Genomic DNA, 57,671 nt, shown 5'->3' on the forward strand with positions numbered 1-57,671 from the left:
GGGGGTAGGTGCCTCCTTTCAATTTCTAATCAATTTGTTAGCTAGAACGTCTCGTATTACTGAGCATGGTATTGCGAGAACACGACGATGCTTTATTTCTATTCATTCGTTTTTTCTGTTGCTTCCATCGAATTATCCCGCTGTCACTGGTTGCCGGTTGGTGCCTATACTCTCAGGCATGTCACCGAAGCGGGGTTATAGAATGAACACGATTTTCAAAGCCTTATTTGTTTCTTCTTCGATCGGTTTTTCTGTGAATGCTTTCTCCCTTGAACCTCTACAAACACTCGCCAATAGTTTGTTTGGTCCGCTGCCGAGTGAGATGCCTGGCAGTGAGCAAGATACGCCGGAGCGGATCGCTCTCGGCAAAACGCTGTACTTTGAAACCGCACTGTCTGCCAATGGCAATCAATCGTGCAACACTTGCCATAACCTTCTCGACGGTGGCTCGGGAACCGAACTGTCATCAGTTTCAGTGGGATCTCTCGGTACATTGGGTACACGCAATAGCTTGACGACATGGAATGCTGGCTTTCAATTTGTTCAATTTTGGGATGGGCGAGCAAAAAACCTCAGAGAGCAAGCCAGTGGGCCTATCACCAATCCGATTGAAATGGGCTTATCCTCCGAAGAGGAGGCCATTCAGAGGTTGAAAGATAAAGGCTACCAAGCAGCTTTTATTGCTGCATTCCCAGATGCTGACAATGCACTGACGTTTGAGCATTTGACCGAATCGCTTGCTGCGTTCCAACGTACCTTGGTGACAGAAGACAGATTCGATCTATACCTCGCGGGGGATGCAACCGCGCTGAGTACTCAAGAAAAGCGGGGATTAGAGCGATTTATTTCCACAGGGTGTAATGCGTGTCACAACGGCCCATTGCTTGGCGGCGAACTATTCATGAAAATGGGTTTAGTGAAGCCTTATCCGAACAAGATCGACAAAGGCCGCGCACACGTTACGGGCAGTTCAGCGGACAACTTTATGTTTAAAGTGCCGACGCTTAGAAACGTGGCGCAAACCGCGCCCTACTTTCATGATGGCGCGGTATTCAATTTAGATCAGGCTGTGCGCGACACGGCATGGCATCAGCTTGGGGTGAAACTCAGTGAAGAGGATGTGAAAGACATCAGCGCATTTTTTGCTTCACTCGATAACACCAAGACAATAACGTTTTAGATAGTCTCGACTATTCGCTTTGGAGATTCCGCTTTGCAAGATGCATCGAACCCTGTGCCTTCATCACATTCAGCCTTTCAGGTTTCGACCATTTATCGTGGGAAAGTGGCAGCGCGCTATGGCCTGCAAACCGCGATGGACAAGGTTGAAATTGTAGGTGATGTCTTTTTATCAAAGACGGGGTTAGACGGTGATGAAACCGCAGATAAAAAGCATCACGGCGGAACAGAAAGAGCACTTCATCATTACCCGGGAGAGCATTATGCATTTTGGCGCAAAAAGCATGGTGATGAGCAGGATTGGCAAGCACCGGGTATGGGGGAGAACATCAGTACTGTCGGGATGACGGAAGACACGGTATGCGTTGGCGATCGCTACCAATGGGGCGATGCCATCATTGAAGTGAGCCAGCCGCGCTCGCCATGTTTCAAGCTCAATCAACGCTGGGAAGTTGAAAACCTGTCGATCGATATGCAAGCCATCAGCCGCTGTGGTTGGCTTTATCGTGTGGTTCAGACGGGCACTGTGAGTGCGCAATCGCCCCTCGTGCTTCTCTCTCGCCCTGAGCATGCCATGACGCTACGTGAAGTGTGTGACGTGTTCTTTGGCGACCCTTTAAATCCCGAAGGGTTAGCGAAGCTGCGTGAGCAAACTGCCCTGTCTGAAAGTTGGATGAGCAAAGTCATTCTTCGCCAGGAAACGCATGAAGTGGAGAATTGGTACTTTCGATTGTTGGGGCGTGCTGCGCCGTAATTCGTGTTTAACCACGTCATTACGTGACAGAGAATTAAGCGTCAACATCGATAAACAGCAGGCATGAAAAAGGGCATCTACGACAACGTGGATGCCCTTTGTGATCTTACTCGTCGAGAAGACGATTACAGATACATTTTTGCCAGTGTTGCGGGCTCAATTTCTTTGCCTTCTAGCTCAGCGTTCCAGTTAATACCAACCAGTACGCCGTCTTCGTCTAGCGTGATCAGCCAATCTTGAACGAAAACGTCTAGCGGGATTTCTTGCACTTCGAAATCTGCCCACTCTTCCACGTTGTGAAGTTCTGCATCTTCTTTTGAAGACCAGAATGGCATGATTTCGCTGTTTTCAAATTCGGTAGAATCGCATGCCAGCCAACCTTCTTCATTGGTTAAACCCCAAACTTGGTTGGTTTCTTGTGTTTCTGCAATGAAAAGCGTCAGGTTTGCTTCGATGTCAGCAGTCAATTTGCTCATTTTTAGATTCTCAGTGATTCAATGCGAGCGCTAGAATATCACTTTAATCCTAAATGCGCTTGTATGATGTAAAACCACTAAATTTTAGTGTATCCCCGGAACATCTTACGTTATTCAAAACGGTGCCAAAGACACCTCATGACTTTCAACCAACGCATTTAAGGCTTGTAGCCCTTGCGTCAGCGCATCGTTGTTCTTTATCGACATCAAAGACAGGCGAACGCAATTGGGGCTGGAATCTCCCGCCGAAAAATAACTGCCACTGGTAACGATCAAATCTCGCTGTTTCGCTTCCATCACAAAGCGCTCTTGTTGCCAATGTGCCGGCAAGGTTACCCAAACATGGTAACCATCAGATTCCGATATCATGGCACCGAGAATTTTGCTGGCGATCGCTTGCCGTTGCTTGGCAATATCACGCTGAGCTTCAGCCATAGAAAAAGCCTCACCGCTATTGATTAACTGTTCTGCGACGATGAAGTTTAATGGAGAAGCCAACCAAATGTTGGCGCGTATATGGGCATTCAGTACGGGCAATAAATGATCAGGGGCAACGACAAACCCGCAGCGCATGGCAGGGCTAATTGCCTTCGATAAACCCGAAATGTGAATGCCTTTCTCTGGGAGCCAATGACATATTGCAGGCAAGGTGTCTTCGTTCAAAAAACCGTAAATGTCATCCTCCACTAGATAGGCAGATGAATTCTCAATGATGCTCGCAATGGCCTGTCGACGTTGCATTGGCATGGTGATGCCAGTTGGGTTTTGGTGAGACGGAATAGCGATAACGAGCTTGGGTTTGTGCGAATTCAATACGTCTTCGAGGGCTGATGGGATGAGCCCATCGTCGTCCATGTCAACGCCAATCACTTGGCGTCCTGCCAAACTTGCGATGGCCAAGATTCCGGGGTAGGTAAGCGCTTCGACCGCGATAACATCACCAGGCTGGGTCAGCGTTTCTATCAATAATGACAGGGCATGTTGTGCGCCATTGGTTAAAAGCACATTGTTCGCGGATGCCGACTTCAATCCATAACGTTGGGCCCAGATTGCGCCCGCTTTACGGTGTGGTAGGTGTCCGGAGTGGTCGGTATATGCGAGCAACTCGGGTGTGAACGTCATGGATGCTTTTTGATATGCCGTACGCAAAGAAGCGAGATTTTGCGATACATAAGGCTGAAGAATCGAGAAGTTAAACTCGGTGTCATTGTCAGCAGGTTGGATAGCCTGATTGAGTTGTGACTCTCCCACGACAAACGTTCCGCGCCCCACAAATGACTCTACGCGATTGATTTCCGCGAGCAGTTTATAGGCTTTAGATATGGTTGCAGGCGTCGTTTCTAACTCAGCAGCCAGCTCGCGATGCGGCGGCAACTTGGCATTAGGTTGATATACACCTGTATCGATACGTTGTTCGATTTGACGGGCGATGTCTTTAAATTTGGTTTCGCTCACAAGCATTCCATGCGTTTTCTGACACTGGAATAAATTATGGCGAGCTTTATCCTAAATTGAAATAGCCTATTGCAATCAAATTCAATATTGACATATGTCAATCGATGCAATTATAGTCACCACAACACGCGAGTTAACTCGAGACTTAGGTCGAGCACTTTTCTACATGACGGGTGCAGAGCTTAACCGCATTGACGATTTTGGTTTGGCGCTTTCTTTGCTGTGAAACAAGCAGCGATGTCGCCCATGCACCCGTACAGAGAGGATAAGGATATGTCAGAGAAAAAGGTTTCGTTTATCGGTTTGGGTGTCATGGGGTACCCAATGGCGGGTCATCTTACTCGTGCAGGGTTCAATACCACAGTTTATAACCGCACGACCGCTCGTGCCGAAGCGTGGTCGGCAGAGTATCAGCAGCCTTTTGCCGAGACCCCGCGTGAAGCGGCAGCAAACAGCGATATCGTGTTTGTTTGTGTCGGCAATGACAATGATGTTAGAAGTGTCATTTATGGTGATGATGGTGTGCTCGCGAGCATGAAGCCGGACAGCGTTTTGGTCGATCACACGACGACTTCCGCCGAGTTGGCAGAAGAGCTAGCGACTGCGTGTAAGGCAAAGGGCGTGCATTTTATTGATGCCCCTGTTTCTGGCGGTCAAGCGGGCGCAGAAAATGGTGCGTTGACCATTATGTGTGGTGGCAATGAAAATATATTCAACCTTGTGTCCCCAGTCTTCGATGCTTACGCCAAACAAGCCGTGTTGCTGGGCGAGAATGGACAAGGTCAGCGCTGCAAAATGGTGAACCAAATTTGTATTGCAGGTATTTTGCAGGGGTTGAGTGAAGGCCTATTGTTGGCTCAAGCGTCAGGCCTGAATATCGAGCAAGTGACCAATGTGCTGAAACATGGCGCAGCGGGTTCGTGGCAGATGGAAAACCGTGCAGTGACCATGGCGCAAGACAAGTTTGATTTTGGCTTCGCCATTGATTGGATGCGTAAAGATTTGGGGATTTGCCTCGATGAAGCCAAGCGTCATGATTTGACGCTATCGCTGACGCAGGAAGTAGATAGCAAGTATGCCAGCTTGCAAGAGCAGGGTTTGGGGCGTATGGACACGTCAGTGCTGATCAAAGCGAATTAATCTCCGCCAAAGAGTCAACGCCTGACAATCAGTGCAATAGGGCGTGGTGAGTATCGCTCTCGGCAAATAAAAACGCTCATTGAGGTCATCAATGAGCGTTTCTTGTTTTCTACGAGCGCGGGGCAGTCAGTTAAGCGACGTGCTGCTTTTTCGCCTGCTTAGTGGCAGTGAAAAACTCGTCATGCAGAGCACGAATTGTGCTGTCATACACATCATCTTTTACGACAAATTGAACGTTTACGTTGCGCATTGAAGAGTGCACAGCAATCGGCGCAATGTCGTGATTCATCAAAGCCAAAACACCGCGACTCAGTGTCGTATTGGTGTTGATCTCAGCGCCAATGGCAGAGATGAGTGCGACCCACTGACCAGTAATGGTCGAGCTTGGGAAGCGTTTCTCGGCTTTGTATAGTAAGTGATTGAGGTTCTTCACGGCACCACTGAGGTAGTAAGTAATGGAGTTTGCGTTCATTTCCTTACCGACCAAACTGACTCGTGCATCGGCAATGATTTCCATCATCTCGTAACCCACGTTATCCACTTGCCCTACCATGGCTTGGTCGAAAATATGCAAGGCAAAGACTTTGTTTTTACCCGCAATGATTTCGATTTTCTCTGCATCAGGTTGGTATTCCTGAGAGATCAACGTGCCTTGGTGTTCAGGTTCGAAGGTGTTTTTGATTTGAAGTGGAATGTTGTTTTGGCGCAGACCTGAAGCCGCATTCGGGTGAATCGCTTCCATGCCTAAATTCGCGAGTTGATCCGCGACATCAAAGTTCGATTTACCAATCGGCAGTACATTTTCAGGCCCAACAATGCGTGGGTCGGCACTGCTCAAGTGATACTCTTTGTGGATAACAGCAAGATCGGCAGAGGTTTGGCATGCGATGCGGCTGAATGTCATTTCACTGTAGCCGCGATCATAGGTTTTCATTAAACCTTCATCACAGTAAGCATAACCCGTCACGATAGGCAGCTCTTTGGTGACATCAATGTCTTCAAAGGCACTTTTGATGACCGTATCCAAATTGCCTGAAAGGTTGTTATCCCACCCAGATAAATCAACAAAACGTGCATTCACGCCAAGAGTTTTTAGCTTCAGAGCGGTGTTAAACGCACTGTGTACTTCGCCGATCGAAGATAAAAATTCTCGAATTTGTGGAAGGTACTGGCGAAGCGTGAACTGGCCGTATTCACACGTGGCCAAGATGTTAGTGATGCAGTTTTGCGCGTCATCCAAACGTTCGGTGATGAACTTGTCTGCTCGGGTGCGGCTTAACGGATCAGCAAACATGTTGCTATTGATTAGCTGTAGGCGTTGCTTGAGGGTATGAAATGCTTCAATCCAGCGCTCGTCGCGTTTCGCCACGAGTTGGTATATACCCGGTTCGCCAGAGCGTTTGCATTCGAGCAAAGCATCCGTGATACCGCCGTACGCTGAAACGACAAACACACGGTTATACGGTGAAGCAGGGCGAAGAAAGATGTTGTCCAATACAGCATCAAATGCTGACATTGATGTACCGCCGATTTTCTCTACGGTATAAGTCATGAATACGTCCTTTGTGTATAAAAAATAGGGAGCAAATCGCTCCCTAAAATTGATGATTTAGATTAGTCGACGAGGGGATAAACACCGTCTTTGTCGTGAACTTCACGACCTGTAATAGGCGGGTTAAACACACAAGCCATGACCATTTCTTTACCTTCACCAGAGTAAGCGCGAAGGTAATGCTCATCATGTTTATCCAGAATGTACAAAGTGCCAGGCTTGATTGGGTACGTTTCACCACCGACGACTTCAATTTCGCCTTCGCCAGACATGCAGTACACAGATTCAAGATGGTTCTTGTAATGGATGTGTGTTTCTGTGCCTTCATAAATCGTTGTAATATGGAAAGAAAAGCCCATCTGATCGTCTTTTAGGAGCATGCGAACACTTTCCCATGTTTCTGATACAACTCGACGTTCGCTGTTTTTACACTCTTCCAGAGTTCTTACAATCATCTTTCCTAATTCCTTACGACGCTTTACGGGTGGCAGCATTGGAAACGTGTTCAGCTGCTTGTTCAAAGATATGCAGGCCTTTTTCTAGCTCGGACTCACTGATAGTCAGTGGCGAGAAGAATTTGACCACTTCATCATCTGGCCCAGCGGTTTCAATGATCATACCGTTCTCAAAACAGTGATCAGCAATGTCAGATGCAAACTCTGGGCGCTTGCACTCAACACCCTGCATCATGCCGCGGCCTTTTGCGCGTACAAAAAGGCTTGGGAAGCGTTTTAAAACGCGCTCGATGGTCTTTGTCACTTGCTGGCTACGCGCTGCAATGTGCTGTTCAAAATCGTCGTTCTGCCAGTAGTTTTCAATTGCTGTTGTCGCAGTAATGAACGCGTGATTATTGCCACGGAACGTACCGTTGTGTTCACCCGGCGACCACTTATCCAATTCTGGTTTCAACAGCACAAGTGCCATTGGTAAGCCGTAACCACCAATAGATTTAGACAACGTTACCATGTCTGGTTTAATACCAGATGGCTCAAAACTAAAGAAAGTACCTGTACGGCCACAACCCGCTTGAATGTCATCAACAATGACAAGCACGCCGTTGTCTTTACAGATTTTGCTTAAACGTTGAAGCCACTCATTAGAGGCGACATTCAAGCCACCTTCACCCTGTAAGGTTTCCAGTAATACCGCAGCGGGTTTATCTAGACCACTTGAATTGTCATTAAGCATGGCTTCAAACAGCGCAAGTCCATCAACGCCAGCGTAACCTTCATAAGGAAGGCGTGACGTGCCTGTGAGTGGCATGCCAGAACCTCCACGGTGATGCTGGTTACCTGTTGCTGCCAAAGCGCCATAGGTACAGCCGTGAAAACCATTGGTAAAGGTCACGATGTTTGCACGACCTGTTACTTTACGTGCGAGCTTCATTGCCGCTTCAACAGCATTGGTACCGGTTGGGCCAGTAAACTGCACTTTGTAATCAAGATTTCTAGGTTCGAAGATGTGATTACGGAGTGCGGTTAGAAATGCGGCCTTCGCTTCGGTATGCATATCTAGACCGTGCGTGAGTCCATCCTTGTCGATGTAATCAAGCAACGCTTGTTTCATGATGTCGTTGTTGTGGCCATAGTTAAGCGAACCTGCGCCTGCGAGAAAATCAATGTAGCGCTCGCCCTTATCTGTGGTTAACCAACAGCCTTTTGCAGAAGTAAACACTACTGGGAAGCGATTACAGTAAGACTTAACGTTTGATTCTTTCTCGTTAAAAATGTTCATCATGTTTCCGTTATTAAAATTAAAGATTTTTGTTCAAAGGAATGCGGAATAGAAACTCGGTATCGTGGCGGCCTTCAAAATGCTGCGCTTCATCGAGAAACACAGAAACCTCACCTTTTATGCCATTAGCGGCTTCAAGTTTTCTAAACAGGCTCCAAGACCCTTCATTCGATTGCGTGATCGTCGTTTCAATCGCGACTACGTGCTGCAGATGTTTGCGCTTCAATAGCCCTTGCAGCATTCGATAGGCCAAGCCTTTTCCACGCATGTCTGGCGATACAGCGACTTGCCATACGAAGAGATCATGAGGGGCATCCGGTTTCAAATAGGCAGATATAAATCCGACAACCTCGTCATTGTGCTCAGCAACAATGCAGGTCTTATTGAAGTGGGAGGACTGGAGGAAATTGCAGTACGAGGAGTTTTCATCAAGGGGGGGACAACTGGCGATGAGGTTATGGATCTTAAAGCCATCATCGATTCGCGGAACACGAAACATCCATTCGTCCTGTTCCGTCCTAAAGCGCGTTAACGCTGCGCTTTGGTAAATTGTCTCAGTACTCATTGTGGTTTGAATCCTTTAGAGGTCTAAGCATTAAATCCCTTTAAATGATACCTGTGATAGATAATTTATCAAGTCTAAGTCACCACTTTAAGAACAATCCCTTGTATCACAGGCTTTTATAGAGGTGGATGATGAGTGACTCGAAAGTGAAACATTTAGTGGTGTAATTAAGTTGTCATGTAATTGTCAGAGGGAGAGACGTCTTTGCGGCTATGGCAGCAATGCTGGTCTTATTTGGTGGCGATTAATAAGAATAATATGAGACAAAAATTGAAAGACTTACGTTGTAAACTTTCAATCATATTTTCGAGGATCGAAGATTATAAATTTTTTGGACAGTAAATTTTCAACAGATATGGAGGTAAAGCATTGAATAAAAGGGACTGCTGTAAGAACTTTTTTTTACTTGGTTAATAATTATCCTGTCGTTAGACTCTTCGCCAAAATAATAAAAACAGCCTCAAGCCCCCTTTTAACTGTGAAACACCCAAAAAGGCAAAGAAAGTAACCATGAGCCCAGAACAATATCTTACCCAATGGCAACAGAGCCAAACTGATGCGGAAACCATGTCCCCCTTGATTGGCAAATTATACCGCGAGAAAGGTGTCGAGATTCAGATCTACGGTCGCGCAGTGATCAATGCGAGCACAATAGATTTGCTTAAATCGCACCGTGTTGCACGATGGTATACTGGTCAGGAAGTGACGACTTCGCATACTTTACCTCTTCTGGAAACGCTCGCAGGATTTGACTTGCCAGCTTGTCGCATTGACTTAGGACGCCTTGCCAGCCTGTATTGGCGAGACCACCAAGATTGTGGCGAGTTAGATGATTTTTTAAAGACATCAATCGCACACCTACCCAAAAGTACGCCTCTTAAGGAGCCCAGAGATGTTGTGCTGTATGGGTTTGGGCGCATTGGACGCTTGGTTACGCGCCTAATGATAGAAAAAAGCGGACCAGGATATCCTCTGCGTTTACGCGCGATTGTTGTACGTGGTGGCAAAGATGGCGACTTGGAAAAGCGCGCCAGCTTGCTGCGTCGTGATTCGGTACACGGGCCGTTTAACGGTTCGATTTTGGTTGATGAGGCGCGCAATGCACTCATTGTGAACGGAAACTACATTCAGTTCATTTACGCAAGCCATCCTTCAGAGGTTGATTATGAAGCACATGGTATTCATGACGCCGTGGTGGTCGATAACACAGGTATGTGGCGAGATGACGAAGGTCTTGGTCAACACTTAACAGCCAAAGGTGCTGCTAAGGTATTGCTGACTGCTCCCGGTAAAGGCGACATCAAGAATATTGTATTTGGTGTGAACCATGACGATATCGACGATCAAGACTCCATTATTTCTGCGGCCAGTTGTACCACCAACGCGATCACCCCAGTGTTGAAAGCCATGAATGATCGATACGGTGTTGAATCGGGTCACATTGAAACCGTGCACTCATTTACTAACGACCAAAATTTGATCGACAACTTCCACAGTGGTGAGCGACGCGGGCGTGCCGCATCATTAAACATGGTACTGACGTCGACAGGTGCAGCAAAAGCAGTCGCTAAAGCCTTGCCAGTATTGAAAGGTAAACTGACGGGTAATGCTATTCGTGTTCCAACGCCTAACGTATCAATGGCGATTGCGAATCTGAACCTTAGTAACAAGGTTGAGCGTGAATCATTGAATGCATTCTTGCGTGAAACAGCACTAGTTTCTCCGTTGGCTGGGCAGATTGACTATACCCAATCCACTGAGATTGTATCATCCGATATAGTCGGTTCTCGCTACGCGGGGGTGGTTGATAGCCAAGCGACCATCGCAGAAGACAATCGCTGCGTGCTGTATATATGGTACGACAATGAATTTGGTTATAGCTGCCAGGTTATTCATTGCATCGAGCACATGGCGGGTATGCGATATCCGGTAGTGCCTGAATTGAAAATGGAAACGAGCTTTTAGGTTGTAGCAATCAGCCTTTCCCATGGCGTTTTCAAACTGAAAGAGCGGCTTATTTGAGCCGCTCTTTTTTTGCCTAGCGATCCAGATTGCAAAGCACTGACAAAGCAAAGCAAAGCACGCTTAAACGCAAAGCACGGTTGAACGCAAAGGTGATCCCGTCCACTGTATCTTTGCTGATATCGTCAATTGTTGCTTATTCGAAAAGGCGATTTTGTATCAGACAAGAGCAAAAATGCATAAATCACGGTAAGTGATTAATCCCCAACAGCTTCGAGCTTTGTCATGCGCTATACCTACTGTATAGGAAGACAAGAAGTGGTGATGCCAGCGTTGTTAGACAGAGAGTTGTTAGATCACATTGATCAATTGTATCGCGCTGAATCAGCCAAGGTATTGGCGGCGCTGACGCGTATTTTGGGTGTCGAAAACATAGAGCTTGCTGAAGACACAATGCAAGAAGCCTTTAGCAAAGCGCTGAAACACTGGAAGGAGCACGGCGAGCCACAGAATGCCGCTGGCTGGTTGATGAAAACGGCTAAAAACCACGCTATTGATGTGATTCGCGCCAACAGAAATAAGCACCGCTTTGGGGACGATTTGTCGTATTTCCTTGAAAGTGAGTGGACGTTGGCGCGCACCGTGGAGCGGGAGTTCAGTGAAGAAGCGATAAAAGATGACACGCTCAGGATGATTTTTTGGTGCTGCCACCCAAATCTAAAACCAGAGAATCAACTCCCCATTATATTGAAACTGCTTTGTGGCTTTAGCCTCTCTGCTATTTCTCGTGCTTTGTTGGTACCGGAAGAAACCATCAAAAAGCGTCTTCACCGTACGCGAAATCAACTCAAGTTGTATGCTTTCAAGCAACCTCCGCCAGAACATATAGAGCAAGCATTAGAGACGGTTCATGTGTCCTTGTACCTATTGTTCAACGAAGGGGTGTACTGTTCGGATGGCAAGAAAGCCATCGACTTTGATTTTTGTCGAGAAGCTATGGCGTTGGTGAGCATACTGGTGGAAACCCCGCATATCGCTAATCGTGAAACCTTGGCTTTGTACGCGCTAATGCATTTTCACATGGCGAGGTTGGCTGCGAGAACAGATGTGGATGGCAACCCGATACCTTTGGATTTGCAAGAACGCGAGCGATGGGATCCAAATATGGTTGGAATGGGTCAGCAATACGTGGCCCTCGCGACGCTAAACATGTCAGAGACATTGAATGACGCAGGGCGCTTTTGTTGTGAAGCTTTGATTGCGCAGGAGCACTGCATTGCCAAGACGTTTACATCAACCAATTGGCAGAAGGTTGAACACTATTATGCAAGGCTCATTGATGTATCGGCATCGCCTATCGCGAAACTTAATCAAGCCATTGCCATTGCTTATCAAGGCAACGAAAAATGCGCTCTTCAACGAGTAGCCGCGATTCAGGCAAAGCATGGCATGGAACACTCTCACTTACCTTTCGCTATTTTGGCGCATATTCATGCTAAGTCCGGTAACAGCTCAGAGGCTTATCAGTTTGCTGAAGAAGCCAAAAAAAGAGGAGGAACTCAACAAGAGCAGCAGATGATGCTTGCTCAGATTGAACGCCTCCTAGTCAATCAATAGATTTATATACTCAAGAACGGTGTGTTAACTCATCTTCACGACTTGCCGAATTTCTAATGACACACCAGGAGATTGGAAGATCGGACAGGATTTTCCGAGTTCAGCGGCTTCTTCCAAGCTGTCAGCGCGAACAATGGAATATCCGCTCACGAGTTCTTTAAACTCAGCGGCAGCAATATCAGTGATAACCATATCCGGCGTCACGCGCTTGCCTTCGAAATGCAAGGGTGAACCGCCAGTCACAAGTTGATCTGCTTCTTGCAGTTTGGTCATCCAATCTTCCCAGCATTTCATTATCGCCGCCATCTCTTCTGAGGATGTGTTCTTCATCCAGTCAGGGTCACCACCTTGGTAGATAAACATAAATTCTTTCATCTTCGTCTCTCCATATCATGAATTATTGTTGTGAGATTTGGTCTCGTATACATAACGTTTGAGGGTGACCAAACGGGGACATTTATTTTCAAATATTGGAAATTAAAACGCTTAATATTGATAGTAGGCTGTTTAGCCCATCTCCTGATTGAGCCCCAGTTCTTTTTGCTTAGATTTGGTTAGCCCGAGAGACACTAAGCGATGAGACTCAGTTAGGTAATACTGTAAATCGTCGTCCTTTTCATGATGACTATCAATTTGCTGAATCCATTTCATACCACGGTTAGCAAAATAGGGCGCGGGTATATAGCCTTCGCATTCACGCAAAAAATAGAAGTTTCGCTCTGAGGTTTTGAAGGTGAACGCTGGCTGCTTGTCTTTGCTCCAACCGCCAATAGCGAAGACTTTACCGCCCACTTTCCATACATGCGAGTTCCCCCACTGAACGATATGCGTGGTCGCTGGTAAAGAGCCACAAAATTGATTGAATTCTTCGTAGTTCATAAAGCCTCTTTGCAAGTACAGGCGTCACTATATCTCGCTGAACCCTGCATCCTCTGGTTGTTTGGGTATATCATATTGGGTATTGCCTGAGAGTAACGTCTCACTGTCTGACCTTTCATAGAACCATATCAAAGCTCGATATTCATTTTTATCGATGTCCATGATGACGTTGCCATTTTGCGATCGTGGAGATATGGCGAGCGACAATGAGCTGATTCCTGCATTCTGAATTTAACTATTGAAGCCGATGATTTTGAGTGATGGATAGCATTAAAACAGGTTGACCTGTCTACTACTTCATAGTTCATAATCTGTCCCAATTGAGAAAGCATAGGCTTGTTTCACCATGTATCTGATTTCAGAGTTGGCTTCAAAAGCGGGTATATCACGCACTACCTTGCTCTACTATGAAAAGCTCGGCCTGATCAGTGGTCAGAGGCTAAGCAATGGATATCGCCGCTACAGTGAACGCGACTTGCAACGGTTACTCCTCCTTCAACAACTTCAAAGTGCAGGGTTAACGTTAAAAGAGTGTCAAAGCTGCCTCGATGTGAAGTTGGATAAACAGGTTCTGGTTGAGCGATTGCATCAGCTAGAAGAAGAAATTCAGAAGAAAACACAAGCACGTGAATTGTTGCTCGGGTTACTCGGTGAGCGCTCGCAACGAAATTTGCATGAATCGCTTATCCAGAGTGCCCCGCTCGAGCACTTAAACTGGCTGAACACGCAAGGGTACAGCGAAAAAGAAGCGCTTCGATTGAAATGGCTATCAAAAGACATGAATGACCACGATGCTTACATGCAAGATTTTATGGATATATTTGCACCGCTAGAGCGGTGGGGACCGGGTAGTCAGGAAGACACACTGAAAGCGGCTTCATTTCTGCCTAACAGTGCAACGCATATTTTGGAGATCGGCAGCGGAAAGGGGACATCGACCTTATTGCTTGCAGAGCATTGCGATGCCCATATTACTGCCGTAGATAATGAACCTACTGCGATTGAGCAACTTAAACAGAAATTGGCGGAGACACAGTTCGGCGAGCAAGTTTCACCTGTTTGTGCATCGATGACGTCATTGCCATTTGCGGCAAACAGTTTTGATGCGATTTGGGCGGAAGGCTGCGTCTACATCATGGGAATGGAAAACGCGCTGACACAATGGAAATCATGCCTAAAAAACGGTGGCATGATTATGGTGAGTGATCTGGTTTGGCTCACCGATTCGCCGGATGAAAAGACCAAACAGTTTTGGCAATCCGAATACCCTGACATGCAAACCATCGCGACACGACTGAAACAGTTTGATGCATTGGGCTATGACCTTGTGGAGCAATTCTCGCTAGGGATCGAAGCTTGGCAAAACTACTGGCTGCCACTTCAACGTCGTATCAACGAATTGGCACCAACCATGGTCGCGTCTCAAGCGCTTATCGATATCGATAATGAGATTGCGACCTATGAGAGAAGTGCTGCCAAAGCGTTTACCTATCAATATTTTGCACTCAAGTTAAGAGCTTCTTAGCTAGGGCGTGGAAAGGCAATATGAATTACTTACTCGCTGTACCGCGGCGCTCAACAATCCGAATTATTGGTAAGAAGGTTTTATGCAAACGCCAACATTAGTTGATTTAGGTATGCGTCCTTTCTTTCAGCAACAACTGACGCTGGAAGAGCTTGAACACTGCTCGCTTGGGCGTGTTATTGAACACCATAAAACGGAAGTGGTTGTATTGGCTGGCAACGACGCATTGCGGCTATCGCTCAACCCGAACATCGACGGAATTTGTGTGGGGGATTGGGTTGTATTCAACGGAGATCGCCTACTTCGCGTTCTCGAAAGGCAATCCCTATTTCAGCGCAAAGCAGTAGGAAGCGCTCGCGCTCGCCAGTTCATTGCAGCCAATATTGATACCGTATTTATCGTTAGCTCACTTAACGACGACTTTAGCCTCAATCGGATAGAACGATACTTAGCACTTGCTAAGGAAACAAATGTTGAGCCAGTGATCGTGTTAACGAAAGCAGATCTATGTGCTGACGCAGATGGTCATCGTCAACAAGTGCAAAGTCTAGATTCACTGCTGAGTGTCTATTGTGTCAATGCGCTTGCGTCTGATGAACTCGACGTATTGAAAAGCTACTGTCGACGAGGAAGAACCGTTGCCTTTATGGGGTCATCGGGCGTTGGGAAATCCACATTGGTAAATGGCCTACTTGGCAGCGAGCAGATGGATACAGGGGAAATTCGCGAACAAGACAGTAAAGGGCGACACACCACGACTTATCGCGCCATTAAATGGCTTCCTGAAGGCGGTTTGTTGATGGATACCCCTGGAATGCGCGAGCTTCAACTCAGTGATGCAAAGGAAGGTATTAAACTCACGTTTGCGGACATTGAGTCTCTCGCAAGCCTCTGTCGGTTTCAAGATTGTCAGCATCAAAATGAACCGGGCTGTGCAGTGTTAGACGCGCTGGAAAAGGGTGAAATCTCAGCCAGAAGGTTAGATAACTTCCACAAGTTATTGCGAGAAGATGCTCACAACAGTGCCACGTTGGCACAAAAACGCGCCAAAGATCGCGCATTCAGCAAGATGGTTAACACCGTTCAAGAACAAGCCCGATCGGGAAAGAAATTCAAGTAAATTACCTCTCTTTTTAAAACGTTGTTGAGATGCCACAAAGGGGGAGGTTCGTCATTCTAGCCGCAGGCTGATGGTCTCGGAAACGATGTGCTGCGTTGGTTATCAACAATTTGTCACGTTTTTTATTGGACAAACCTGCGCAGTATTCAGGTGCTTTGGATATGATGAAGCCATAAGCACAGCAAGGAGTAAGCGATGTTTCATTATCCGAAAACGCGCCAAGACGACACGATCGATACCTATTTCTCAGTCGACGTTGCCGATCCCTATCGATGGCTAGAAGATGATTTAAGTGAAGAAACCGCAGCTTGGGTAGATGCTCAAAACGAGGTGACGTTTGGCTATCTACGGACCATACCGTCTCGCGATGCTATCCGTGCACGACTGGAAATGGCCAATAACTACGTCAAAGAGTCCGCCCCATTTACTCGTGGAGAATTCACGTATTTCTACCGCAATGATGGTTTGCAAGATCAAGCGGTGGTGTTTCGTACCCAAGGCTCGGCAGAAGATGCCACTGTTTTTCTCGATCCGAATACTTGGAGTGAGGAAGGCACGACCTCGCTAGATCAGCTTCGTTTTTCGGGTGACGATAAGAAAATTGCCTATTCCACCTCAGAGGGTGGAAGTGATTGGCGCACGATATACGTGATGGATGCGACTTCAGGCGAGCTATTGACTGACAAAATCGAAAACGTGAAGTTTTCGGGGATTGAGTGGCGAGGCAGCGAAGGCTTCTACTATTCTACTTACGATAAGCCTGAAGGCAGTGAATTATCGGCGCGCACTGAACATCACAAACTCTACTTTCACACGCTGGGCACTGCTCAATCGGATGATGAACTGGTATTCGGTGGAGAAGGGGACCCGAAATACCGTTACGTGGGTGGTTACACCACCGAAGATGATCGCTTCCTCGTGATCAGTGGAGCGAATGCGACGTCTGGCAACATGCTGTACGTGAAGGATTTGCAAGACACCCCTTCGGTTTTGGTTTGCTTGACCGACGACGACAGTGCTGACAGTGATGTGATTGAACACCACAATGGCTCACTTCTGATCTACACCAACTTAAAAGCTCCCATGGGACGTGTTGTAAAGGTTGCTGCAAGCTCGCCACAACAGAGCAACTGGCAAGACCTGATCGCTGAAACGAATGACGAACTGAGCATTGAAACAGGCGCGGGTTACCTGTTTGTTAGCTATTTAGTGGATGTGCAAACACAGGTAAAACAATACCAGTTAGATGGCACATTTGTGCGTGATATTGCCTTGCCAGGTGTTGGTAGTGCGTCCGGCTTTAGTGGGCGCGAAAAAGATAAAACGCTGTATTACACCTTCACGAACTACACCACCGCCAGTGATACTTACCGTTTTGATCCAAAGACGGGAGAAGCCGGGTTATATCGTCGCAGCGCCTGCGTGATAGACAGCACGCAACTTGAATCTAAGCAGGTATTTTATACCTCGAAAGACGGTACAAAAGTCCCGATGACGATCTGTTATCGCAAGGGGATCACGCTGGATGGTAGCCATCCCACCATTTTATATGGCTATGGCGGCTTCAATATCAGTTTAGAACCCGCATTCAACCCCAATGTTGCTTCGTGGATAGAAATGGGCGGTATTTATGCCGTAGCGAATTTGCGTGGTGGCGGTGAATATGGAAAAGCATGGCACGATGCGGGCACGCAGCAGCAAAAGCAAAATGTGTTTGATGATTTCATTGCGGCTGCGGAATACCTGATTGCCGAAAACTATACGTCATCTCAAAAACTGGCTATTCGCGGTGGTTCAAACGGTGGCTTGCTGGTGGGCGCATGTATGACTCAACGCCCGGAACTATTCCGCGTCGCATTGCCTGCGGTTGGTGTGCTAGATATGCTGCGTTACCACACGTTCACTTCAGGTGAAGGTTGGGCGTATGACTTCGGCACATCGGCGCAAAGTGAAGCCATGTTCAATTATTTGCTGGGCTATTCGCCAGTACACAATGTGAAAGCAGGCGTCAGCTATCCTTCCACGTTAGTGACAACTGCCGATCATGATGATCGCGTTGTTCCTGCGCATTCCTATAAATTCATTGCCGAGCTTCAAGCGAAACACAGTGGTGAAAACCCAGTGATGATTCGCATTGATGTCAATGCAGGTCACGGCGCAGGTATGCCGACGCACAAGGTGATGGATTTAACCGCGGACGTGTATGCGTTTTGCTTCGATCAGATGGGCGTGATGCCGCGTTAAAACAGGGAAGGCGGCACTGTCGCCTGACATACAAAATATACTTAAAAACGCACCGTTGATGGTGCGTTTTTTCTTTAAATGGTAGCGCTGATAGGCTGAAGTGGCTTACGAGCTATGCTAAGGCGGACTTACGCTATGTTAAATTCGCCGCAACAATGTTGTCCTTAATGGCAATGAAAGCATCTTCAAGTGCCTCAGGCAGCGGACTTCCATCAATAAATCCTGATAAGACAATGAAAGACATCGCAACACCAATGATCGCGTATTCGATGGCAGTTACACCCTCCTCGCTATGAAGGAATCGTCTAAAAGTAATTAACATTTGAAGGTGACTCTCGTTTAAGTGTCTGGTTTTCAGCGTATATCATTGTTAATGAATCGATCCAGTGCTGTATTTAGTCAGTGAGACGCTATTGAGCGATGAAGTACGAGTGAAGTGTGGTTCATGAGTGAGAGAGTGTGTTGAATAAGAGAAATATTGAGGCTTGGTGAAATTGTGACACAAAATACATGCGTTATGTCACGTGAGGCAATATGCATTGTGTTGTTATATCAATGTCTTAATGGAATCATTCAGTGTTGAAGCAATCGTTAGATTTTTGATGTTCATCACTCAATCAATCTGAAGTGTGAGTCGTGCAGATACTCTAAAATAATGCGTAGTTCCCATGTGGAAAATACACTTTATTGACACATTGTAGTGTGGGTGAATTAGCTACAGCGATTAAACCAGAAAACGAGTTTATTGCCGGCTTAATAGATAACGTGCAATATCATCACTGACTTCTGTCCAGGCGACTTGCAGCGCTTGCGTTAACCCTGCATACCCATCTTGCTTTAAGGGCACAGACTTATTAAAGGTGTTCTTTATTACCAATTGTTGATCAGCATTGTAAAGCGACCAACTGCCGACCACTTCTGCATCGCCGTTCAACCCACCATTAAATCTTTCAACAAAAATACGCACGGCATAGCTGGCTTTTTCAGCGGATTCAGTTTGCGGAATATCACCGTCTTTTTCTATCAGAATTAACCAACCTGATAGCTGCTGCGACAACAAATTCGCAGTGGCCGACTCCAGCATATCAGAAGGTAGTATTGCCCATTGGTGCCACGTAGCCGCACGAGCACGATAGTTATCTAAGCGTTGCACCATGCCGGGCTCGTTAAGGCCAGCGTACATATCCACTTCTTTGATAATAAGCTGAGGTTTAGATTCTGGAGAAGTGACCACTTTGTCTTCTGCGACAATGTCGAATTGGTAGTAAGACACCTTGCGTTCTGTTTGTGTTGAACAGCCGTTAAGCACTATAAAAGCAGTGACAAATGCTAGCCTTGTGATGGCTCGTATAAGTGTCATTGGTTAGCACCTCGCGCTTTAGGTTGAACGTCATCTTCATCGGGTTTATCAAAAATCAGTATGTTGGGGTGCTCACTCAGCTCTTCTGCCAACGGTTGTATTTGTTTCATCAAGACTTCCATGGATTGAATCGCATTCTGAATGTCGTTGTAGAGTGGTGATCCTTTTTGATAGCTCTCCAGCGTGGTTTGTAACTCTTCCAAACTGGCGGTGATTTCTTTTGGCACACTCTCGATGTTTGCGTTGCTGACTATTTTTTCTGTTGAGCCAGCGAGTGACGAGAAAGATGCCAAGGTCTCGTCGATACGCGCGAGGGTTTTCTCTATCTCTAAGGCATTGAGCTTATCGAGGAAGCCAGACATTTGATCGGTAAGTTGGGTAAAGCCATGTGCCGTGCTTGGGATGACACTATATCCTCCGAAGCTGGAGGTGTAAGGTTTGAGGTCTCGCTGATAAAAATCCACATTTACGAATAAAGCCCCCGTAACGAAACTGCCTGTTTCCATAGAGGCTCGAAGGCCTTTCTCGAGCCAGGTGTTGATGTTCTTTCGCCAAAAATTCTCGGCAAGCGTGACATTCTCATTGATACGAGCAAACTCGATTTTAATGAGTACAGGAATGTCAGTGTTATTTTCTGTCACGAGTACTGGTGCGCCATCTTTTCCTTCATCTAGAGGCACTTCTACAACAGTACCAATGCGAACACCACGGTATTCGACGGGGGCGCCAGCGCGTAAACCTCGAATAGAATGGTCAAACATGACCACATAGTATTGGAATTCAGGGTAGCGTTCTTCTAAGCTCTCGCTGTAGCTTTTGCTCAATACAAATTGAGTGTTCTCTTTTGCTATCGCACCAGGTGCTTCACGATCAGGCACACCAAAGGTAATACCGCCATCCACAAACTTTGTCAGCGGCCCAGCCCTCACACTTAGCCCGTCGGCTGACAGATCCATTTCCAAACCGGTCTCAACCCAAAATAGCGTCTTTTCGGTGATGAGGTTGTGGTAGGGGTCTTGAATAAAGACTTGGTAGTTCATGACTTGTTTTTGCCAATCAAACTCGGCCTTTTCTATGGTGCCAACGTTATAACCTTTGAAGTAAACCGGTGAACCGACCGCCATGGCATCTGCGTTATAGCTGACGAGTTCATAGCGTTTTCCTTTCAGGTTCATCGACACCAAAGGCGGTTCGGGCAAAACCGTGAATTCATCACTGCTTTCTTCTGCATTGCCGGGGCGAAATTCAAAGTAAATACCAGAAAGGAGCGTCCCCAAGCCACTAATGCCAGATTGATCTATGCGCGGTTGCACAGCCCAAATCTGCGCATCTTCGGTGAGAAGATCATCGTAACCTTTATCAATTTCCGCCGTGACTTCAACTTGGCGACGATCTTCTGTTAAGTGTATTTCGGTGATCAAACCAATGGGAACGCTACGGGTTTTGATTTGGGTTTTTCCCGGGCTGATGCCTTCAGCATTTGGCATCACTATGGTGATCATGGTGCCTTTGTCATCAAGGTAGGCGTAGACCATCCAGATACCCAAAACGAGCGCCATGAAGGGCACAATCCAGATTTTCGAAATGCCTTTGCGTTGAGTGATAACGGCGTTATCTGCCTCTGCCATATTATTCCTTATTGGCTCGTTTCTGCTCTAAATCCCAGAGCAGTTTGGGGTCAAAATTGTGCGCGGCGATCATAGAGGCAATCACCATCAGTGAAAAATATACTGCGCCGATACCGGGCAAGATTTCCATCATGCCTGATAGTTGTACCAAGGCAGCCAAAATGGCGACGACATACACATCAATCATCGACCATTTCCCTAAAAATTCCGCAATCGTGTAGATCTGCGTAAACGACAAGCGACAGATATTGATCTGCTTGGAGACGACCCAACAGAACAGCGCGAACGCTGCCATCTTGGCGAGTGGGAGCATCACGCTCGCCACGAAAATAACGATCGCTATGGGGTAAGACCCATGTTCAATAAGAACAGCCACACCACCAATGATGGTTGATGGTTCAGGCGAGTTAAGAAAAACGGTAATCAAGATCGGCTCAATGTTGGCGGGGATATACAACAAAAATGCGGTTGCTAGCCATGCCAGGGTTTTCTGCACACTTTGCGGATTTCGAGGGTGAACCGCACTGTGACAACGCGGGCATTCAGACTCTTTGGTGACCAAATCACAGGTGTGACAACCACCAATGCCTGCGTCGATGGCTCGGCCGCTAGCTGGATATTGAGGGTATTTGGAATGGTGAGAAATGCTGTCCCACAAATTCTGTCGATTGGTTTTGAGCATGGTCATCAAGAAGAACACCACAAACCCAATATATGCCCAGAACGACAACCCCATTCCAATGTCAGCCAACGACGTGATTTTTACTAAACTGACGAGCACGGCCACCAGAAAAATCTCTGGCATGCTCCAGTCTTTGCAAAAGAAAATGGCCTTCGTCATGAGTATTTGCAGAGACGTTGGCAGTAGTTTTCGAAGCGGAGTATGTAAGACAAACGCAAACACCAGAAGACTGGCAGGCAGCATAGTGATGGTGGCTGCCATTAATGCCCCCAGCGGTTCGTACTGGTGTTTCACCATCACGAGTGACACATCCATCAACCCCATAGATTGGACGAGACCTTGGCGGGAAAACGAAATGAGTTCAAATAGAAGTGAGCAGAGTAATAGGATGCTAGCGGTGATCGCGAAGGCGATGACTTTATCGTCATTATGTTTTGCGCCTTCTATAATTTGTCCACCACAGACGCGGCAAATCGCGACTTGATTTTCTTCAAGTTCGGGCACTTTTGATACATGGTCACATAAGTGGCAAACAACCTGCAAAAGACATTATCCAAGACTTAACGACTAGCTTAAGCATTCAATATGTCAGGGGTTTACGCAATGTTGTGTGGCGTATCAATCCCGAGAATGGCGCTAAATAACTGATTATAAATGTGTATTGATATGCAGCATAGCGAGTGAAATTGGGCGTTTTTCTGAAGATAATCCTATTTAATGGCGACAAAGTATCTTCATCTACCAAGAGTGCCTATAAGGGCGTATTGCATTGATTTGATGAAAACGTCAGACATCACTTTCTTTTTGATTCTAAGAAAATAGCCAAAGCGAAATATACGGAATGCGTATGATCACCTCGCATAAAAATAACGATAAGACTTAGAAACTAAACCAGTAGTGTGACTGGCATTTGGGGATACAAAGGATGACCGTGAAAAATACTTGGAAAGAGGCTGCGCTGACACGTGGCGATTTATCGTTGATTTTGGTGCCCGGCATCGGCGGACGTTTGATGGACGTGGTGTATAAAGGCCACTCCCTATTATTTACCAACCCAGACTTGGTAGGATTAACAGCAAATCCATCGACTGGGGCGTTAGACATCTTTCCTACGCGTGCTAAACACGTGCCTTTCCCTTTGTGGGGCGGCGAAAAAACGTGGCTTGCACCGGAACGTTACTGGCAGGATCAAGGACCAATACCTGCGCTGGATTCGGCGGAATATCAGGTTGAAATGTTAGGCTCACATTCTGTAAAAATGACGAGCCCTAAAAGCCCCGATGGATTGGTGATTACCAGAACGGTGTCATTGTCTGAAGACATTGAGGGGCAGTTTGAAATACATCATCAGATCACCAATGAAAGTGTGGAAACCGTAAACGTTGGATGCTGGTCAGTGATGATGTTGAAGCGTAATGCCACCATTGCTTTTGCGCTAGTTGATGCGACAGAAGTAAAAACGGACTTCGGTGAACCCGCCAACAATCTGCAAACAGTAGGAAAGCATGGGCTGGTGCGTTGCGATGACGACAACGAGTTTAAAGTCGGTGTGCACCCTGATTCGCCCGTTTCCTTCGCATATTGCCCCATTGAACACACCTCGAAAGGCGTGTTGCTCACTTCCTCTGTCGAAACGCTATTTGAAGCGACAGAGTATGCGCATGAGCATGCCTTTGAAGTGTACAACTCTTCCGCATACCCCTATTGCGAACTGGAATGGCATGGGAGAATGGGATCGTTAGCACCACAAGATTCCGCAACCTTGGTGACAACGTTCCATGTCACGGAATCTGACCAAGAGACATTTATGCATCTGCTGTTGTAGCGTTGCTCTGACAATAAAAGCTAAGATAGCCAACGGTTTAGTTGATAACAAGAACAATGGACGTTGTATGAAAGTGGCAGAGCTACTCCTTGATTGTAATAACGATCATGGTGAAGGTGTTTTTTGGGATCACCGCGATGGAAAGGTCCGTTGGACAGATATGTTTGCCAGCAAAATTTGGTCATATGATCCCAAGACCCAACTGCACCAAGTGCAAGACATGCCAAGCCCTGTGTGCAGTTTTGCACCTCGATCTCAAGGTGGCTTCGTGGTGGCGTTTAACGATCGCATTTCGCTGTTTGACCTCCAACATGGCGAGCTCGAATGTCTTCATTGGTTTGAGCCTAGTAACCCCCACTCACGCTTAAATGATGGCAAGGTGGATCGTGAAGGAAACTTTGTCGTGGGAGGTATGAATGAGGGGACGTTTGAGGCTGATTCGAGTGTGATTCATCTCTCTAAGAACCATAAGGTCACAACCTTAATAGAGAATGTAGCTTGTGCCAATGGTATTTGTTTTCACCCCGATGATAATCGCATGTACTTCGCCGATACGCCAAATGGCGAGATTATTGAGTATCAATATGATGCCAAGAAAGCCATTGCCACAACGACACGAACCCTGATGCGATTCGATGCCGAGCCGGGGTTACCCGATGGGTCCTGCGTTGATAGTGATGGCGGTGTTTGGAATGCAGAATGGGACGGCGGGCGCGTGGTACGTATCAGCCCACAAGGTGTGATTGATAGGGTTATTGAAATTCCCGTAGATAAACCCACGTGCTGTGCGTTTGGTGGAGAGCATTTGGACACTTTGTATATTACGACTTCTAAAGGGGGAGCGCCGCAAGATGCAGTTGCGTCTGAGCATGGGATAGGCGGCCTGTTTTCAGTGAAACCCGGCTTTCAAGGGGTGATTGATCAGCTCTATGGTGGCTAGTACGCAATGGTTGTTGATTGGCAAGTAAAGACAAAAAACGCGCCATGCGGGCGCGTTTTTATAGCAAGCAATTATTGGGTGATATGGCCTTGTTGAATCAACCACTCAAGAGCAACCCATGCTGCTTTCGAGGTAATGGCTTCGTCAGCCGTTCCCAAATACGCCAGTTCTTCGATTTCAGCATCGGCTTCTAGTTCCCCTGTGTAATCGGCGAAGTAGCAGGTCAGCTGCACAGATACACCTTCCGCTTTGCCATCCGCAGGGCCAGTGAAAGTCTCAACATACTTGAGGCTTTCAGCCACCAAATCAACAGACAGTTCTTCTTTGATTTCGCGCATCAACGCTTGTTCATCGGTTTCGCCTGCTTCGCGCTTACCGCCCGGGAGGTAGAACAGTGTTTTGCCTTTTGAGCGTACGGCCAGTAGTTTGCCGTCTTTGATCGTAAGCCAAGCCAATTTATCAATCAGTTTCATTGTCGTTTTCTTTTGTTATTGATCGTTGTGATTGAGTGAGATTATGCCACGGAGTGCCGACGGTTGTCAGAATGAGAATAAGGACCGTGTATTTATCAATCTCTGAGCGCCAAATGGGTAAGTAAACTCGAGAAACCAAGCTTGAGAAACTAAGTTTGAGAAACCAAGTTTGAGAAACTAAGCCCTGAGCGCTTAAGGCACTTATTCAGGGCTGGAGTTCTTGAAAAGAGCGAGACAAATTACATAAAGAAGTAATACATCCAAAAGAACAGTGAAGCTGCCAACGCAATTTTGGCTGTTGTAGAGGCGCGGGACAATGCCACGATCAAAATGATTGGCGAGAAGATGATGGCGAAAATCCAAAACCCGATGCCATGCTTTTTCTCGCCGGGCTCTAGAGAGTCATCGTTATCAGTGTGCTGTGTGCGCTTATCAACATTGCCATCGTATTGCTGTCGAGCTTCTTCTATTGCCTCTCGTTTTTTGTTTTGTATTTGTTGGGGCGTGAGTTCCAGTGTTGGCGCTGATTTATCTATAGGTTGCCACCAATCCTCTCTTGGGGTTTCACCTTTCGCCGCTTTGATGCGGAACAGCTTCTTGTTGAGTGCGCTCACTTTGCCTGTCGGCACGGGAATATCATGCTGACGTTTTATGTGGATCACGGATTTTTGAAGTGGGATCCCTTTCTCTGGGTTCACCATGGCAACAAAGTTTGCATACCCCGCCAAGCTTTGAAAAAGTTCACCGTGTCCCCAATGCTTGTTTTCAGGGCCATCAAGCTCTACTTGTTTTAATACTGCACGAAAACGCTTCAAGGTTTTTCTTTCCACGGACAGCCCATCGTTAACGACAACGCCTGTCACTTCCTGTTTCTGATGGCGGCGCATCACGCGTGTTTTATCTGGATGAATAACAAACCCTTCGCTGGATACGATTTGTTTGCAGCGCCATAGGAGTGCTTGTACTTGGCTGTCATCATCATTGGAAAAGGTGAGATCATCGGCGTAGCGGGTATACGTAAATCCAAGCTTTTCGGCCATGCCTTTTAGGCGAGCATCAAGACGTCGGCAAAGCACATTCGTTATCGCTGGGCTGCAAGGTGAACCCTGTGGCAATGTGCGTTCCCCCAAAGCGACGTGCCATGTTTTCCCATCCATGTCTAACGCTTCTGTTGCCGGCTTTGTGGTGAGTAAGGCAAACGTTGTGGCCAGTTCTTCACTGTAGCCAAGTTGCTTGAACATGCCTTTTACGCGCTTGTAACTGACCGAAGGGAAAAAGTCCTTCATGTCTAAATTAATCACGACACGTTTCTTAATGTGTGGTTCGGCATTCGAAACAATGCTTCTGCCAGACACAAAGCCATGTGCGGCATCGTGAACTGCCAACTTGTTCAACACATTGTCGAGCAACCAATATTGCGCGCGTTTCATGCGTGGCATCGGCGCTGAAATGGTGCGAATGCCGCCCGACTTTTTCGTGATGGCAAAATCTTGATAGTGGGAGATTGTTGACACGTCTTTTTGATAGCAAAGAAAACGCAATTCGCTGGTGGAAACGCCCATTGTGTCAGCCACGGCACCTGCATGGGCAAAAACAGGCAGTTTTTGGGCCGTAAGCCTGTCTTCCTGTGAGGTTTTATCTTCCAATCCCGCTGAAACGTTCTCACCCAGGTAGGTGAATGTCTCACCTTGTTTTATGTACCAAGAGAATGCTCTCTTATAGCGCGCCGTGTTTCGGTCTCGTTTTGTTTGCTCGCGTTTTTCCAACGCCGCTTTTTTGCGTTCGTCATGGAGCGCTTTTAACGCTTTTTCTGGATCGGAATAGAGTGCATTTTCCTTACTGAGTTCGCGAAGTCTGGCTTGTAGCGACGATCGTTTCTCAATAAAAGCTTCAGCTAACGTCGGTTTTTCGGCGTTTTTCTGCCAGAAACCCAAGCGAGTCATTTCACTGAGAATGTAATTGTTTTTGCCCACATGTCTTACGCGGTCGTAGAGTTCTTGGCGCGTCAGCTTTGGTGATGGATCTTGAATAGGGGAATCGTTTTGTTGTTCATTAGACATGGTAAATACCCTCCTTGGCTAAGGAGACATCGGGAGAAAACAGAAAAGTGCGGAGCGCAGAAAGAGGGTTTGGTAGCGCGACAACTTCCTTCGAAGAGTTCTTAGTACTGAGGGAATCAACTCGATGCCGTACGTTACCTATATCGCTCATTGACTTCTTTGAAGTCATACCGCAATAGCGATATAGGTGACAGTACGGCCCAGTTAAGATTGCCTCAGTGACGCGTGGGTAGTCTTTGTACCAGAATGGTGATCCACCATTCGCGATGCAAGGTTCTAACGTCGCGCTACCAAATGGGGTGTGGTTTGAATCTGTTGTATTCAAACCACGAAAATCTGAGTCGCCAGCATGCAAGGTCGATCGTTTTGATTCAAGAGTGTTGCAGTAAAAGAGTGATGCAAATCTCGCAATAAAATTCATGAAAGGCGCTCCTCTGACACCGTGAGTCTCAGTGCGAGCATATGTTCGCAAGGGCCTTGGCGGAGTTTGTTTTGATGCCAGAAATGACATTGGCACTCGCCTTTCACCAACCGTTGGTCATTATCGATACTCAACGCCACATGGTATTCGTGGGCATTGTCCATCACGGTACCGACGAGTTCTTGCCCCTGTTGATCGGACTCAGCCTTATCAATGGTCACTAGCTTCGCAGCCACAAAATTCGCGGCTTTCTTTTCGCGTTCATTATTAAAACGAATTTCATCCAAATCGACTGGTGCGTTGTAGAGCGCGCGCAGCCGATACACGTCATTGGTCATGTCATACAACACCAGCCCCAGTTGGCTATATTGCGCGAGGGCGGATTTCACGGTGCTGATATCAAGTTGAAGGCGAGTAGCTAGGCTTTGCGCACTTTCTTGATGTGTTTGCTCAAGGGCTTGATACACGCGCTGGCTGGTGAGTTGATCCACGGTTTCACGCGGCGCAAGCAAATCGAAATTCCCTGCTTGAGACCAATCGTTCGCACTCCAACCCGACAGCCCGAGCGTAAACGTGAGCGGGCCCATGTTGGCGACATAGAAAGACGGCATTCCATCGCCCATCAGGTGGACATCGAAGTGATCTGCAATGGGTAATAAGCGTTCCAGAATAAGCAATCGGCGGCGTCCCCATACACGGACAGTGCGCGCTGTGTTGCCTTGGTAAATGGAACGGTCAAAGCGAATTACATCGCCCCACGGTTCCATCACCACTTGAACAGGCTGCCCCGGGTTGAGCTCGAAACGCATGGATCGAGGGCCGACGCGTTCTTTTTTGCGTTTAAGTTGCAGGCACAGGTTGTGAATGTCCATCGGTTGAAGCCGCAATGTGGTCATTGGTAGCGTCATTGCCGAACTGACTTGCAAGAAACCACGCACCCAGCTTTCGGGTAAGTCGATCTTTTTCTCGTCGTACTCTGCACCGCCAGAGGTTTGGATATTGAACCCGTCAGGGTCGATTTTTAGCAGTGTGGTGCGGTAATCGCGGATTTTTTGAAACTCATTATACAGTTTGGTGGAGTAATCGATGTTAGTAGTGCCATAAGCTTGCTCAGAAACATTGGCGAACACATCGTATTGGCAACTCAATTTACCGTAGCTGGACTCATCTTCAGAAAAGCATTCAAAAAAGACCTGATCGGGATGAATAGTGATCACCGGATCGAGCACGTACCAAGCGTCCATGTCGTTCTTATAGAGGTAATCAAAGTAGGTGTTTTGTGCCTTGTAGTAAGGCGCAAGTACCTCGCCAGCTTGGCGGTTCATATCAGCGAGTTCCGAACTGACTGCGTCAAGTTCTGCTTTCACTTTCCCCGATTGGCTAACGAATTCTGCCAGCAACCGTTCTTCTTCACCCGCCAACCAACGTTGGTATTCCTCGCGGTTTTTCGGCTTAAAGCGCATGTCTGAAATGACCACATCATGCAAGCTGGACATGGCTTCTCGAAAACGTCGTTTGTCTTTTAGCTCCCCAACAAAAAAGGTCGGTGGGCGCGATAAATCCGGTGAAAACGACATGTCCGTTTGTTGGCTGTTGGAACCGACGCGTGAGGCATTGGCGTATCGATAAGTCACTTCCATGTTTATTTCGCAACCTCGCTTAACGTCGTGTTTCGAAGGCTTTTGAGTGCAACGGGCAATGCGAGATCGCTGTGCGATTTTTTCAGGCTCAACATCAATTTGATGTATTCCGCTTTGTCTTTTTGTACCGATGTCAGTGATAAGCGAGTCAGCATTTGGCACAGCATTTCTCGAATCGCATCAGAGTTGTCCGCGTGTGCTTTGAGAAAGCGGATCACGTTGTCTTTTGCAGGACGGCCGGTATTTGCTCGAGATAGCACTGATACAAAATACGGCTGCAACGCGAGAATGGCCGTTTCATTGTTCGCAGCGTGTTGTGGCAACAGCTGACTGACAAACAGCTCCACATTTGCAGCAGGGTGTTGGCTCAACTGCAATAGGTATTGCTCTGCATCGCCTTGGTCGAAATGGGTTTGCACCAGTTCTCGTCCAAATCTCTGCACAGGTTCGACAACGCTGTCACAGACCGCGACAATTTGGTCGGGTGTCCAGCGATCTCGTGACAGTGTCTCGCGACAAAAAGTGAAGGCAAATGCTTGTGTATCTGGCCATTCGCTTTCCATGATGGGAACAATGCTGTCCATCTGAACAATGAGTGCTTCAGGGGTATCATCAAAATACGCGCGGGCACTCTCACGCAACGACAGTGTTGGGCTGTTCAGCAACGCGAGCCACTTATCGGCAGAGAAGGCGTCGTGTGATACTTGCTTGTCGAACTGCTCGGACGCAAGGGTGTGCACCACTTCAGAACGTGCGGTTGCTAAGAGCCAAAGTGCCTCTGAGTCTTCTCGTAACCTGTCTGCACCATGCACACGAAGGAAATCGGACAATGTGTGCTGCAATGCATCATCAAGTTTGTGCCCGTGCAGCAAAGCGACGATGTGTTTGAAAATCGCCTTCTGGTTTTCCGCGTGACTGACGTTATAAGACGCACCTTGCATGGTTTGCTCAAGCACGCTCAAGATGGCGCGCTGATCGGTGTCACTGCTTTTCGTTAACATCTCGAGCAGAAAATCGAGCTTGCTTGCTAGCTCATCGCTATCGAGTTTTTTCAGCAACGCGAGGTTGAACGCGTGAATATCTTGATCATCCGATGCACGGATTGTCTCCAACACGGCATCCGACATTTGGTGATAAGCGATCGGCATGGCATCCAAAAGCTTGCACCCGAACAGCGAAAGACGCGGAGATGTTGAAAGAATCAACGCGTCTATAGTGGAGAGATCACGGTAGGTTTTCGTGAGTACATCGTGACACTGTGTCATCAGCCAATCAAAGACCTGAATGGCGTGATCTTTCGATGCAAAATCCTTTTTGCTCGTCACAGAAATTACCGTTGTCAGCAACTCGGTTTTGTCGACAAACGTGAATTTCGCTTTTTGTTCTGGGGTGTTGAGCCACGCGACCACGTTGGTATGGCTAGCAAGCTGGGTGCTTGGGTCGATACAAAGTGCGTGAGACAAGGCGACGAGGAAGTCGTTGAAATCACGCTTTTGCCCAAGCAAGGTTAAACCAAGGCTCGCAGGCGCAGCTAAACCACTGTCGAACAGGGTAACGAGTATGTCGTTCGTGACAGTTTGATTCGCCAAGAGGTGTTTCAATCTCTCCGAGGCAAAGTCCTGTGAGCGCTTAAATGGCTTGGTAAATAGCGTCAGCACAGCATCAAGGGACAGAGTTTCTAGAAACTCGGTATTGTCTTCCAGTGCACGAATCGCAAAATCTGAAATGGGTTCGCATTCCGTGTCGCTAGCAATGCGGAGCAAGCTGTCGGGTGCGTTATCCCATAGCTCAGGAAATGCTTCTCCGCGCCCCTCAAAGGACACGTCTGGGTCGAATCGCCATATGCCCCGCCGATTTTTTGAATAGGCTGGGTTGTTAGCGCGAAGCAAGGTGTTCAACGAAGAACAGTGTGCGAATTCGTCATAATGATGCGTTGCGATGAGTTGTCGTCGCCAATTATCATCCCATCGATAGTGTGGAGTGCTTCGGGCGCGTTTGGCTTGTTCCCCGCTGTATTGCAGCAGTGTGGATTCGGCCAATGCAATGAAATGTGCATTTTGAGTTATGCCAAGGTGTTTAAGCACACGGGCGTAGCGCGCCACAAAATAGCGATGGGTTTTCTGGGAATGAGCCAACCGCGCGGTGCTTGATGCCAGTTCTTCTTCCACGTTAAGGCGACCGTGCTCGTTGTAGAGCACGTCCCACTCTCTCGTAAAGTGTGGCTTACTTTGTTCTAAGCGAACGTTCAGCGCCGCGAGTACGGCAGCATCCGTCCGAAATTCGCTCATCTTGAGCATGTATCGCATGCCGTGAAATGCACCTGGCACAAAAGGCAGGCTAGGCAATAGCTGAAGTAACGTCTGGTGCATGTCGGCATCAACGCGGGCTTGCAAGTAAGCCGCTTTTAACAACGTACCGATGGGGTAACTGGTCGCACGCCGAGTGTCAGTATTGTTGAATTGTTCGACGGCATTTTTGAGCGTATCTGCTGTGATGTCTTCTTGATGCGTGCGCAACGATTCAAACGCGCTTTTACGCGCCTGTTCAGGCGTTAGGGCGAGAACAACTTCGACCGCTAAACTCGCCAGCGTGTTGTTGGCGTGCGTTAAATAGGGTGTAACACTATCAATGTTCTCTTCATTTCCCACACGGCCTAGTGACCACAGCAGGGTGTATTCGTGCAGATCATCTTTCTGTCCGAGAAGGGTAACAATCAGTGCAGCCGCTTCGGGGTTGCGCTCTGGCGGTAATCGCCAAATTTGACGTGCACGGGCATCGGCGTTCTTTTCATGTCGAATGCGATCAAGCAAAGATGCCGAACTGCCTGAAGTGGACACCCTTTTTGAGGGCTGAGATGGCGATGATACGGCATCCACATAGCCCTTGTTGGTTTTGGACACGACGACAGATGCAAAGAGCTTCTCGGCTTTCTCCAAAGTGACAGGCACAGGCGTTTTTGTGCCTTCACGCAGGCTCGCCCCTCGTCGACCATAGCGAAAGTTAACGAGGTATCTCTCGTTTTCATTTGTGTTCGTCGTGTCTACTAAATCAACGTCGTAGACCTTGTCTGACTTTCCTTCCTGAAAACTCAGACGAGATGTTTTTATCAGCCTCATTTCCCTGTCTCATTCGACTCAGCAAGTTGACAACACCGTACCACATCAAAACGGTCAGTTAATCAGGAAAGCCGTTGAATTCCAGAGAAATCACAAAGATGGGAATAGATGGGAGTATGTGCAACAAGCCATGGGCATTCATGCGGATTGGGTGTGAGGATCAGGGTTTGAAAACCAATACGTTTTCTAGGCACGCAGCCTGAACTAGACAATAAAAGCCGCGTGATCAACTAGGTTCGGGCATACAAGGTGTCGAAATGAGGGATGTTGCTCTCCCACACGGGAACGTCTTCGCCAACAACGGTTTTTAAAGTATCAATAAACAACTTGGTTTTGATTGGGGCATCTCGGTGCGGATAAACGGCATAGAAAGTGCCAAAGTCGTCGAGTTTAAGGTGCGTCATGATCGGGACGAGCTGTCCGTCTAATACTTCACCTTCAATCATTTGAGCAGTGACAACCGCCAGCATGTTGCCGGAAAGCGCAGTTTTTTTAATGATTTCAACGTCATTCACTTTGTAGGCGACGTTAAGTTTCAAGTGCTGGCTTTCTTGCTGGTCATCTAGGTAACTAAACTGATCCAGAAGCAGTCCAGGGGCAGCATACACAGCAGCAGGCAGTGCTTCTAACTCTGCGACCGTTTTGATTTCGCCATGCTGTGTAATAAACGATGGAGAGGCGACGATCAGCAATCTATCTCGTGCGATTTTCCGTGTGACGAGGCTAGAGTTCTTCGGTTTCCCGATGCGAATGCCAATATCAAATCCTTCTCCGACGATGTCGACCAACCGATCTTCTAGGCGCAGCTCAATGTCTACCTCTGGGTAGTTTTTCTGAAATGTAGCAATGGCTTTTTGCACATATTGTCTACCGAACAAGCTTGTGCTGGAAATCCGCAAAACACCCTTAGGTTCGGCGTGATAATTCTGCGCCAAGTGATGCGTCTCATTTAATAACAAACGTAAAGCTCGCGCTTGGTTCATCATTTCTTTTCCCGCTGCGGTTAAGGAGAGCGAACGAGTTGAGCGATTTAACAAACGCACACCAAGTTCACTCTCTAGGCGGCTGATGTGTTTGGAAATCACTGAACGGTCAACGTTCCGTTGTTCAGCAACGTTAGTGAACGAACCCAGTTCAATCACATCAAGCAGCAGCAATAATCGACTCGAAAAATCCATGCAAAACCTTTGGTGCAAATTTGGCAACAATAATGTGCCAATTTGAGCATTTTTTATCACAGGAGACAAATCTATAGTGACACCACATTGAGCGCATCTACTTATTCAAAGCGCAGACAAAGCGCATTTATCCAAACGAGGAAGACCCATGAACACGATTGCGATAACTCATGAAAACGGCGTTGCAACTGTTACTATCAACAATCCCCCAGTGAATGTTTTGACGATTGATTTAATCAACGAAATCAACGCATACGTGCTGTCACTTAAAGATGATCGTGAAACGAAAATTGTGGTGTTTAAATCGCTTCATGAGCGCTTTTTTCTAGCGCATTTGGATTTGCATGTCATCAATGGCACGCAAGGTGGGCAAGCAGCCTCCATTGAATTCAACCACATGATCGCCAATATCAAGGCAATGAAACAGCTGTCTGTCGCAGTGGTGGATGGTGTTGCTCGTGGGGGCGGTAACGAATTTGTGATGGCATGTGATTTAGCCTATGGCACTGAAAACGCGGCATTTGCGCAACCTGAAATTCACGTGAACATTCCAACGGGCGGGCAGGGCGCGGTGCAATTTGCGCGACGCATGGGCAAGAACAAAGCCTTACAAGCTCTGCTGCTGGGGAATGATTTTACGGCGCAACAAGCAGAAGCATTGAACATCATTACGCAGTTTGTGCCAAAAGCGGAATTAGACACTTTCTTGGCGGCGGCACTGGGCGTGATCAGTACGTTGGAAGTGCGCGACATCGTGATGTACAAAGAGATTGTTCATACCTCTATCGTCGATGAAAACGCAGGGGCGGAATTGGAATTGCGCTATTTCCTAGAACGCGCCAAAGAAAACAAGACGCAAGCGATCATCAATGCCTTCATCAAGCACGGCGGTCAAACAGAGCGTGAAGCGAAAGACATTCAAGGCATCTTTGTTGATACAGCAGCAGAATTAGCGAAATAAATCAGAAGCTTAATCTAAGGAAAACGGTCGACAATTTTTTGTTGGCCGTTTTTTGTTTTAAGGGATAGACAGTGATTTCTATATGTTCGTTTCGTTGCAATATGAAAATTGTTTTGCAAGCACGTGAGGAAGTCAAAATGCAGTAATGTGTTTTTTGGATATTACTGATTGATATTAAATAACTATTTTTGTTTTCGTAACCTTGGCCTGTTATATGCATCCGTTCGTATACGGAATATCATCAAGTAAAAAAAGAGACAGAAAAATATAGGATTAAGTCGTTTTCGATTGGAATTGAGAGTGAATTGAGGTGCTATTTATGATCTGTATGAATGAATTTGGTGAGCTATTGCATTGTTACGAAGATAAGCAATGTCCCGTCGAAGGTTCTGTGTATGTTGAATACCTCGATGGTGAAAAGAAAGGCAATTATTACATCGAACTAGAACCTGAATCTCTTGTGGAAGTGTATCTGCACTAGGAGGACCTTAGGCTCTATCGCTTTGCTATATAAATTTATAGGGTTTGGATTGGCATTGTTATGAGGGGCATGCGTTGTCGCATCAACGTAAAAAGCAGCAAGCCGTTACCGCTCGCTGCTTTTTTCATTGGTCAGTGGATTACTGACGACCGTAAACGCGAATACCTGCCGATGAGTTCTTCGATTCGCCGAACACTTCCAATTTCTTCACGCAACGCTTATAAGCAAACTTACGCCAATCTGTCGTGTCGTCTTCTTTTATATTGCGGTAAAAGCTGATGGTTTTGGTTTCGCCATTTTTGAAAGTCACTTTTACCTTTCGTAAATACGCATCGCGATCTGCTTTTACTTTGATGGCGTTTACACGACGACATACCAGCAATGGGATGTCAGCGCCGTGCTTACCGTTTTCAAGCAAGATAGTGCGGCCTAGTGTGATTCTTTCTTCGGCATGGGCGTAGCTTGATAGTGTCAGTAAGCCCATTAAAACGCAGATCAGGGAAAGCAGCGTTTTCATATTCATTGTTGTTTATCTCGATCATTTTGTTGGGGAATCGGCAGTTGTGCCGAAAGGCGACGGAGTGTATCGCCAGAGCGAAGATAAACAACAACTTGAGGTTAAAATTTTTCTCGGTTGTGTCAGGATTTCGACACATTTAGGGGTTAATTTAGTGGGTAAACCACTTTGAAGCGCTCTTGTATCAACAGCATCTCTTCACTGGGAGTAATACCGAGCTCTTCGCACTCCAAAGAGAAGAATTTCCAGTGCGCATCTCGCCACCAAGCCAGTGTCTTATCACCTTCTCCTTCTGAGGCTGCAAACTCTGCGGTGACATCTTTATATCGACATTCTGAAACTGACGTGAACTCAATAATACAAACTGGATCGCCAGCCCAATCGGTAACCACTTGTAAGTGCCCAACTTCTGCCATCGGCTCTCCTTCATGGGTGTACCAATATGCCATGCTACAAGATGCTCGTTTTTCGCCACGTAAGATCAAGTCTGCACAAATGTTGGCGTTGTACTCATCTGAACAGAAATAATCGGCACTGAAAGACGTATGCTTTGCTCTGATAGTCTCGGGTAATGTGATGAGGTAGTCATCAAGATATTGTTGGTGTTTTTTGTCCATGTCACCCTCGGTGTTTTAACGCTCGGTCACTCAATTCCGGTGTTCTCGGTGACAGACGTAAAACTGTAGATCTCAAGACTGTAGATCTCAAACAAATCGGGGCTATCACTTTTTTCAATGTGTCGAATCTTGATATCCAAACCTGCTCCTTTTCGAGTTGAATATACCCAAACAAATCTCGCCCTTTGGGAGCATCTTGAGGTTGTTTGGGTATGATGCTGACTTGGCGTAAGGCATTAGGTTTCGAGGAAGGCGCGAACGTCATCAAATAAAGGTGAGCTCGGCACTTTCATTCTCACTATGTTGCTTACGCACCATGGGTAAGGTATCTCGCTTAATTCATTAAACAAATGACTCGTACATTGAAATGCGATGACCACCATATGTTCAATAGTGATAGTTAGCTTATCAACGAGAGTGCCATTGTTAGGATCAAAATCCCACCCGTACTTGCCGTATCCGATCTTTAACTGCCCACCGTCTTTTTCGGTCATCGCAACGAGCCATTTGCACGACAAAGAAGACCCTTCCCGTTCAATCGAATCTGAAAGGCAAAAGGTATAAATGTTCTCGTAGTGTTGGTTAAACTGTGTGACTAATACATCCGAAATCGCAGAGACACCTGAGACGTTGGAAGGGAATGAAATACCGTCCGTATTGACCGCCATGGCGAGTGTTGCCGAGTGGTCAAATACGTGAGGCAATAGGTGAGGCTTATTGTTGTCCTTCGCCGTGATATACCGACTGATTGTTGACAGAAACTGAGAAATATCAGGGGATTCCATTACCGCTTTGTCCTTTTTATACAACGAATTGGTGAGAGGTTTCTAACCAAATATCACGCGATTGAACAAGCGCCTTTCTACTTCTGCATCAGCAACGTCCATCGGCGAAAAATTCACGGTTTGTCCGGGCCTGCGTTGTGACAATTGACCAGCCCCCAAGCTACTTAAACATCCGATTTTTGGATATCCACCAATGGTTTGGCGATCTTTCATCAAAACGATAGGCTGGCCATCATTAGGAATTTGAATGGCGCCAAAGGCAATGCCTTCTGAAATGATACCGTCGAGACTGCTTTTGATCGGCGCACCTGAGAGCCGGTAGCCCATGCGATCGATATTCTGGCTTACTTCATAGGCACTGGTGAAAAAGGTCATTTGAGCATCATGCGAAAACGCAGCGTTTTGATAGGCTGGCATCACACCCAGTTCCAGCGGGGCGTCGTAGTCCGGTATGGTCCATTTGGGCGCGCGTTGGTCAATTACGTCTGAACAGACGTGAAAACGCAAAACATCGCCTTGTTTCAATGGGTCACCATTACCATGTAAGCCGCCAATTTTTTCTCTCTTAACGGTCGCGCAACTGCCGAGTTTGTTGACGCATTCAAAGCCATTTTTCACGGCCAAATAGGCGCGTAATCCCTGCTTTGGTGTGTCAAACTCGATGGTGTCTCCTTGCTTAACGGCATAGGTACACCAATTGCGAACTGGCTTGTCATTAATTCGTGCTGAAAGATCTGCGCCTGTAATGGCAATGCATGTAGCCGCATTGACCTTGAGCTTCAGTTGCCCAAAGGTAATTTCGAGTTGATTGGTGTCGGGGGTATTCCCGAGTAAGCGATTCGCCCAATAGTAGGCATGTTCGTCCATCGGGCCACCGGAGGTGATGCCCAAGTGCTGAAAGCCTTGGCGTCCAGTGTCTTGCAGCAGGGTCAACATTCCCGGATTAATCACCTCAAAGCTCATCGAACACTCCGCCTAGTTTGATGTATGTTTCTTTGTCTATAGGGCAAAATTTGACGCGATTCCCTACGTTAACGCGTGCCAACGTCTCGCTATCCCAATCCAACATATCAAGAGGGGTGCGGCCGATGATCTGCCAACCTCCCGGCGTACTGCTGGGGTATATCGCCGTTTGGCTATCGGCAAGGCCAACGCTACCTGTCGGCACTTTTAACCGCGGCGTTGACTTTCGAGGCATAATTATCGCGTCGTTCAAACTGCCGAGATAAGCAAAGCCGGGGCTAAATCCAATCGCATAAACGCGGTATTCTCGTTCGCTGTGAAGTTTAATCACTGCGTCGGCATCCAAACCCGTTTTCGCGCAAACATCCGCCAAATCGAGCGCGACATCCTCACCGTAATAAACGGGAATTTCGACCAACACATTGTCGCTGTTATCCGTCTCAGTATTCGCCTGCGTTGAAAGTGCGAATTTGATGCGTTTAATGATGTCGAACCGATCGGTTTGGGCTAAATCAAAACTCACCAGTATCGAGTTATAAGACGGAATGATATCGGTGATGAGCGCGCCCAAAGCTTGTCGGATCTGGAAGATCGCATGATTGACGTCTGCGGCGATAGCTTCATCAATCTTGTCGCCGAAATACACAATCAATGTTTGTTCATTGACTGCCTCAATTCTTACCATTAGTCCTCCACAACCCTAACGCTTGTGCCACAGCGGAGGCATGAGGGCCATCGCCATGAATGCAAAGCGTGTCAGCCTCGACCTTCAATGTTTTGCCGCTTAGCGTCGTGACTGTGCCTTGTTCAATGATTTGCTGAACTTGGTGTAAAATCGCGTCAGCGCTGCCGTGAACAGCACCTTCTATACGGCGGTTTACTAAGAAGCCAGCATCGTCGTAAGCGCGATCAGAAAAGGCTTCGAACAGTAGTTCGATTCCTATTTCATTCGCCAGTTTGTTCAGAGGGTCACGATGTGGGATCGCCATCACCACTAACGGGCAGCCAGGTGCGGTGTCTTTGACGGCTTGCATGACCGTTCGCAGCACCTGTTCGTCTTTCATCATGGTGTTGTATAGCGCGCCATGAGGTTTGACATAATCAACAATGGCTCGCTGTTGGCGGCATATGCCCTGCAAAGCGCCTATTTGGTAACCTAGCCAGGCGTATAGTTCGTCGTTTGTACAATCAAACTGGCGACGTCCAAACCCCAGTAGATCGGGGTAGCTGGGATGAGCACCAATCGATACGCCATGCTGTTGTGCCAGCGCCACAGTGTTTCGCATGATCACCGGGTCTGAGGCATGAAAGCCACAGGCGATGCTTGCCATGTCGATACATGGCATGACGTCTGCGTCGTTACCCATGGTCCAAGCACCAAAGCTCTCACCCATGTCACAATTTAATTTCATCTTAAAAGATCCCTCCGCCTGCTTTTTGTCTGTCAATCGCTTGCGTTACCGTTGACTCATGGTGGTAGGCAAATAGGTCACAATGTCTGGGAACACGCTAATTAACACTAACCCCAATAAGATCAGCATGAAAAATGGAAACGCAGCCCGTGCGACATACAGTATGTTTTTCCCTGTGAGTGCCTGAATAACAAACAAATTGAAACCCACAGGTGGTGTGATTTGAGACAACTCCACCACCAGAACGATAAAGATACCGAACCAAAGCAAATCAATGCCTGCTTGCTGCACCATCGGCATCACAACCGCCACGGTTAACACCACCACGGAAATGCCATCTAAGAAGCAGCCCAAGACCACAAACAAGATGGTGAGGTAAAGCAGTAGCTCAAACGGAGACAGCGACATGGCGGCAATCCACTCTGCCAAAGCGCGAGGAATACCTAGAAAGCCCATTGCCAGTGTGAGGAAGTGAGCACCCACCAGAATGAAGCCAATCATGCAGGCACTTTTCACTGCGCCGAGCAGGCTATCAATGAAGCTTTTGCGTGTGAGAGAACCGGTTAGGGCTGCCAATACCATAGCGCCAAAAACACCAAGAGCAGCAGCTTCAGTTGGGGTGGTAAAACCGCCGTAAATTGAACCGAGCACGAAGCCAATTAAGAGAACAATCGGCATCAGCTTTTTCAGAGACTTGAAACGCACTGACCACGAAATGTCTTCGCTGGTGTGCTGTGGAACACCGTCTTTGTTAAACATTGCCCAAAGGGTGGTGTAGCCCACGAACAGTAACATCAGCATGATGCCGGGCAGTGCGCCTGCGATGAATAAGCGTCCGATAGACACTTCCGCCGCCACGCCGTACACGATCAGGATGATAGAAGGGGGGATCAAAAGCCCTAGCGTGCCAGAGCCTGCCAGTGTGCCAATCGCCATACGTTCGCTGTAGCCTTGCGCTTTCAGTTCGGGTAGCGTCATGCGGCCAATCGTGGCAGCCGTTGCTGCGGATGAGCCGGACACGGCGGCGAAGATGCCACAGCTGAGGACGTTCACGTGCAGCAACTTGCCCGGAAGGCCGCTTAACCAAGGCGCGAGCCCTTTGAAGAGATCTTCCGAGAGACGTGTCCTGAAGAGTAATTCACCCATCCATATAAACATTGGCAGAGCAGTGAGTGACCAACTGGTGCTTGCACCCCAACTAGAAGAGGCAAACAACAGCCCGATTTGTTCGTTTCCGGTGAGATAAAGTCCAATCACGCCGACGCCGATAAGTGAGAGCGAAACCCATAACCCTGCAGCGAGAAACAGAAGAAGGCTAAGTGCCAAGATAAAGGAAATCAGAGCCATGTCAGTCATTACATGCCCTCCTTGTTGTTGCTAAGGTCGAGAGTCACGTCTTCACCTTCAAGCACTTTGTAATGAGGCGTAATGCCGCGAATGTTTTCGATAAGGCTATCAAGAACTGCAAGGTTGAATGCAATCATGCCGATCGCGACAGGAACTTGCGGGATCCAAAGCGGAATCGGGATGTAGCCGTGAGTCACTTCTTCGAAATCGTGGGATTCCCAAACCATGTATGTGCAGTAATAGCTGGCGAAGCACAGCAGCAGAAAAGCGACAGTTAATACCACTGTTTCCAATGGGTGTTGCCATTTCTCTGGTAATCGTTGAATAGCGAGGTTGACGCGAATATGGCCGCCTTCATGAAAGGTGTAAGCCAAGCCGAAGAAGGTGGAGGCTGCCAATGCGTAACCTGAGAAGTCTTCTGCTGATGGCACGATAAAGCCAAGCAGACGACCGATAATTTGGGCAAGGATGATCAGCATGATCACCACAATGAAGAAACCGGACAAGCCGCCCGACAGCATGTACAAGGCTTGCTTAACGCGCATAGTGTTAACCTTTTTTCGAACCGTCCTAAGTGGCCTTCATGCGCGTTGACGAACATGTAAGGCCCCGATTGGTTTGAGCACCCTCCCCAGTCCATTCGGGGAGGGGATTATCCATAGTGAGTGATTACTTACTACGATAGGCTTCTAGAACAGGCGTGAGAGTTTGTGGAGATTCTGCTTCCCATTCATTGGTCATGGTGACACCAATGGCTTGCAGTTCTTTTAGCAGTTGCTCTGAAGGTTGAGAAACCACGATGCCGTTATCAGCAAGGGTTTTGGTGTCTTTCGCTTCTTGGGCAGTGACTTCGTCCCAACCACGTGCTTCCGCTTTCGCTGCCGCATCCAAAATGGCTTTCTGTGAGGCTTTGTCTAAACGTTTGAACGCGCGCTTGTTAATAACGACCACGTTTTTCGGGATCCACGCTTTGATTTCATTGAAGTGGCTTAGGTAATCCCAAGCTTGACCGTTTGCGCCAGTTGATGGCGAGGTGATCATCGCGTCGATAATGCCGGTGCTGAATGCTTGTGGAATATCAGGCACTTGCACTGTGGTCGGTGTGGTATTCATCAGATCAGCCAGGCGAGATGTCGATGGGCTGTAGGCGCGCATTTTTGTGCCTTCAATGTCAGCAAGCGAATTTACAGCAGCCTTGGTGTAAAGACTTTGCGCCGGCCATGGCACCGTGTAGAGCAGCATCATGCCTTCTTTGTTTAGTTGCTTTTCAATTTCAGGCTTCGCCGCTTCCCATAAGGCTCGAGCTTGCTCGTAATTGGTCGCAAGGAAAGGAATGTTGTCATGTTTGAATATCGGATCCGTGTTGCCCATGATGCCAATAAACACTTCGCCCAATTGAACTTGCCCTGTACGCACAGCGCGAGGGATCTCAGGGTGCTTCATGAGTGATGCGCCAGAGTGAACTTTGATATCCACGTCACCGCCTGTGGATGCTTTCACGTTTTCGGCAAAATCATAGGCAATTTTTGTTGGCAGGTTTGCATCACCATAAGGGGTAGGCATATGCCACTGGGCGGCAAAAGAGGTAGGCATCATTAATGCCGAGAATGACACAACCGCTGCGGGTAGTAGGGTTTTCAACAACTTCATTGGAAGTCTCCTTTTCACATGTGTTCGTTAAAAAATCGAAAGGGTGTCGTTACTTATATCCGTCACAATCATCTTCCCTGGCGAGTGAGTGATGGCGATAGGTGGGCAGGCATTGGCGATGGCAAGTTGGGGAGTCACACCACATGCCCAAAAAACAGGAATTTCATCATCGTGGATTGGCACAGCGTCACCAAAATCAGGTTGAGAAAGATCGTGAATACCAATCATTTCCGGATGACCGATGTGCACCGGTGCACCGTGAGATTTGGGATAGCGAGAGGTGATTTGTATTGCCCGAATGGCGTCCGCAGGCTTAAAGGGGCGCATGGAAACCACCATGTTGCCGCTGAAATACTGGCTAGGGTTCATCTCGATATTGGTGCGATACATAGAGACATTGGCGTTGCAATCAATGTTACGAAGGGAAAGACCTGCGCGCATGAGTGGGTCTTCAAATGAAAAGGAACAGCCCAGCACGAAGGTCACCATGTCAGTGCGCCATAAATCACTAATATCATTTGTTTCTTCGGAGAGTTCGCCGTGGCGAAAAATGCGGTATTCCGGAACATCTGAGCGAATGTCAATGTCGTCGCCTAGGGTATCTAATATGGGTTTACCAGGCGCTGATACTGCCAGCAAAGGGCAAGCAACGGGATTTTGTTGGCAGAACATCAAGAAATCATCAGCCCAGCTTTTAGGCAAAATCACGACATTGCCTTGCGCCAGACCGGGCGCGAATCCGCTGGTGGAGCTAGTGAATTGTCCACTCCTCGCCAACTGACGTAGTTCACGTGCTTGTGTTAATGCCGCTTCGTGATGATTGGTAATAATCGACGTGTCATATCCAGCGTTCATTGGGGCTGTCATCCTGTTACCCTGCATGTCATTCGTGTTAACTAAATGTTGCAGCTTAGTGTCATCTCGTCCAATTATAGTTTTTTACCTTTTCCGATAAATTATTTTAATCAGGACTGTGAGCCAACGAATGAGCCAAGGTATGAGAATGTGCGGAAGCCACCTCCATGGCTAATTTTGCGGCTTCGTCAGATGCACTGTTAAAAGGCGCGCGCAGGTATGAGGCAGTGAAACCGAGTGGAGATGGCGTCCATTCGCAGGACACAGCACGTAAACGACCACTTTCAATTTCAGGTGCAGCAATGGTGCTTGGGAGTGTCGCTACACCCAAACCATCTACGGTCATACGCAAGCATGCAGACAACGAACTTGAAGTGAAAAATCGCACATTGTTGGTGTCGGCGTGATCAAAGTGCTGTTTGATTTCGCCAAACGGCTGGGTGTTTCGGGCATAAGTAATGATCGGCCACTTAGCCAGATCAGCCGCGGCTAATGCATGTTCGGGTAAGGCGAGTTTTGGATTGGCAACCCACTGCAAAGGATAGCGGCAAAGGGGCAAATTGGTGACAGAAGGCTCGGAGACAGGGCCCATCAGAAAGGCGAGATCTAACGTTCTATCGAGCAAATCATGGCGAAGGTTAGATGTCACATCCACGGTAATGTCTATGTCTAAACGAGGAAATTTGTTGTTGAAGCGGCGCAGGAATTCCGTCAACCACGTGTGTACCACGGTTTCAGAAATACCTAGGCGCAATGTACCCGTGAACAGTGCGGTATTCTCGGCACGTTTTTGGAATTGTTCTGCAGACATCAGCATTTTTTCAGCAAAAGGCAGCAATTCACGCCCTTTTTGCGTGAGTGAAATAGGTGATGCGTCGCGGTCAAACAGCGTCACTCCTAGCTCTTTTTCCAAGCCGGCGATACGAGATGAAATGGCGGGTTGGGTAGTGAATTGCTGCTCGGCGGCTTTACGAAAGCTGCGAAGAGTGGCAACGATAACAAAGGTTTCTATACGTTTCAGGTTCATAGTGACTGCTGGTTACTGTGAGTTATTCAAAAGATAGACCTAAGTGTGTCATCCTATTCGATGGGACAAGCGTGTCATGGTTTACATCACATAGAATGCTGATTGAATCAGGCTTTTCGCCCGCAACCCTCTTGAATGTGTGATGTGGATCCCGTTATACTCCTCGCCCGACTAGAGCGGTCACTGTCTTTTTAAGACGGCGACACAAGTCAGCTTTACATTCGACTGCAACATGGACACCCGCCCCACGGAACAGGGCCCAGCGTAACTGTGAGCTTTAATTGGTGTTGATACGCCGCTTCGTGGACGGGAAACTCTTTTTGCAGCAATGCTTTGTATTGCTACACGCCTAATTTGTATGACCTGTTGTACGTTTGCAGCCCAAACGCCTTAAATCCCCAGATACAACTGCAAGGTTATACAATGCAAATTCTTTCAAGCTTGGTCGGTATTCTGGCCCTATTGGCCTGCGCCTATGCGCTTTCTGAAAATCGCAGAAGCATTAATTGGCGAACCGTCATTGGCGCGTTTGGTCTTCAAGCTGCACTCGCCGCACTTGTTCTTTATGTCCCCGTTGGGCAGTCGATACTGGGAGCAATGAGCTCGGGAGTAGCTTCTCTGCTTTCGTTTGCCGATCAAGGCATTGGCTTTGTTTTCGGTGGTTTAGCAACGGGCGATTTCGTTTTCGCCATCCGTGTTCTTCCTCTTATCATTTTCCTTTCTTCTTTGATTTCATTGCTTTATTACCTTGGTGTCATGCAGTGGGTTATCAAGGTCATCGGTGGTGGCATTCAAAAACTACTCGGTACAAGTCGTGCCGAATCGTTAGTTGCGACGAGCAATATCTTCCTGTCCCAAGGTGAATCGCCACTTGTTGTGCGTCCGTTTCTAAACAACATGACGCGCTCAGAACTGTTTGCGGTGATGGTGGGTGGCATGGCATCTGTTGCTGGCTCGGTACTGGGCGGTTATGCAGCGATGGGTGTGGATCTGAAATACCTGATTGCGGCCAGCTTTATGGCAGCGCCTGGTGGCCTGTTGATGGCGAAGATGTTGATACCTGAACGTGAAACACCGTCGAACCAAGAAGACATTTCGTTGAGCAAAAGCGAAGATGCTAACGCCATTGATGCGCTTGCATCAGGTGCCATGAATGGAGTTAAAGTGGCTGTGGCTGTCGGTACGATGTTGATTGCGTTTGTCAGCGTGATTGCCATGATTAATGCGGGCTTCGAGATGGTGGGTAGCTGGTTTGGTGTTGAAGCACTCACGTTGCAAGCGATTTTCGGCTACGTTTTCTCGCCGTTAGCGTTTGTGATTGGCGTGCCAATGAACGAAGCACTGACCGTAGGATCCTTGATTGGTCAAAAAGTGATTCTTAATGAATTTGTCGCGTATCTCGATTTCGCCAATGTAAAAGAAGCACTGTCTGCACACAGCCAAATCATTGTCACGTTTGCCTTATGCGGTTTTGCCAACATTGGTTCGATTGCTATTCAACTGGGTTCAATCGGTGCGATGGCGCCAGAAAGACGTCATGATGTTGCCACCATGGGTTTACGTGCCGTGCTAGCCGCGACCTTAGCGAACTTGATGAGTGCAGCGTTGGCAGGGTTGTTTATTTCGCTTTAGTGCACACAAAGTAATGAAACACAAAGGGACGGCAATCGTCCCTTTTTTAATTCTATTTCTCAATGCACTCAAACCCTTAATCTCTGGCGATGAAGTGCGTATCGGCTCAGAAGCAGTGGCCGCGGATGAGTTACTGAAAAAAAATGTTCAACTCATGTACGAAGCGCATTACGCAGAGTTGAAGTTCAGAGCGAGGAAGTTGAGTCGGTAGTTAGTTCTATCTATCGAGTCAATGACGGGGGAGACAGCATTTCTTCCAACGCTCATAATTGCTCGGAAGCGTCTCGTTCAGCAAGTGATGATGGTGAAGCAGCAAGGCAAGTTGTTCAGCAGGCTGTCACCTCCGTTCAAGGTTTGGCGAAGGATATCGACCTGAGCTCATCGGTGATTGACCAACTGAATGTGGAAGTAGCCCGTATCGTTTCTGTACTTGGTGTAATACGAGACATAGCAGAGCAAACGAATCTGTTGGCCCTGAATGCGGCGATTGAGGCGGCACGAGCGGGTGAGCAAGGTCGAGGCTTTGCCGTGGTAGCGGATGAGGTTCGTACTTTGGCGTCACGCACTCAAAACAGCACCAATGAGATTCAAGGCATGATCGATAGCTTGAAGAAAGGTGCTGATGATGCCGTAGAATCGATGAAACGTTCGAAAACTGGGGGCGAAACAACGGTTGAATATGCGCAAAATGCCGGTGAAGCGTTGGAGCGAATTACTCAGGCAATCAACAACCTTAACTTGATGAATGAGGAAATAGCGACAGCGGCGGAAGATCAACGCTCTGTGGTTAATTCAGCGAATTCTAGCGCGAAGAATGTGAAAGAAGTGGTCGAAGAAAGTCGTGTAGCAGCAAAAGATAACCTTAACTATACCCAAAACATGCGTGAATCACTGAGTAAGCTCAGTTCATTGGTGGGTCAATTCCGTGTGTAGAAAAACCCGGTGATTCACACTTTTCTAAAGAATCGAAAGCCCGCATTCGTTGCGGGTTTTTTTGTGCCAGTGAGAGAATTTGAACTGGGCTCTCAACCCGCCTAACTCGCGACGGTGACCCAATTCACACATTGTTTTTCATGCGCGTTTTGTCCAGTAAATGATAGCTATTTCATCTATTTGTCCAGCAAGGAAAGGCATAGCATCAAGCTGTCTGAATCAAACGATAAGTAGAGCACATGAACGTCGTCGCTATCACTGCATGCCATACCGGAATTGCCCACTGTTACATGGCCGCAGATCGCCTCATCGAAGCCGCTAAAGCACTATCCATCAACATCAAAGTTGAAACCCAAGGCGCGATGGGTATCGAGAACAAGATCTCCAAACGCGAGTTTGATTCTGCAGATTTTATATTGTTGGCCACTGAAATTAGCCCGGCAGAAAGCGATCGTTATGAAGGGAAAAATCCCACCATCGTTTCCGTGCAAGACGCCATCAATCACCCCCTATCTCTTTTGAAAAATTTTAAGTGAACACAATGAAAAAAGAAGTCGCATTTACCTGTGAATTGCCAAACGGTATTCACGCACGTCCTGCAAATCATCTTGAAGCGGTTTGCCGTCAATTTAGCAGCGAGATCACGCTGAAAAACCTGCGTAACGAGAACACAGGCTCAGCAAAAAGCGTGCTGTCGTTGGTGGGTACTGACACCCTACTGAACGACCCGTGTTCATTGATCATCGAAGGTGATGACGCAGAAGCCGCATTTGATGTGCTGGCGACTTACCTGCGTGAAGAATTCCCGCTTTGTGATGAAGAAATCGTAGCGATGGATGAGGGTGATGTAACCCTGCCACAATCACTGATGAACCATAACCCAACCCTTATCCGCGCGAAGCGTCTTTCTGCGGGCATCGCGAAGGGTAAATTGATTCGTTACAACGACATCGAATTGTCAGTGTTCGAGCAAGAAATTGCGTCGCTGAACTTTGAGCAAGCGAAGCAGCAAGTCACTGAAACGCTGATTGATAAAGCAGAGTTGGCAAGCGGCCAAGAAAAAGAAATCATCAAGGCACATCTGGGTATCTTGAACGATGAAACCCTGAATGAAAAAGTGTCGGGTTTTGTGTCAAACGGTGAGTCGCTGGCGAAAGCGATTCTTCTGACCGTTGCAGCAATCACTGAAACCTTGATGCAATCGTCTTCGGCATACCTGAAAGAGCGTGTGCTGGACATTAAAGACATCGCGTTGCAATTGTTGATGACTGCGCACCCACACGTTGAAGTATCAACAGACTTCACTTTAACCGAACCGTCTATCGTGATTGCCAACGACCTGACCCCAAGTCAGTTCTTGGGTCTAGATCGTGCATTCTTGCAAGGCCTGATCCTGACGCAAGCGGGTTCTACTTCGCACACTGTCATTTTGGCGCGCGCATTCAACATCCCTGCAGTCTCTGGCGTTGAAATTGATGCATGTGCGAAGCACGAAGGTGAGACCTTGTTTGTAGATGGCGGCCTTGGCATTGTTGCATTGGCTCCGTCTGAAGCAGTTTCAACTTACTTTGAGCGTGCGATGTGGCTGGCTGAGCAAGTTAAAGCCGCTGAAAGCGAATACCTAAACCTACAAGCGCAAACCAAAGATGGTCACAAGATTGAAATCGCAGCAAACATCGCTTGTACCGTAGAAGCAGAATCCGCATTTGCGAAAGGCGCGGAAGGCATTGGTCTGTTCCGCACTGAAATGCTGTTCATGGATCGCAGCACGGCACCGGATGAAGAAGAACAATTCGGCGCATACAAAGAAGTCTTGGAAGCGGCAGGCGACAAAGCCGTGATTATCCGCACCATGGATATCGGTGGTGACAAGCCGCTGGATTACTTGAACCTGCCACACGAGCACAACCCATTCTTGGGTTACCGCGCGGTGCGTATTTACCCGCAATTCCTTGCGCTGTTCCACACCCAACTTCGTGCGATTTTGCGTGCTGCGCAATACGGTCACACCAAGGTGATGATCCCGATGATTCAAAGCATCGAGGAAATCCGTTGGGTGAAAGCACAACTAGAGATCGTGAAAGCGGAATTGGTGAGCGACAACACGCCATTCGGTGAGATTGAACTGGGTATCATGGTAGAAATTCCATCGGTGGCCTTCATCATGGATCAGTTCTGTAAAGAAGTGGATTTCTTCAGTATTGGTTCAAATGACATGACTCAATACTTGCTGGCAGTTGACCGTGACAACGACAACGTTGCCAAGCTTTACAACAGTCTTGCGCCGTCATTCCTGCGTCTACTTCGCGCGGTGGTCTCTGGTGCGCAAGCGCACGATAAGTGGGTTGGCCTGTGTGGTGAGCTAGGTGCAAACAAGAAAGTGCTGCCATTGTTGGTGGGCGCTGGCTTGAATGAGCTAAGTATGGCGGCGCCAAGCATCGCTCCAACCAAAGCGGCACTTCGCCAGTTCGACAGCGAAGCGTGTAAAGCGCTGTTCAATGAAGCATGTGATTGCGCGACGATTGCCGACGTTGAAGCCTTGCTAGAAGCGTTCGCACAATCTCAAGAAGACAAGCCACTGCTAGACGTTGAATGCGTGCTACTAGATTGCGACTTCAACAGCAAAGAAGAAGCGATTCAAACGCTGGTGGGCAACCTGGGTGTGCGTGGTCGTACTCACGTGGTGAATGAGCTAGAAGCGGATATCTGGGCGCGTGAGTCTGTGTTCACCACCGGCCTTGGCAATGGCTTTGCAATCCCACACACCAAATCAGACAACATTGCGCATTCGTCTATCTCTATCGCTCGCTTGAACAAGCCAGTGATTTGGAGCGACGACGAAGACGGTGCGGTCGAATTTGTCATCATGCTGACGCTAAATAAAAATCAGGGCGACCAGCACATGCGCATTTTCTCTGGCCTTGCGCGCAAACTTATCCACGAATCTTTCCGCAACACCCTAAAAACAATGACGACGGAAGCTGAAATCATCAGCTACCTGCAGTCTGAGCTCTCTTTGTAATATCCAATTACGATTTCAGGTGCTGCATCCCCCTGCGGCACCTTTTTTAAAAAAGGTAGAAGAATGAACATCAAGTTAGCGTCTTGTGCACTTGCTTTGTCTGTTGTTGGACTACTGATGAATTAAAAGTGAATAAATAAAAAATAATACAAGCCGCCTAATAGGTATTTAAGCAATGTGTAGATGTTTAAGTGTCGGGCGGTTTTTTATATCCAAAATACGTGAGTTAAAAAATGAGGATGAACTTATAAATATCCTTACTCCCTACAATTAAACGTGAAGGTGTAACATGAAATTCAAAAAGAGTTTACTTTGTGTTGCGGTAATAGCAGGAATATTGGGGTCGGCGGGTTGTACTACTCAGGGCATGTCTTTCACTGAGCAATCTGCAATTGAAATGGGATTAAACGTGCCTGTTGCGTTTGATGACATGGACATTACACGCTTTGTTAACCCATTTATTGGCACAGGTAACTTAGGTAACACTTACCCAGGTGCGACAACGCCACACGGGATGGTGCAACTGTCGCCGAACAACGGATCGAACGGCTGGGAATACACCTCTGGGTATTACTACAACGATAACCGCGTTTCAGGCTTCTCTCACACTCACCTTTCTGGCGCAGGCGCAGGGGATTTGAACGACATCCTTGTGATGCCAATCAACTCCCGCTCATATTACATGCTCAACGAAGGCTCTCCGCAGCTGAACCTTGAAGCTTCGCGCTTTAAGCACCGCAACGAGCAAGCCACTGCCGGTTACTATTCTGTTTTCCTCGATGACTATGACATCAAAGCCGAGCTGACCGCGTCAGATCGCGTGGGTGTTCACCGCTATACCTTCCCGCAAGATGAGAAATCCGAAATCATTGTGAACCTGGGTTTCAACATTAACTGGGACTACACGGCAGAATCGCATTTCGAATGGGATAAAGACGCTAACACCTTATCAGGTCACCGTTTCTCAGACGGTTGGGCAGCGAGCCAAAAAGAATTCTTCGTGATGGAATTCGATAAGCCAATCAAATCGATTCGCTTTGAGTATTTTGACCGTGACACCAAATCCTATGTGCCAGCCAAAGCCGGTACGACCGAATTCACCAACCAATATGCCCGCGCTTATGTCGAGTTTGATACGGCAGGATCAGGCCTAGTGGTTGAAGCAAAAGTCGCGCTTTCAAACACAGAAGTAGGCGAGAATGCACAAACGGGCGCGTCGCTAAACATGACGGAAGTGGCGGGCAAAACCTTTGACCAAGTGCGTCAAGACACCACGGCGAAGTGGGAAGCCGAGCTGGGTAAAATCAAGGTAGAAGGGGATGTGGAATACAAGCAAACTTTCTACACCGCGATGTATCACGCACTGCTTGGACAAACCATTCACTCGGATCTTGATGGTCGCTACCGCCAAGTCATGCAAGGCCGTGGCGCGTACCCTGATGGGACGAATGCCAACGGTGATGTGGTCTCTGAACCACTTATCGAAAAAGTCCGCATTGCGGATGCAAACAAAGATGGCAAAGCCGATTTCGTTCGCTACGACACCTTCTCCCTTTGGGATACCTACCGTTCTGTTCAGCCGCTTTCAAGCATCATTGAGCCAAACCGCCTAGCGGATGTGGTGCTTTCCATGTTGTCGTATGCAGAAGAAAGCTGGGTGGATCACAACGGCAAAAGCCGCCACGGTCGTTTGCCAGAATGGACATTCAAAGGCAACGAAACCGGCATGATGATGGGCATGCACTCAACCCCTGTGATTGCTGATGTGTTGACCAAAGGTTCACTGGATGCGCGTATGGATGAGCTGGGCTTTACCCAAGCGCAGCAAGACGACATCAAGCAGCGTCTGATCAGTGCCATGATCAAAGACGGTCGCAAGGGCAGTGCGGTTGATTCCATCGACGAGTACGTCACCAAGGGTTACAAAGCGTCGAAGATGCGTATCGGTAAAGGCGACCTATGGGCGCATTCACCGTTTGAAACCAGTTGGACGGCGTCATACTCACTCGAGTATGCCTACAACGATTGGACCATCGCGCAAGCAATCAAAGCCGTAATGGGTGAAGATGCGCCGGAATACAAGGAGTTTGCTGACCGTTCGAATAACTGGATGGCGCAATTCGATTTCAACGGCAAGAAATACAAAGGCTGGTTTAAAGCGCGTGACACCAAAGGCAACTTCATTGATGCCGATTGGGTTGATCCTGCAACAGGCCTCGCGGTGGATAAAGACTGGCGTCCAGACATGTTCAACTATGCGTTTGCAGAGTCGAACGGCTGGCAGTATTCGTTCAGTGTTCAGCATGACATTCATGGTCTGATTGACCTGATGACGGAATTCGATAAAACCCAGAACCCGGAGGCGAAACGCGGTGAGCTATTCACCAAACGCCTAGATGAATACTGGTCAACGTACCCAGACCGCAACGCCGGTGACAACCAGTTCCCAGTGTTTAACACGGGTAACGTAGGGCAGCACGTTCAAGGCAACGAACCTGATCACCATGTGCCGTACCTCTACAACTACGTTGGACAGCCTTGGAAAGGACAAGCAGCCATCGCAGCGGCCACCAATGTGTGTTACGACAACACCCCTGACGGCATTTGTGGTAACGACGACTTTGGCACCATGTCTGCGTGGTTTGTGTTCCGTGCATTGGGCTTCTACCCGGTCAGCGCATCAACGGGCATTTATGAAATCGGTACCCCGCTGTTTGATAACGCCACCATCAATGTGGGCGAAGGTAAAACCTTCACCGTGACAGCGAAAGATGTCAGCCGCGAGAATATCTTCATTCAATCTGCAACATTGAATGGGGAAGTATTCGAGCGTACTTACCTTACCCAAGAAGACATTATGAATGGTGGCACCTTGTCATTTGTAATGGGCGAAGAGCCAAATAAACAATGGGGTTCTCAACCAGAAAATACGCCGCCAGATTTTGGTGTCGGTAAGTTCTTGCATGCAGACGCGCTGCCGAACTAAGTACAACTAAAGCAAAATCATAGCCGCTCGTAAAGAGTGGCTTTTTTATGGGGATTAGCATTCTTCGAAGGAATGACTGAAAGAGAGATTCGTGAGCTTTTGTTTCTTTGCCAATGCGACAAATTTCTCTGATGCAAGCAGCGGCTCGCCGAGGCGAATGTCATACCATGCTGCTTTCTCAGACACGATATCACGATACAAACGTATCCCGTCTAACTCTGCTTCATCGAGGTTTTCCATCGGCGCCATGACAACGCGCTTGATGCCATTCACGTTGGGAACGATGGCATTAAAGATGTTGAGCGTGCGCCAGAAGTAAGCTTTCCCCAATACATCTCCTTTGCGGTTAACAATGTTAACGGGATAGAAATGATGGTTGTCTGCTTCCACACTCTCAATGCACGATTTGAATTTTTCACTGACCAATGAAAGGCCCAAATGCCATGTGTTGAAGTCTTCGCACATGTTGTCATTCAATGATCGTAATGTGTTCGGCAGCCATGCTGTGTTGATCGTATGCTTGATGATGTCAAAGCGTGTATTGAGCATGCTGTCGTTGCCACTATCGAAAAGCATCCTGTCTTCTGCGGTACTTTCGATGTTTCTATGTTCTTGTGCGAGCCTTCCCAAATTCTCTTTGTCTTTTTCACTCACAACGTCAAACCGCTTTGTTGCGTGAGCGGTGTCAGTCTCTGTTCGAATAAATGCCGCCATTGGTATGAGCTCTCCCTGTGAACACACCTGCTAAGTACAACAGATTTTATGTGCCGATGCAGCGAGGGTTTTCTTTATCGAGCGCGAAGAAAAAATATCGATACGGCGGTGAGGTACCTAGCAACTTGCGGTGTAATGCTGGGACAGACGCTACTGAAACAACTGAAAACGCCCATCCCCTGTTTAATCATAGCGCTCAAAAGTGGGCTTTTTTCTATCAAGAAGACTGGTAAGAAGAAAGGTAGGGAGAATTTACAAATAGTTAGTATATAGCAAGTACGTGAAAGCCACCGCAGAGGTGTCTATTTCACAAATCGGTGGGTTGGTGACACTTAACGCGTAGATGCGGGTATGCGAAATTCGCACAGTCGCTTTCGTCCAAGCAAGGATAGGACCGCTTTAATGGAGGGTTCCGTGCCAATGAGTGTTCCATTCTCAATTTTCAAATAGGTATCAAGCCATTCGGCAGATTCAAACCCTAGAAGCTCAAGAATATCGGGTATCCAATGTGTTTTCACATATATACCAAATCAACCTGAATATGCTCGATTTCAGAGGTCATCATCGCTTAGGTCAAGCACGCTGAATCCTGCATATTCAGTTTGTTTGGGTATACGCATCCAAATTTGTTCCTTCAACCTCGCACACGTTCTTGACTGATGACCGCTTAGCTAAATCTTTCAAATATCGACCTAAATGTTCAAATGACAAAGGAGGTGTTTTAAATCCACTGGCCCAATGCGAAAGCATAAATAGAAAGAAGTCACAAACGCTGAGTCGATTGCCAATTAGAAACTCTTTGTTTTCTAATTGCTTATCGACCAAACCAAACATTTCGGTGATACGTTTCTCCTGAGTTTCTGAAATAGATTCAGCTGTATCAACAGATGATGTGTGTTTGTTGGGGTAAAAATACAACATCAACTCTGGCTGGATGCTAGTGGTTAGGTAAAAGAGCCACTGATAGAACTCTGGTCGACTTGGATCTCCGATGTCTGGGATAACACTTGATTGGGGATGTTCGTCGCACAAGTGCAAACAAATCGCAGCACTTTCAAAAATAACCGAGTCACCATAAGCTAGCGTTGGGATGCGTCCAGTTGGGTTGAGTTTTAGGTATTCGCTTGATTTTTGTTCTTCGGATTTCCTATCGACTAACACTAGTTCATAGGTGGCGCCAATTTCCTCAAGAAGCATGTGAGGAGCCCAGCTGGCATTACGCGGATAATAGAATAATTTGTACAAGTTATTCTCCTAAGATTGATTGGTTGTACTTCTAGCTAAAAATTGCAGGATTATGCTTTCTCCAAATTTTCATCTCTAAACTTTCAGGGTATAGCCCGTCAGGTGAGTAATTTTCGTGTTCTACCCATTCTGCGCAGGTTTCAATCATTTTTTCAATTGTGTAAAAGTAGATGTCTATATCCTGATTGACTGATATAACTGGTCGTTTTAGGGTTGAGTCTAGATTATGCCCTCTGGTTGGTATTACGTACCAACTACCATTAAATGCAGCTATTGGAAAAGAGTATTTAAGCATCTCGTGATCGGGTAGGTGTTTACCATAAAATTCCATCATAACTTTATATTCAAACTCTGCTCTATCGATACTACAGAACGAATTATCTCTGAACAAAAAAGGAAACTCAGTTTCCAAAGCATCCTTTTCTTGCCCGCCCCTCCATTCATAAAGCGCAACAACTTCGTCAGGTAAATCTCCAGGGAACCAACTACATCTTCATCTAAGTTCAATTTCATTAATAGGTGGTAAAAGCGAGCCTTCGACATTCATACCATGTGATTCAAAGGCATTTAGTAATCGATTTAAACTTTGATGTAAGTTTTCCTTGGAAAGCTTGGTTGGTTTTATGTTCATGTGCATCTTCATTCTTTTTTCTGAATTTTCATTACACCCGAGAATTTGTGCCCCTATAAGTGTACCAATTAGTAATTCAAAAAAGTTTCGTCTATTCATGTTGAAATTTAACGTCGTAATAAGCGGCAAGTGAACGCGTGCTATGTTTGGGCGTAGCGAGTCGGCACGCGTTTATGAATTCGACACAATTGCTTTGTTAGCCGCAAATCGCCCAACGAAAATACGGTCTCTGACAATCCATTCGTTCGATTAATGCACCTAACTTCTTGTAGAACTCGTGTGCTTTGGTGTTATATGGGCTAGCTGTCCATGAAATGTGAGAAGTTAACGACTTTTCAGCATCCGTTTTCAAAGCATGCATAAGTTCAGCACCATATCCCTTTGACCGATATTTACCAATAACTAGCAAGTCATCAAGCCAAATAGACGGCTCGCCACTAAAAGAAGAGTAACGATAATGAAATAGAGCGAACCCCAGAGCTTCGCCATCGACTTCTAATAGCAAAGCATGAGCAAACGGACAGTCACCAAATAAGGTTCGTTCAATCTTCTCTTTGGTCGTAGAGATTTCGCCGTCAAACCCATTCATACTTCGGTCAAACTCAGCTTTGTGTTCGATAAGTTCTAACAACTTACTGGAGTCTTGCTTGATCGCTTTCCTTACGTTCACTTTGTTCTCCATAACTCGGAATTGTGGTTGTCGCTAGCGCCTCAAACACCGGCTTGGTGAAGTTGGCGGCTTTTTTGGAACAAAAAAGGTGACAGCTTTGCCAAGTCCGCGTGCGTTGACTTGTTAAGTATTTGGTGACACCACTAACTTAATTTTACTAGCAAGTGTTTCTCCGAACGACTCTGATGTTTCAATAATAAGCTGATTTACGGAACCAGGATCTATAAGAGAAACATCAGAGGCATCTATATTTTCAACAAGCCACTCCACAACTGAATAAAGCTCTTCTAGTTCCAAGTTGTTCTGATGCCTCAAAGAGCCAATTGATACCGCTGCCAACAACTTGAGAGCATAGGGAGTTGGCTTGGATTCATTTAGCTCAAGTGGGCGAAGCCAATACTCAACTTCAGCGCGCCCTAAACCGCCGCCAATTGAATTTCCATGTTCGATGGTCTCATTCATTATAGAGATCACATCATCTTTGGTTTCTTGATACGAGTACTGATCCATAACTCTCTTGATGCTTAACGTTCGAATAACGGGCGTTTACCACCCAAAATTGAATGAAACGCCTGAATCACAGCGTCACTATGGAAAAATGCGCCACGAGTATACGTCTCTGTTCATTTGCTTGTTAGCACGCGCGGATTTATATACTGGCTTCTAGTCACCTTCGAACTCTAAACCTTCTCCGGAAGGACTATCCTGCCGAAAAACCACGTCACGATTCGGATACACTTTTACGTAGTCTTGTAGACACTCAACAAAACTATCATGTAGCACAGGAAGATGGATTTTTAGGGCTGCCATCCCTTCAACTTCGATTTTTCTAGGCATCGAAGACTGCTCATCATCAGTGATGCAATCCCAAAATGCGTCAAGGTTGTAGCCGTAGTGTCCGGGGAAGTTGAGCTTCTTGGAAACGTACTCATGGAACGTTTCTTCGTCCAATATTCCTGACATATCTAATAGCAATCTATTGAACATAGTTATCGCTCGTAATTTGCAGTGCTAACGCCTAGCTCACAGGAAAATTGGGAGCGCAGCGAGTAATTTTTCCTGTGCAGCTACTTGTTAAGTGTGCCGCCAATGATAGCGGGTAGAACATTTACTTCCCACTCCTCAATATCTGTATCTTCATCTAATGCGCTGACCGTGTTTATAACCTCTTTGGCTTTAAGAAGCCCGAGGCCATCAGCGAATTTAGTAATATCTTCAATGCTTTGCTCTTCGGAGAAATCCATTAGGTCGATTATTATATGAGCCAATAGAAGCTGAAATGAACCACCAAAATCGTTATATATTTCGTCTGCTTCTAACTCGAAGTAGACAAATTTTCTCTCGTCAGGTTTAGATAACAAGACGTAGAAGGAGTCTCCATTTGAACCATCACAGATTGGGGTGATATCGAACCCTCTTAATATTTCATATTCGTTCTCAATAGATGGAAGATACCAATAAGCACCTTCAGGTTTTTGTATTTGATACTGAATTTCTCCCAATTCTTCAAGCCTGTCTATGGCATCGATAAATTGGCTAGTCACACCAGCACTTAATAAATTCTCTTTTCTACTCTCTTCTTGGACGATCATGAACGATACCTGATTTACACTTAACGCCAGCAACACAGGAAAATTTGATAATTAGATTAGATTCTTACACCGTAATCCCGTACTAGAAAAAACCAAAAAGCGCGCA

The 57,671-nt window shown here is 47.2% G+C and carries 53 protein-coding genes; 18 read left to right on the plus strand and 35 right to left on the minus strand.

Annotation, left to right across the window (positions count from 1 at the left end):
• Positions 1–202 precede the first annotated feature (202 nt).
• Both L4D06_RS15835 and L4D06_RS15840 read left to right on the plus strand, forming a co-directional pair.
• Positions 203–1,180: a cytochrome-c peroxidase gene (locus L4D06_RS15835; RefSeq protein ID WP_429740371.1), complete on the plus strand. Its 978-nt coding sequence runs from the start codon at positions 203–205 to the stop codon at positions 1,178–1,180.
• 33 nt (positions 1,181–1,213) lie between these two features.
• A complete protein-coding gene (locus L4D06_RS15840) occupies positions 1,214–1,933 on the plus strand; it encodes an MOSC domain-containing protein (protein WP_429740372.1) in 720 nt (239 codons plus the stop codon).
• Between the two features lie 125 nt (positions 1,934–2,058).
• Here the strand turns inward: L4D06_RS15840 and L4D06_RS15845 are convergent, their stop codons facing one another.
• Both L4D06_RS15845 and L4D06_RS15850 read right to left on the minus strand, forming a co-directional pair.
• Positions 2,059–2,409, minus strand: a complete 351-nt coding sequence (locus L4D06_RS15845; protein WP_429740373.1) for a DUF2750 domain-containing protein — start codon at positions 2,407–2,409, stop codon at positions 2,059–2,061.
• Positions 2,410–2,523: 114 nt separating this feature from the next.
• The gene (locus L4D06_RS15850) at positions 2,524–3,864 is read right to left on the minus strand and encodes an aminotransferase-like domain-containing protein (RefSeq protein ID WP_429740374.1); all 1,341 of its coding nucleotides are present in this window, start codon (positions 3,862–3,864) and stop codon (positions 2,524–2,526) included.
• A gap of 246 nt (positions 3,865–4,110) precedes the next feature.
• Here L4D06_RS15850 and L4D06_RS15855 point away from each other — a divergent pair, with 246 nt between their 5' ends.
• Positions 4,111–5,004 carry an NAD(P)-dependent oxidoreductase gene (locus L4D06_RS15855; protein ID WP_429740375.1) on the plus strand — a complete coding sequence of 298 codons (894 nt, stop codon included), beginning with the start codon at positions 4,111–4,113 and terminating at the stop codon, positions 5,002–5,004.
• A 130-nt stretch (positions 5,005–5,134) separates the two neighbouring features.
• Here L4D06_RS15855 and L4D06_RS15860 read toward each other — a convergent pair whose 3' ends face one another.
• From L4D06_RS15860 to ectA, 4 genes are all read right to left on the minus strand, one after another.
• The gene (locus L4D06_RS15860) at positions 5,135–6,556 is read right to left on the minus strand and encodes an aspartate kinase (RefSeq protein ID WP_274165303.1); all 1,422 of its coding nucleotides are present in this window, start codon (positions 6,554–6,556) and stop codon (positions 5,135–5,137) included.
• 62 nt (positions 6,557–6,618) lie between these two features.
• Positions 6,619–7,011: an ectoine synthase gene (locus tag L4D06_RS15865; RefSeq protein WP_274165302.1), complete on the minus strand. Its 393-nt coding sequence runs from the start codon at positions 7,009–7,011 to the stop codon at positions 6,619–6,621.
• A gap of 13 nt (positions 7,012–7,024) precedes the next feature.
• Entirely contained in the window at positions 7,025–8,290 is a 1,266-nt protein-coding gene (ectB, locus tag L4D06_RS15870) for a diaminobutyrate--2-oxoglutarate transaminase (RefSeq protein ID WP_274165301.1), read from the minus strand.
• Positions 8,291–8,309: 19 nt separating this feature from the next.
• Entirely contained in the window at positions 8,310–8,855 is a 546-nt protein-coding gene (gene ectA, locus L4D06_RS15875; RefSeq protein ID WP_274165300.1) for a diaminobutyrate acetyltransferase, read from the minus strand.
• Positions 8,856–9,365: 510 nt separating this feature from the next.
• Between ectA and L4D06_RS15880 the strand changes: the two genes are divergently transcribed.
• A complete protein-coding gene (locus L4D06_RS15880) occupies positions 9,366–10,820 on the plus strand; it encodes a glyceraldehyde-3-phosphate dehydrogenase (protein ID WP_274165299.1) in 1,455 nt (484 codons plus the stop codon).
• A gap of 321 nt (positions 10,821–11,141) precedes the next feature.
• The gene (locus L4D06_RS15885; protein WP_429740376.1) at positions 11,142–12,434 is read left to right on the plus strand and encodes an RNA polymerase sigma factor; all 1,293 of its coding nucleotides are present in this window, start codon (positions 11,142–11,144) and stop codon (positions 12,432–12,434) included.
• A gap of 24 nt (positions 12,435–12,458) precedes the next feature.
• Here the strand turns inward: L4D06_RS15885 and L4D06_RS15890 are convergent, their stop codons facing one another.
• Complete coding sequence (locus L4D06_RS15890; RefSeq protein WP_429740377.1) at positions 12,459–12,809, minus strand: YciI family protein; 351 nt, start codon at positions 12,807–12,809, stop codon at positions 12,459–12,461.
• 132 nt (positions 12,810–12,941) lie between these two features.
• Positions 12,942–13,313: an MmcQ/YjbR family DNA-binding protein gene (locus L4D06_RS15895; RefSeq protein ID WP_429740378.1), complete on the minus strand. Its 372-nt coding sequence runs from the start codon at positions 13,311–13,313 to the stop codon at positions 12,942–12,944.
• 346 nt (positions 13,314–13,659) lie between these two features.
• On the opposite strand from L4D06_RS15895, the gene L4D06_RS15900 reads away from it, so the two are divergent.
• From L4D06_RS15900 to L4D06_RS15910, 3 genes are all read left to right on the plus strand, one after another.
• Positions 13,660–14,838: a MerR family transcriptional regulator gene (locus tag L4D06_RS15900; RefSeq protein ID WP_274165297.1), complete on the plus strand. Its 1,179-nt coding sequence runs from the start codon at positions 13,660–13,662 to the stop codon at positions 14,836–14,838.
• 82 nt (positions 14,839–14,920) lie between these two features.
• Entirely contained in the window at positions 14,921–15,958 is a 1,038-nt protein-coding gene (gene rsgA / locus L4D06_RS15905) for a ribosome small subunit-dependent GTPase A (RefSeq protein ID WP_429740379.1), read from the plus strand.
• A gap of 195 nt (positions 15,959–16,153) precedes the next feature.
• Positions 16,154–18,202 carry a prolyl oligopeptidase family serine peptidase gene (locus L4D06_RS15910; RefSeq protein ID WP_429740380.1) on the plus strand — a complete coding sequence of 683 codons (2,049 nt, stop codon included), beginning with the start codon at positions 16,154–16,156 and terminating at the stop codon, positions 18,200–18,202.
• Between the two features lie 133 nt (positions 18,203–18,335).
• Here the strand turns inward: L4D06_RS15910 and L4D06_RS15915 are convergent, their stop codons facing one another.
• From L4D06_RS15915 to L4D06_RS15930, 4 genes are all read right to left on the minus strand, one after another.
• Positions 18,336–18,524 carry a Flp family type IVb pilin gene (locus L4D06_RS15915; RefSeq protein WP_429740381.1) on the minus strand — a complete coding sequence of 63 codons (189 nt, stop codon included), beginning with the start codon at positions 18,522–18,524 and terminating at the stop codon, positions 18,336–18,338.
• Between the two features lie 420 nt (positions 18,525–18,944).
• Entirely contained in the window at positions 18,945–19,562 is a 618-nt protein-coding gene (locus L4D06_RS15920) for a PqiC family protein (RefSeq protein ID WP_429740382.1), read from the minus strand.
• Positions 19,559–21,190 (minus strand): intermembrane transport protein PqiB, encoded by a 1,632-nt coding sequence (gene pqiB, locus L4D06_RS15925; RefSeq protein WP_429740383.1) that lies wholly within the window; start codon positions 21,188–21,190, stop codon positions 19,559–19,561. Before pqiB ends, L4D06_RS15920 begins: the two co-directional genes overlap by 4 nt.
• 1 nt (position 21,191) lies before the next feature.
• Positions 21,192–22,415 carry a PqiA/YebS family transporter subunit gene (locus L4D06_RS15930; protein ID WP_429740384.1) on the minus strand — a complete coding sequence of 408 codons (1,224 nt, stop codon included), beginning with the start codon at positions 22,413–22,415 and terminating at the stop codon, positions 21,192–21,194.
• Between the two features lie 388 nt (positions 22,416–22,803).
• On the opposite strand from L4D06_RS15930, the gene L4D06_RS15935 reads away from it, so the two are divergent.
• Both L4D06_RS15935 and L4D06_RS15940 read left to right on the plus strand, forming a co-directional pair.
• On the plus strand, positions 22,804–23,697 hold the full coding sequence (locus tag L4D06_RS15935) for a hypothetical protein (RefSeq protein WP_429740385.1): 894 nt from the start codon (positions 22,804–22,806) through the stop codon (positions 23,695–23,697).
• A gap of 67 nt (positions 23,698–23,764) precedes the next feature.
• Positions 23,765–24,637: an SMP-30/gluconolactonase/LRE family protein gene (locus tag L4D06_RS15940; protein ID WP_429740386.1), complete on the plus strand. Its 873-nt coding sequence runs from the start codon at positions 23,765–23,767 to the stop codon at positions 24,635–24,637.
• A gap of 71 nt (positions 24,638–24,708) precedes the next feature.
• Here the strand turns inward: L4D06_RS15940 and L4D06_RS15945 are convergent, their stop codons facing one another.
• From L4D06_RS15945 to L4D06_RS15970, 6 genes are all read right to left on the minus strand, one after another.
• Positions 24,709–25,110 (minus strand): NUDIX hydrolase, encoded by a 402-nt coding sequence (locus tag L4D06_RS15945; protein WP_429740387.1) that lies wholly within the window; start codon positions 25,108–25,110, stop codon positions 24,709–24,711.
• Between the two features lie 239 nt (positions 25,111–25,349).
• Positions 25,350–27,170 carry a reverse transcriptase family protein gene (locus L4D06_RS15950; protein ID WP_429740388.1) on the minus strand — a complete coding sequence of 607 codons (1,821 nt, stop codon included), beginning with the start codon at positions 27,168–27,170 and terminating at the stop codon, positions 25,350–25,352.
• Positions 27,163–27,591, minus strand: coding sequence for a hypothetical protein (locus L4D06_RS15955; protein ID WP_429740389.1), 429 nt, complete (start codon positions 27,589–27,591; stop codon positions 27,163–27,165). The genes L4D06_RS15950 and L4D06_RS15955 overlap by 8 nt, the downstream gene beginning before the upstream one ends.
• On the minus strand, positions 27,588–29,231 hold the full coding sequence (locus tag L4D06_RS15960) for an SWIM zinc finger family protein (RefSeq protein WP_429740390.1): 1,644 nt from the start codon (positions 29,229–29,231) through the stop codon (positions 27,588–27,590). The genes L4D06_RS15955 and L4D06_RS15960 overlap by 4 nt, the downstream gene beginning before the upstream one ends.
• Positions 29,232–29,233: 2 nt before the next feature.
• On the minus strand, positions 29,234–32,347 hold the full coding sequence (locus L4D06_RS15965; protein ID WP_429740391.1) for a hypothetical protein: 3,114 nt from the start codon (positions 32,345–32,347) through the stop codon (positions 29,234–29,236).
• A gap of 230 nt (positions 32,348–32,577) precedes the next feature.
• A complete protein-coding gene (locus L4D06_RS15970) occupies positions 32,578–33,525 on the minus strand; it encodes a LysR family transcriptional regulator (protein ID WP_429740392.1) in 948 nt (315 codons plus the stop codon).
• 148 nt (positions 33,526–33,673) lie between these two features.
• On the opposite strand from L4D06_RS15970, the gene L4D06_RS15975 reads away from it, so the two are divergent.
• Both L4D06_RS15975 and L4D06_RS15980 read left to right on the plus strand, forming a co-directional pair.
• On the plus strand, positions 33,674–34,486 hold the full coding sequence (locus L4D06_RS15975) for an enoyl-CoA hydratase/isomerase family protein (protein ID WP_274165284.1): 813 nt from the start codon (positions 33,674–33,676) through the stop codon (positions 34,484–34,486).
• Between the two features lie 319 nt (positions 34,487–34,805).
• Positions 34,806–34,967: a hypothetical protein gene (locus L4D06_RS15980; protein ID WP_274165283.1), complete on the plus strand. Its 162-nt coding sequence runs from the start codon at positions 34,806–34,808 to the stop codon at positions 34,965–34,967.
• 139 nt (positions 34,968–35,106) lie between these two features.
• Here L4D06_RS15980 and L4D06_RS15985 read toward each other — a convergent pair whose 3' ends face one another.
• The 11 genes from L4D06_RS15985 to L4D06_RS16035 all read right to left on the minus strand — a co-directional run bounded on the left by L4D06_RS15985 (position 35,107) and on the right by L4D06_RS16035 (position 44,140).
• Positions 35,107–35,490, minus strand: a complete 384-nt coding sequence (locus L4D06_RS15985) for a DUF2541 family protein (RefSeq protein ID WP_274165282.1) — start codon at positions 35,488–35,490, stop codon at positions 35,107–35,109.
• A 140-nt stretch (positions 35,491–35,630) separates the two neighbouring features.
• On the minus strand, positions 35,631–36,101 hold the full coding sequence (locus tag L4D06_RS15990; protein ID WP_274165281.1) for an ASCH domain-containing protein: 471 nt from the start codon (positions 36,099–36,101) through the stop codon (positions 35,631–35,633).
• A 236-nt stretch (positions 36,102–36,337) separates the two neighbouring features.
• Positions 36,338–36,886 carry a hypothetical protein gene (locus L4D06_RS15995; protein ID WP_274165280.1) on the minus strand — a complete coding sequence of 183 codons (549 nt, stop codon included), beginning with the start codon at positions 36,884–36,886 and terminating at the stop codon, positions 36,338–36,340.
• A 42-nt stretch (positions 36,887–36,928) separates the two neighbouring features.
• Positions 36,929–37,849 (minus strand): 5-oxoprolinase subunit C family protein, encoded by a 921-nt coding sequence (locus L4D06_RS16000; protein WP_429740393.1) that lies wholly within the window; start codon positions 37,847–37,849, stop codon positions 36,929–36,931.
• The gene (gene pxpB, locus L4D06_RS16005; protein WP_429740394.1) at positions 37,839–38,534 is read right to left on the minus strand and encodes a 5-oxoprolinase subunit PxpB; all 696 of its coding nucleotides are present in this window, start codon (positions 38,532–38,534) and stop codon (positions 37,839–37,841) included. Before pxpB ends, L4D06_RS16000 begins: the two co-directional genes overlap by 11 nt.
• The gene (locus L4D06_RS16010; RefSeq protein ID WP_429740395.1) at positions 38,521–39,261 is read right to left on the minus strand and encodes a 5-oxoprolinase subunit PxpA; all 741 of its coding nucleotides are present in this window, start codon (positions 39,259–39,261) and stop codon (positions 38,521–38,523) included. The genes pxpB and L4D06_RS16010 overlap by 14 nt, the downstream gene beginning before the upstream one ends.
• 45 nt (positions 39,262–39,306) lie before the next feature.
• Entirely contained in the window at positions 39,307–40,617 is a 1,311-nt protein-coding gene (locus L4D06_RS16015; protein ID WP_274165276.1) for a TRAP transporter large permease, read from the minus strand.
• Positions 40,617–41,153, minus strand: a complete 537-nt coding sequence (locus L4D06_RS16020) for a TRAP transporter small permease (protein WP_274165275.1) — start codon at positions 41,151–41,153, stop codon at positions 40,617–40,619. The genes L4D06_RS16015 and L4D06_RS16020 overlap by 1 nt, the downstream gene beginning before the upstream one ends.
• A 124-nt stretch (positions 41,154–41,277) precedes the next feature.
• Positions 41,278–42,258 (minus strand): TRAP transporter substrate-binding protein, encoded by a 981-nt coding sequence (locus tag L4D06_RS16025; RefSeq protein WP_274165274.1) that lies wholly within the window; start codon positions 42,256–42,258, stop codon positions 41,278–41,280.
• A gap of 27 nt (positions 42,259–42,285) precedes the next feature.
• Positions 42,286–43,113 carry a putative hydro-lyase gene (locus tag L4D06_RS16030; protein WP_274165351.1) on the minus strand — a complete coding sequence of 276 codons (828 nt, stop codon included), beginning with the start codon at positions 43,111–43,113 and terminating at the stop codon, positions 42,286–42,288.
• Between the two features lie 106 nt (positions 43,114–43,219).
• Positions 43,220–44,140: a LysR family transcriptional regulator gene (locus L4D06_RS16035; RefSeq protein ID WP_429740396.1), complete on the minus strand. Its 921-nt coding sequence runs from the start codon at positions 44,138–44,140 to the stop codon at positions 43,220–43,222.
• 423 nt (positions 44,141–44,563) lie between these two features.
• On the opposite strand from L4D06_RS16035, the gene L4D06_RS16040 reads away from it, so the two are divergent.
• The 6 genes from L4D06_RS16040 to L4D06_RS16065 all read left to right on the plus strand — a co-directional run bounded on the left by L4D06_RS16040 (position 44,564) and on the right by L4D06_RS16065 (position 52,713).
• Positions 44,564–45,772: a NupC/NupG family nucleoside CNT transporter gene (locus L4D06_RS16040; protein WP_429740397.1), complete on the plus strand. Its 1,209-nt coding sequence runs from the start codon at positions 44,564–44,566 to the stop codon at positions 45,770–45,772.
• A 13-nt stretch (positions 45,773–45,785) separates the two neighbouring features.
• Positions 45,786–45,983, plus strand: a complete 198-nt coding sequence (locus tag L4D06_RS16045) for a hypothetical protein (RefSeq protein WP_429740398.1) — start codon at positions 45,786–45,788, stop codon at positions 45,981–45,983.
• A gap of 38 nt (positions 45,984–46,021) precedes the next feature.
• On the plus strand, positions 46,022–46,705 hold the full coding sequence (locus L4D06_RS16050; protein WP_429740432.1) for a methyl-accepting chemotaxis protein: 684 nt from the start codon (positions 46,022–46,024) through the stop codon (positions 46,703–46,705).
• Between the two features lie 239 nt (positions 46,706–46,944).
• The gene (locus tag L4D06_RS16055) at positions 46,945–47,241 is read left to right on the plus strand and encodes a PTS fructose transporter subunit IIB (protein WP_429740400.1); all 297 of its coding nucleotides are present in this window, start codon (positions 46,945–46,947) and stop codon (positions 47,239–47,241) included.
• A 5-nt stretch (positions 47,242–47,246) separates the two neighbouring features.
• The gene (gene ptsP / locus L4D06_RS16060; protein WP_429740401.1) at positions 47,247–49,727 is read left to right on the plus strand and encodes a phosphoenolpyruvate--protein phosphotransferase; all 2,481 of its coding nucleotides are present in this window, start codon (positions 47,247–47,249) and stop codon (positions 49,725–49,727) included.
• 289 nt (positions 49,728–50,016) lie between these two features.
• A complete protein-coding gene (locus tag L4D06_RS16065) occupies positions 50,017–52,713 on the plus strand; it encodes a GH92 family glycosyl hydrolase (RefSeq protein ID WP_429740402.1) in 2,697 nt (898 codons plus the stop codon).
• A 54-nt stretch (positions 52,714–52,767) separates the two neighbouring features.
• On the opposite strand, the gene L4D06_RS16070 is transcribed toward L4D06_RS16065, so the two are convergent.
• From L4D06_RS16070 to L4D06_RS16095, 6 genes are all read right to left on the minus strand, one after another.
• Positions 52,768–53,427, minus strand: coding sequence for an imm11 family protein (locus tag L4D06_RS16070; protein ID WP_429740403.1), 660 nt, complete (start codon positions 53,425–53,427; stop codon positions 52,768–52,770).
• Positions 53,428–54,024: 597 nt separating this feature from the next.
• Positions 54,025–54,672 carry a glutathione S-transferase family protein gene (locus tag L4D06_RS16075; RefSeq protein ID WP_274165263.1) on the minus strand — a complete coding sequence of 216 codons (648 nt, stop codon included), beginning with the start codon at positions 54,670–54,672 and terminating at the stop codon, positions 54,025–54,027.
• A gap of 827 nt (positions 54,673–55,499) precedes the next feature.
• The gene (locus tag L4D06_RS16080; RefSeq protein WP_429740404.1) at positions 55,500–55,985 is read right to left on the minus strand and encodes a GNAT family N-acetyltransferase; all 486 of its coding nucleotides are present in this window, start codon (positions 55,983–55,985) and stop codon (positions 55,500–55,502) included.
• A gap of 111 nt (positions 55,986–56,096) precedes the next feature.
• Positions 56,097–56,483, minus strand: coding sequence for a hypothetical protein (locus L4D06_RS16085; protein ID WP_429740405.1), 387 nt, complete (start codon positions 56,481–56,483; stop codon positions 56,097–56,099).
• 153 nt (positions 56,484–56,636) lie between these two features.
• Positions 56,637–56,960 carry a barstar family protein gene (locus L4D06_RS16090; RefSeq protein ID WP_429740406.1) on the minus strand — a complete coding sequence of 108 codons (324 nt, stop codon included), beginning with the start codon at positions 56,958–56,960 and terminating at the stop codon, positions 56,637–56,639.
• 80 nt (positions 56,961–57,040) lie between these two features.
• Complete coding sequence (locus L4D06_RS16095) at positions 57,041–57,565, minus strand: hypothetical protein (RefSeq protein ID WP_429740407.1); 525 nt, start codon at positions 57,563–57,565, stop codon at positions 57,041–57,043.
• Between the last annotated feature and the right edge of the window lie 106 nt (positions 57,566–57,671).

Source organism: Enterovibrio makurazakiensis (assembly GCF_050336585.1).
Lineage (GTDB): Bacteria > Pseudomonadota > Gammaproteobacteria > Enterobacterales > Vibrionaceae > Enterovibrio > Enterovibrio gelatinilyticus.

What these genes read in the sequence shown, in the direction of transcription:
- ptsP (WP_429740401.1), top strand. Translation starts at nt 47,247, where the DNA reads ATGAAAAAAGAAGTCGCATTTACCTGTGAATTGCCAAACGGTATTCAC.
- L4D06_RS15835 (WP_429740371.1), top strand. Translation starts at nt 203, where the DNA reads ATGAACACGATTTTCAAAGCCTTATTTGTTTCTTCTTCGATCGGTTTT.
- L4D06_RS16070 (WP_429740403.1), bottom strand. Translation starts at nt 53,427, where the DNA reads ATGGCGGCATTTATTCGAACAGAGACTGACACCGCTCACGCAACAAAG.
- L4D06_RS16010 (WP_429740395.1), bottom strand. Translation starts at nt 39,261, where the DNA reads ATGAAATTAAATTGTGACATGGGTGAGAGCTTTGGTGCTTGGACCATG.
- L4D06_RS15960 (WP_429740390.1), bottom strand. Translation starts at nt 29,231, where the DNA reads ATGGAAGTGACTTATCGATACGCCAATGCCTCACGCGTCGGTTCCAAC.
- L4D06_RS15985 (WP_274165282.1), bottom strand. Translation starts at nt 35,490, where the DNA reads ATGAATATGAAAACGCTGCTTTCCCTGATCTGCGTTTTAATGGGCTTA.
- ectA (WP_274165300.1), bottom strand. Translation starts at nt 8,855, where the DNA reads ATGAGTACTGAGACAATTTACCAAAGCGCAGCGTTAACGCGCTTTAGG.
- L4D06_RS15910 (WP_429740380.1), top strand. Translation starts at nt 16,154, where the DNA reads ATGTTTCATTATCCGAAAACGCGCCAAGACGACACGATCGATACCTAT.
- L4D06_RS16020 (WP_274165275.1), bottom strand. Translation starts at nt 41,153, where the DNA reads ATGCGCGTTAAGCAAGCCTTGTACATGCTGTCGGGCGGCTTGTCCGGT.
- L4D06_RS16030 (WP_274165351.1), bottom strand. Translation starts at nt 43,113, where the DNA reads ATGAACGCTGGATATGACACGTCGATTATTACCAATCATCACGAAGCG.
- L4D06_RS15970 (WP_429740392.1), bottom strand. Translation starts at nt 33,525, where the DNA reads ATGGATTTTTCGAGTCGATTATTGCTGCTGCTTGATGTGATTGAACTG.
- pqiB (WP_429740383.1), bottom strand. Translation starts at nt 21,190, where the DNA reads ATGGCAGAGGCAGATAACGCCGTTATCACTCAACGCAAAGGCATTTCG.
- L4D06_RS15945 (WP_429740387.1), bottom strand. Translation starts at nt 25,110, where the DNA reads ATGAAACTGATTGATAAATTGGCTTGGCTTACGATCAAAGACGGCAAA.
- L4D06_RS15880 (WP_274165299.1), top strand. Translation starts at nt 9,366, where the DNA reads ATGAGCCCAGAACAATATCTTACCCAATGGCAACAGAGCCAAACTGAT.
- L4D06_RS16040 (WP_429740397.1), top strand. Translation starts at nt 44,564, where the DNA reads ATGCAAATTCTTTCAAGCTTGGTCGGTATTCTGGCCCTATTGGCCTGC.
- L4D06_RS15890 (WP_429740377.1), bottom strand. Translation starts at nt 12,809, where the DNA reads ATGAAAGAATTTATGTTTATCTACCAAGGTGGTGACCCTGACTGGATG.
- L4D06_RS16015 (WP_274165276.1), bottom strand. Translation starts at nt 40,617, where the DNA reads ATGACTGACATGGCTCTGATTTCCTTTATCTTGGCACTTAGCCTTCTT.
- L4D06_RS15900 (WP_274165297.1), top strand. Translation starts at nt 13,660, where the DNA reads ATGTATCTGATTTCAGAGTTGGCTTCAAAAGCGGGTATATCACGCACT.
- pxpB (WP_429740394.1), bottom strand. Translation starts at nt 38,534, where the DNA reads ATGGTAAGAATTGAGGCAGTCAATGAACAAACATTGATTGTGTATTTC.
- L4D06_RS15995 (WP_274165280.1), bottom strand. Translation starts at nt 36,886, where the DNA reads ATGGAATCCCCTGATATTTCTCAGTTTCTGTCAACAATCAGTCGGTAT.
- L4D06_RS16080 (WP_429740404.1), bottom strand. Translation starts at nt 55,985, where the DNA reads ATGGAGAACAAAGTGAACGTAAGGAAAGCGATCAAGCAAGACTCCAGT.
- L4D06_RS16035 (WP_429740396.1), bottom strand. Translation starts at nt 44,140, where the DNA reads ATGAACCTGAAACGTATAGAAACCTTTGTTATCGTTGCCACTCTTCGC.
- L4D06_RS16065 (WP_429740402.1), top strand. Translation starts at nt 50,017, where the DNA reads ATGAAATTCAAAAAGAGTTTACTTTGTGTTGCGGTAATAGCAGGAATA.
- L4D06_RS16090 (WP_429740406.1), bottom strand. Translation starts at nt 56,960, where the DNA reads ATGTTCAATAGATTGCTATTAGATATGTCAGGAATATTGGACGAAGAA.
- L4D06_RS15855 (WP_429740375.1), top strand. Translation starts at nt 4,111, where the DNA reads ATGCACCCGTACAGAGAGGATAAGGATATGTCAGAGAAAAAGGTTTCG.
- L4D06_RS15940 (WP_429740386.1), top strand. Translation starts at nt 23,765, where the DNA reads ATGAAAGTGGCAGAGCTACTCCTTGATTGTAATAACGATCATGGTGAA.
- L4D06_RS15895 (WP_429740378.1), bottom strand. Translation starts at nt 13,313, where the DNA reads ATGAACTACGAAGAATTCAATCAATTTTGTGGCTCTTTACCAGCGACC.
- L4D06_RS15975 (WP_274165284.1), top strand. Translation starts at nt 33,674, where the DNA reads ATGAACACGATTGCGATAACTCATGAAAACGGCGTTGCAACTGTTACT.
- L4D06_RS15865 (WP_274165302.1), bottom strand. Translation starts at nt 7,011, where the DNA reads ATGATTGTAAGAACTCTGGAAGAGTGTAAAAACAGCGAACGTCGAGTT.
- L4D06_RS15845 (WP_429740373.1), bottom strand. Translation starts at nt 2,409, where the DNA reads ATGAGCAAATTGACTGCTGACATCGAAGCAAACCTGACGCTTTTCATT.
- L4D06_RS15950 (WP_429740388.1), bottom strand. Translation starts at nt 27,170, where the DNA reads ATGTCTAATGAACAACAAAACGATTCCCCTATTCAAGATCCATCACCA.
- L4D06_RS16000 (WP_429740393.1), bottom strand. Translation starts at nt 37,849, where the DNA reads ATGAGCTTTGAGGTGATTAATCCGGGAATGTTGACCCTGCTGCAAGAC.
- L4D06_RS15915 (WP_429740381.1), bottom strand. Translation starts at nt 18,524, where the DNA reads ATGTTAATTACTTTTAGACGATTCCTTCATAGCGAGGAGGGTGTAACT.
- L4D06_RS16085 (WP_429740405.1), bottom strand. Translation starts at nt 56,483, where the DNA reads ATGGATCAGTACTCGTATCAAGAAACCAAAGATGATGTGATCTCTATA.
- L4D06_RS15990 (WP_274165281.1), bottom strand. Translation starts at nt 36,101, where the DNA reads ATGGACAAAAAACACCAACAATATCTTGATGACTACCTCATCACATTA.
- L4D06_RS15965 (WP_429740391.1), bottom strand. Translation starts at nt 32,347, where the DNA reads ATGAGGCTGATAAAAACATCTCGTCTGAGTTTTCAGGAAGGAAAGTCA.
- L4D06_RS16045 (WP_429740398.1), top strand. Translation starts at nt 45,786, where the DNA reads ATGAAACACAAAGGGACGGCAATCGTCCCTTTTTTAATTCTATTTCTC.
- L4D06_RS16025 (WP_274165274.1), bottom strand. Translation starts at nt 42,258, where the DNA reads ATGAAGTTGTTGAAAACCCTACTACCCGCAGCGGTTGTGTCATTCTCG.
- L4D06_RS15955 (WP_429740389.1), bottom strand. Translation starts at nt 27,591, where the DNA reads ATGAATTTTATTGCGAGATTTGCATCACTCTTTTACTGCAACACTCTT.
- L4D06_RS15860 (WP_274165303.1), bottom strand. Translation starts at nt 6,556, where the DNA reads ATGACTTATACCGTAGAGAAAATCGGCGGTACATCAATGTCAGCATTT.
- L4D06_RS16095 (WP_429740407.1), bottom strand. Translation starts at nt 57,565, where the DNA reads ATGATCGTCCAAGAAGAGAGTAGAAAAGAGAATTTATTAAGTGCTGGT.
- L4D06_RS16055 (WP_429740400.1), top strand. Translation starts at nt 46,945, where the DNA reads ATGAACGTCGTCGCTATCACTGCATGCCATACCGGAATTGCCCACTGT.
- L4D06_RS15920 (WP_429740382.1), bottom strand. Translation starts at nt 19,562, where the DNA reads ATGACACTTATACGAGCCATCACAAGGCTAGCATTTGTCACTGCTTTT.
- L4D06_RS15885 (WP_429740376.1), top strand. Translation starts at nt 11,142, where the DNA reads ATGCCAGCGTTGTTAGACAGAGAGTTGTTAGATCACATTGATCAATTG.
- L4D06_RS15980 (WP_274165283.1), top strand. Translation starts at nt 34,806, where the DNA reads ATGATCTGTATGAATGAATTTGGTGAGCTATTGCATTGTTACGAAGAT.
- ectB (WP_274165301.1), bottom strand. Translation starts at nt 8,290, where the DNA reads ATGAACATTTTTAACGAGAAAGAATCAAACGTTAAGTCTTACTGTAAT.
- rsgA (WP_429740379.1), top strand. Translation starts at nt 14,921, where the DNA reads ATGCAAACGCCAACATTAGTTGATTTAGGTATGCGTCCTTTCTTTCAG.